Origin of the sequence: Streptomyces cavernae (assembly GCF_004023625.1) — a bacterium.
GTDB lineage: Bacteria > Actinomycetota > Actinomycetes > Streptomycetales > Streptomycetaceae > Streptomyces > Streptomyces cavernae.
The window spans coordinates 1-57,671 of the sequence record NZ_RPDJ01000045.1 but is presented as its reverse complement, the minus strand read 5'-3'; the positions used below and the strand labels follow the sequence as shown (position 1 = coordinate 57,671).

General features: G+C 71.5%; 43 protein-coding genes and 3 pseudogenes (1 of these 46 running past the window's edge). 15 read left to right on the top strand and 31 right to left on the bottom strand.

The features are described 5' to 3' along the window. A pseudogene (locus tag EF387_RS39355) lies at positions 1–318 on the top strand (HGxxPAAW family protein) (its annotated part extends 12 nt beyond the left edge of the window); the annotation flags it as partial. 46 nt (positions 319–364) lie between these two features. Then, on the top strand, positions 365–1,336 hold the full coding sequence (locus EF387_RS39350; RefSeq protein WP_128381414.1) for a hypothetical protein: 972 nt from the start codon (positions 365–367) through the stop codon (positions 1,334–1,336). Positions 1,337–1,665: 329 nt separating this feature from the next. On the opposite strand, the gene EF387_RS39345 is transcribed toward EF387_RS39350, so the two are convergent. Further along, a complete protein-coding gene (locus EF387_RS39345; RefSeq protein WP_128381413.1) occupies positions 1,666–3,129 on the bottom strand; it encodes an aminotransferase class I/II-fold pyridoxal phosphate-dependent enzyme in 1,464 nt (487 codons plus the stop codon). Positions 3,130–3,334: 205 nt separating this feature from the next. Between EF387_RS39345 and EF387_RS39340 the strand changes: the two genes are divergently transcribed. Further along, positions 3,335–4,588 (top strand): peptidase dimerization domain-containing protein, encoded by a 1,254-nt coding sequence (locus tag EF387_RS39340; protein ID WP_128381412.1) that lies wholly within the window; start codon positions 3,335–3,337, stop codon positions 4,586–4,588. Between the two features lie 114 nt (positions 4,589–4,702). Here the strand turns inward: EF387_RS39340 and EF387_RS39335 are convergent, their stop codons facing one another. After that, positions 4,703–5,596, bottom strand: a complete 894-nt coding sequence (locus tag EF387_RS39335) for a DUF4394 domain-containing protein (RefSeq protein ID WP_128381411.1) — start codon at positions 5,594–5,596, stop codon at positions 4,703–4,705. 60 nt (positions 5,597–5,656) lie between these two features. After that, on the bottom strand, positions 5,657–8,761 hold the full coding sequence (locus tag EF387_RS39330) for an AfsR/SARP family transcriptional regulator (RefSeq protein WP_128381410.1): 3,105 nt from the start codon (positions 8,759–8,761) through the stop codon (positions 5,657–5,659). 241 nt (positions 8,762–9,002) lie between these two features. On the opposite strand from EF387_RS39330, the gene EF387_RS39325 reads away from it, so the two are divergent. Then, positions 9,003–9,974 (top strand): endonuclease/exonuclease/phosphatase family protein, encoded by a 972-nt coding sequence (locus EF387_RS39325; RefSeq protein ID WP_128381409.1) that lies wholly within the window; start codon positions 9,003–9,005, stop codon positions 9,972–9,974. 216 nt (positions 9,975–10,190) lie between these two features. Here the strand turns inward: EF387_RS39325 and EF387_RS39320 are convergent, their stop codons facing one another. The 6 genes from EF387_RS39320 to EF387_RS39295 form a co-directional block, all read right to left on the bottom strand. Continuing rightward, positions 10,191–11,159 (bottom strand): FkbM family methyltransferase, encoded by a 969-nt coding sequence (locus EF387_RS39320; protein WP_128381408.1) that lies wholly within the window; start codon positions 11,157–11,159, stop codon positions 10,191–10,193. A gap of 108 nt (positions 11,160–11,267) precedes the next feature. Then, positions 11,268–12,020: an SDR family NAD(P)-dependent oxidoreductase gene (locus EF387_RS39315; RefSeq protein WP_128381407.1), complete on the bottom strand. Its 753-nt coding sequence runs from the start codon at positions 12,018–12,020 to the stop codon at positions 11,268–11,270. Positions 12,021–12,103: 83 nt separating this feature from the next. Beyond that, positions 12,104–13,141, bottom strand: coding sequence for a rod shape-determining protein (locus EF387_RS39310; RefSeq protein WP_128381406.1), 1,038 nt, complete (start codon positions 13,139–13,141; stop codon positions 12,104–12,106). A 29-nt stretch (positions 13,142–13,170) separates the two neighbouring features. Then, positions 13,171–15,153, bottom strand: coding sequence for a carboxyl transferase domain-containing protein (locus EF387_RS48850; protein ID WP_128381405.1), 1,983 nt, complete (start codon positions 15,151–15,153; stop codon positions 13,171–13,173). Further along, positions 15,146–16,639 carry an acyl-CoA synthetase gene (locus EF387_RS39300; RefSeq protein WP_128381404.1) on the bottom strand — a complete coding sequence of 498 codons (1,494 nt, stop codon included), beginning with the start codon at positions 16,637–16,639 and terminating at the stop codon, positions 15,146–15,148. Before EF387_RS39300 ends, EF387_RS48850 begins: the two co-directional genes overlap by 8 nt. 126 nt (positions 16,640–16,765) lie before the next feature. Continuing rightward, entirely contained in the window at positions 16,766–18,139 is a 1,374-nt protein-coding gene (locus tag EF387_RS39295; protein WP_128381403.1) for an SLC13 family permease, read from the bottom strand. A 183-nt stretch (positions 18,140–18,322) separates the two neighbouring features. Between EF387_RS39295 and EF387_RS39290 the strand changes: the two genes are divergently transcribed. Further along, positions 18,323–19,030: a FadR/GntR family transcriptional regulator gene (locus EF387_RS39290; RefSeq protein WP_128381402.1), complete on the top strand. Its 708-nt coding sequence runs from the start codon at positions 18,323–18,325 to the stop codon at positions 19,028–19,030. A 28-nt stretch (positions 19,031–19,058) separates the two neighbouring features. On the opposite strand, the gene EF387_RS39285 is transcribed toward EF387_RS39290, so the two are convergent. Together EF387_RS39285 and EF387_RS39280 are read right to left on the bottom strand one after the other, a co-directional pair. After that, the gene (locus EF387_RS39285) at positions 19,059–20,117 is read right to left on the bottom strand and encodes a MerR family transcriptional regulator (RefSeq protein WP_128381401.1); all 1,059 of its coding nucleotides are present in this window, start codon (positions 20,115–20,117) and stop codon (positions 19,059–19,061) included. 175 nt (positions 20,118–20,292) lie between these two features. After that, entirely contained in the window at positions 20,293–21,255 is a 963-nt protein-coding gene (locus EF387_RS39280) for a TetR/AcrR family transcriptional regulator C-terminal domain-containing protein (protein ID WP_128381400.1), read from the bottom strand. Positions 21,256–21,422: 167 nt separating this feature from the next. Here EF387_RS39280 and EF387_RS39275 point away from each other — a divergent pair, with 167 nt between their 5' ends. After that, complete coding sequence (locus EF387_RS39275) at positions 21,423–22,532, top strand: FAD-dependent monooxygenase (protein ID WP_128381399.1); 1,110 nt, start codon at positions 21,423–21,425, stop codon at positions 22,530–22,532. A gap of 148 nt (positions 22,533–22,680) precedes the next feature. Continuing rightward, positions 22,681–23,568, top strand: a complete 888-nt coding sequence (locus EF387_RS39270; RefSeq protein WP_128381398.1) for an ATP-grasp domain-containing protein — start codon at positions 22,681–22,683, stop codon at positions 23,566–23,568. Positions 23,569–23,662: 94 nt separating this feature from the next. On the opposite strand, the gene EF387_RS39265 is transcribed toward EF387_RS39270, so the two are convergent. The 10 genes and pseudogenes from EF387_RS39265 to pgfA form a co-directional block, all read right to left on the bottom strand. After that, positions 23,663–24,274: a hypothetical protein gene (locus EF387_RS39265; protein ID WP_128381397.1), complete on the bottom strand. Its 612-nt coding sequence runs from the start codon at positions 24,272–24,274 to the stop codon at positions 23,663–23,665. After that, positions 24,243–25,097 (bottom strand): FkbM family methyltransferase, encoded by an 855-nt coding sequence (locus EF387_RS39260; RefSeq protein ID WP_128381396.1) that lies wholly within the window; start codon positions 25,095–25,097, stop codon positions 24,243–24,245. The genes EF387_RS39265 and EF387_RS39260 overlap by 32 nt, the downstream gene beginning before the upstream one ends. Before the next feature lie 152 nt (positions 25,098–25,249). Next, positions 25,250–25,462: pseudogene (locus tag EF387_RS48845) on the bottom strand (Trm112 family protein); the annotation flags it as partial. Further along, a complete protein-coding gene (locus tag EF387_RS39250; protein ID WP_128381435.1) occupies positions 25,459–26,364 on the bottom strand; it encodes a hypothetical protein in 906 nt (301 codons plus the stop codon). The gene EF387_RS39250 and the pseudogene EF387_RS48845, both read right to left, overlap by 4 nt. Before the next feature lie 15 nt (positions 26,365–26,379). Further along, positions 26,380–27,210 carry a class I SAM-dependent methyltransferase gene (locus EF387_RS39245; RefSeq protein ID WP_128381394.1) on the bottom strand — a complete coding sequence of 277 codons (831 nt, stop codon included), beginning with the start codon at positions 27,208–27,210 and terminating at the stop codon, positions 26,380–26,382. Continuing rightward, a complete protein-coding gene (locus EF387_RS39240) occupies positions 27,207–28,520 on the bottom strand; it encodes a condensation protein (RefSeq protein ID WP_128381393.1) in 1,314 nt (437 codons plus the stop codon). Before EF387_RS39240 ends, EF387_RS39245 begins: the two co-directional genes overlap by 4 nt. Continuing rightward, complete coding sequence (locus EF387_RS39235; RefSeq protein ID WP_128381392.1) at positions 28,517–33,262, bottom strand: alpha-(1->3)-arabinofuranosyltransferase; 4,746 nt, start codon at positions 33,260–33,262, stop codon at positions 28,517–28,519. The genes EF387_RS39240 and EF387_RS39235 overlap by 4 nt, the downstream gene beginning before the upstream one ends. Continuing rightward, complete coding sequence (locus EF387_RS39230) at positions 33,259–34,017, bottom strand: class I SAM-dependent methyltransferase (protein ID WP_128381434.1); 759 nt, start codon at positions 34,015–34,017, stop codon at positions 33,259–33,261. Before EF387_RS39230 ends, EF387_RS39235 begins: the two co-directional genes overlap by 4 nt. Before the next feature lie 253 nt (positions 34,018–34,270). Further along, positions 34,271–35,428 carry a glycosyltransferase family 4 protein gene (locus tag EF387_RS39225; protein ID WP_128381391.1) on the bottom strand — a complete coding sequence of 386 codons (1,158 nt, stop codon included), beginning with the start codon at positions 35,426–35,428 and terminating at the stop codon, positions 34,271–34,273. Between the two features lie 456 nt (positions 35,429–35,884). Then, entirely contained in the window at positions 35,885–36,862 is a 978-nt protein-coding gene (gene pgfA, locus EF387_RS39215) for a cell envelope lipid trafficking protein PgfA (protein ID WP_128381390.1), read from the bottom strand. 339 nt (positions 36,863–37,201) lie between these two features. Between pgfA and EF387_RS46880 the strand changes: the two genes are divergently transcribed. The 3 genes from EF387_RS46880 (at position 37,202) to EF387_RS39205 (ending at position 39,178) form a co-directional block, all read left to right on the top strand. Then, a complete protein-coding gene (locus EF387_RS46880) occupies positions 37,202–37,363 on the top strand; it encodes a hypothetical protein (protein WP_155589813.1) in 162 nt (53 codons plus the stop codon). Positions 37,364–37,389: 26 nt separating this feature from the next. Continuing rightward, positions 37,390–38,610 carry a PucR family transcriptional regulator gene (locus EF387_RS39210; protein WP_202918510.1) on the top strand — a complete coding sequence of 407 codons (1,221 nt, stop codon included), beginning with the start codon at positions 37,390–37,392 and terminating at the stop codon, positions 38,608–38,610. A 172-nt stretch (positions 38,611–38,782) separates the two neighbouring features. Further along, entirely contained in the window at positions 38,783–39,178 is a 396-nt protein-coding gene (locus EF387_RS39205) for a hypothetical protein (protein WP_128381433.1), read from the top strand. Between the two features lie 452 nt (positions 39,179–39,630). Here EF387_RS39205 and EF387_RS39200 read toward each other — a convergent pair whose 3' ends face one another. After that, entirely contained in the window at positions 39,631–40,617 is a 987-nt protein-coding gene (locus EF387_RS39200; RefSeq protein WP_128381388.1) for a L,D-transpeptidase family protein, read from the bottom strand. Positions 40,618–40,990: 373 nt separating this feature from the next. Between EF387_RS39200 and EF387_RS39195 the strand changes: the two genes are divergently transcribed. The 4 genes and pseudogenes from EF387_RS39195 to EF387_RS39180 form a co-directional block, all read left to right on the top strand. Next, positions 40,991–41,764: an IclR family transcriptional regulator gene (locus EF387_RS39195; protein WP_128381387.1), complete on the top strand. Its 774-nt coding sequence runs from the start codon at positions 40,991–40,993 to the stop codon at positions 41,762–41,764. Beyond that, positions 41,761–42,603, top strand: coding sequence for an SMP-30/gluconolactonase/LRE family protein (locus EF387_RS39190; protein WP_128381386.1), 843 nt, complete (start codon positions 41,761–41,763; stop codon positions 42,601–42,603). Before EF387_RS39195 ends, EF387_RS39190 begins: the two co-directional genes overlap by 4 nt. A 329-nt stretch (positions 42,604–42,932) precedes the next feature. After that, entirely contained in the window at positions 42,933–44,453 is a 1,521-nt protein-coding gene (gene arfA / locus EF387_RS39185; RefSeq protein WP_128381385.1) for an arabinosylfuranosidase ArfA, read from the top strand. Between the two features lie 213 nt (positions 44,454–44,666). Continuing rightward, a pseudogene (locus EF387_RS39180) lies at positions 44,667–45,026 on the top strand (RICIN domain-containing protein); the annotation flags it as partial. A gap of 101 nt (positions 45,027–45,127) precedes the next feature. Here the strand turns inward: EF387_RS39180 and EF387_RS39175 are convergent. From EF387_RS39175 to EF387_RS39140, 8 genes are all read right to left on the bottom strand, one after another. Then, the gene (locus EF387_RS39175; RefSeq protein WP_128381384.1) at positions 45,128–46,768 is read right to left on the bottom strand and encodes a pyridoxal phosphate-dependent aminotransferase; all 1,641 of its coding nucleotides are present in this window, start codon (positions 46,766–46,768) and stop codon (positions 45,128–45,130) included. Between the two features lie 195 nt (positions 46,769–46,963). Further along, a complete protein-coding gene (locus tag EF387_RS39170) occupies positions 46,964–48,046 on the bottom strand; it encodes an aldose epimerase family protein (protein WP_128381383.1) in 1,083 nt (360 codons plus the stop codon). Positions 48,047–48,123: 77 nt separating this feature from the next. Next, a complete protein-coding gene (gene mmsB, locus EF387_RS39165) occupies positions 48,124–49,368 on the bottom strand; it encodes a multiple monosaccharide ABC transporter permease (protein ID WP_128381382.1) in 1,245 nt (414 codons plus the stop codon). After that, positions 49,365–50,915 (bottom strand): multiple monosaccharide ABC transporter ATP-binding protein, encoded by a 1,551-nt coding sequence (gene mmsA / locus EF387_RS39160; protein WP_128381381.1) that lies wholly within the window; start codon positions 50,913–50,915, stop codon positions 49,365–49,367. Before mmsA ends, mmsB begins: the two co-directional genes overlap by 4 nt. Positions 50,916–50,954: 39 nt before the next feature. Continuing rightward, complete coding sequence (gene chvE / locus EF387_RS39155) at positions 50,955–52,067, bottom strand: multiple monosaccharide ABC transporter substrate-binding protein (protein WP_420802676.1); 1,113 nt, start codon at positions 52,065–52,067, stop codon at positions 50,955–50,957. A 147-nt stretch (positions 52,068–52,214) separates the two neighbouring features. Continuing rightward, positions 52,215–53,180, bottom strand: a complete 966-nt coding sequence (locus EF387_RS39150; protein ID WP_128381380.1) for a hypothetical protein — start codon at positions 53,178–53,180, stop codon at positions 52,215–52,217. Positions 53,181–53,345: 165 nt separating this feature from the next. Next, on the bottom strand, positions 53,346–54,350 hold the full coding sequence (locus tag EF387_RS39145) for a zinc-dependent alcohol dehydrogenase (RefSeq protein ID WP_128381379.1): 1,005 nt from the start codon (positions 54,348–54,350) through the stop codon (positions 53,346–53,348). After that, positions 54,347–55,504 carry a mandelate racemase/muconate lactonizing enzyme family protein gene (locus EF387_RS39140; RefSeq protein WP_128381378.1) on the bottom strand — a complete coding sequence of 386 codons (1,158 nt, stop codon included), beginning with the start codon at positions 55,502–55,504 and terminating at the stop codon, positions 54,347–54,349. Before EF387_RS39140 ends, EF387_RS39145 begins: the two co-directional genes overlap by 4 nt. A gap of 374 nt (positions 55,505–55,878) precedes the next feature. On the opposite strand from EF387_RS39140, the gene EF387_RS46875 reads away from it, so the two are divergent. Continuing rightward, on the top strand, positions 55,879–56,589 hold the full coding sequence (locus EF387_RS46875) for an SCO2400 family protein (RefSeq protein WP_155589812.1): 711 nt from the start codon (positions 55,879–55,881) through the stop codon (positions 56,587–56,589). A gap of 105 nt (positions 56,590–56,694) precedes the next feature. On the opposite strand, the gene EF387_RS39125 is transcribed toward EF387_RS46875, so the two are convergent. Continuing rightward, positions 56,695–57,246, bottom strand: a complete 552-nt coding sequence (locus EF387_RS39125; protein WP_128381066.1) for a GNAT family N-acetyltransferase — start codon at positions 57,244–57,246, stop codon at positions 56,695–56,697. Positions 57,247–57,671 lie beyond the last annotated feature (425 nt).

The following is a 57,671-nucleotide window of genomic DNA, read 5'->3' as shown; positions in this document are numbered from 1 at the left end:
GGCGACCACGACATGGGCCACACCGTCGCAGGCTGGACGGGCACCGCCGTGGCCTGCGCCGGTACGGCGGTACTGGGTGCGGCTCTCATCGCCGGTTCGGCCGCCGGGCTCTGGCTGGGCGGGGTGATCGTCGTACTCGCCGCGGTCGTCACCTGGGTGCTGCACCTGGCGGGCTGGGGCAAGGCCACGGGCCCGCGCCCGCCCGGCAGTCGTCACTGGCGCATTCGGGACACCGCGGCCCTGCGCGGCCACCCGGACTGCCTCGGCTGCCGTCTGGCCGGCCGCCCGGCACGAGTCTCCAACCCGGCGGAAAGGGCACAAAATGGGTTTGTGGAGGTCGCGCTGAGCCAGGTCGGAGGGACGAGTGGATCTGGACACGGTCGCCGACGAGTTGTACGCCCTGCCGCCGGGCGGGTTCACCGCCGCCCGTGACGAGCGCGTGAGATCCGTACGGGCCGAGGGGGACCGTGAACTCGCCGAGCGGATCCGTCGTCTGCGCCGCCCCACCGCGGCCGCCTGGGCGAGCAATCTGCTGGTGCGTGAGCAGCCCGACGAGAGCAGGCGGCTCCTGCAGCTCGGAGCCGCGTTGCGACAGGCCCACCGGGATCTCGACGGCGAGCAGCTGCGGGAACTCTCGGCGCAGCAGCGGCAGGTGGTCTGGGCGCTGGCCCGCCAGGCCCGGGAACTGACCGCGCGGGCCGGACAGCGCGTCAGTGAGGAGGTGCAGCGCGAGGTCGCGGAGACCCTGCACGCGGTGCTGGCCGACCCCGACGCCGGTGAGACATGGATCCGGGGGCGGCTGAGCAAGGCGCTGACGCCCCCGACCGGGTTCCCGGCCGATGCCGGCGCCCGGTCCGGTGCCGGTGCGGGGTCCCGTGCCCGACCTGATTCCGCCGTCCCGGCCGAGCCGGCGTCTCCCGGTCGTGCCGGGGAGGGCGCCCGCGGGCAGGTGGCCGACCTCGACGCTGCTCGCGCCCGCCGCCGCGAACAGCAGGAGCGCCTGGCGCAAGCACGGCAGCAGGCCAAGGAGGCCGACCGTGAACTGCGGGCTCGGGACAAGGAACGGACCGAGGCCCACGACGAGCAGGACCGGGCCGAAGAACGGCAGCATCGTGCCCGGGAGCGCGTCGCGGAGCTCAAGGAGCAGCTGGAGGAGGCCGCGAGGGAACAGCGGGAGGCCGACGAGACCCTGCGCGCCGCCCGCGGGCGCCTGCGGGAGACGGAGCGGGCGGCCCGCCGTGCGAGACGGGAGGCCGAGAGCGCGGCGGCGCGGGTTCAGCAGCTCGCCGGCGGCACGAGGAGCGGGTCGTCCGGCGAGGGGCCCGACGCGGGGTGATGTGTTCACGCGGTGGCCGCAGTGGCCGCAGTGGCCGCGGTCACCGCACCCGGGCCGGGCCGGGCCGGGCGGGTCGCGTCGGGGTCGGGCCCGCGGCCGTGGCGCGAGTCAGGGGTGCCGTCACGTCACGTCTGAGCGGTCGCCGGTCCGGGTCGGGTCCCCGCCTCTGAGCAGTCGTCGGTCTTGTCATGCCGTCTGAGCGGTCGCCGGTCCTGGTGGCGCCATCACGTTCGCGCAGCGCCACCACATGCGAGCGAAGCACGTTCAGCAGGGCACGTGCGAGCGGGGCACGTTCAACGGGTCACGGGCGAGCGCTCACCCGTCGATGGTCACCGCGTCGCGACGACCCGTATCGTCCCCACCGAGGCGTCGGCGGCGTCCGGGATCAGGACGCCGTGTGCCACGCCGCTGCGCAGGTACTCCAGGATCTCCCCGGTGATCACCTCACCGGGGGCCACCACCGGCACGCCCGGCGGGTACGGGCTGATCATCTCCGCGGCGATCCGCCCCACCGCGCGTTCGGCCGGCACCACGTCCACCGGTGAGAAGAAGGCCTCCCGCGGCAGCATGGCCTGTTCCAGTTCGAGCTCCGAGGGACGGGGCAGCCGGACCGCGGGCCGCCGTTCGATCGAGTCGGCGCGGTCCACGAGCGAGCGCAGCGAGTCCACCAGCAGCTTCTCCGTCTCGTCGTCGTCGGCGTGCGTGATCGAGGCGCTGATCCGGCACGTGTCCGAACCCCCGACATCGACGTGGCACCGCGCCCGCAGCCACTCCGCGGCCTGCATCCCGCTCACGCCCAGGCCCCGGACATCGACGACGAGCTTGAGGGGGTCGAGGTCGGCGGCGAGGCCCTCTTCGACGATCTCGTGGCCCATCACCCGCAGCCCCGGCAGCTCACCGACCGTCGCCCGCACCCGTTCCGCGCGCTGGAGCGCCGCGTCCAGCAGTTCGTGCCCGTGCTGCACCATCTGGCGCCGCCAGCCGTCGAGTGCCGCGAACACCAGCGAGGACGCGCTGGTGGTGCCGAGCAGGTCCTCACACTGCTTGAGCACGTCCGGTGACACCCGGTCGTACTGGAGGTGGAACACGGAACTCTGCTCGATGGCGCTGCCCATCTTGTGGACGCTGGTGACGACGAGGTCGGCCTCGGCGTCCATGCCCCAGCTGGGCAGCCGCGGATGGAAGGGCAGATGGGCGCCCCACGCCTCGTCCACGATGAGCGGCACACCGAACTCGTGACAAACCCGGGCCACTCCCCGGATGTCCGCGCACGCGCCCCAGTCGGTGGGGCTGATCAGCAGCATGCCCTTGGCGTCCGGGTGCTCCTCCAGACGTCGGCGTACGTCGTCGGGCTCGGGTGGGTGGGCGACGTGCCGTTCGGAGTCGAACTTCGGATGGACCCAGATCGGCCGGACGCCGTTGATGACCACCGCCGCCACCACCGACTTGTGGGCGTTGCGCGAGAGCAGCAGCTTCTCCCCGGGGCCCGCGACGGCGAGCATCGCGGTCTTGACCGACAGGGAGCTGCCGCACGTCGAGAAGAAGGCCTGCTCGGCGTGGACCGCGTCCGCCATCAGCTCCTGGGCGTGGCGCAGCACGCCCTGCGACTGGCGGCGGTCGTCCAGTCCGTTGAGGGCCAGCACGTCCGAGCGGAAGACGTCGATGCCCATGATCTCGGCCACCCGCGGATCCGTGCCGCGGCCCTGCTTGTGCCCGGGCGGGCCGTAGGCGACGTCACCGCGGCGGCGGAAATCCAGCAGTGCCTCCAGGACGGGTACGCGCGAGTGATCCATGGCTCCTCCAAGCCAGGTCGGGCCCCCCATACCAACGTCGGCCCCCCCCGGGGGCGGCCCGGCCGAAACGGCCCCGGGCACACCGTCCGAGTGCACCTGGGGGAGCGGCCGAAACCCGGCCCGCGGTGTCAGAACCCCGGCCGGTGGAACCCGGGCCGTGGCGACGGGGGGGAACGGAACCCGCGCACCAGCCGAAGGAGGCCGTGTGTCCCACACGCTCGACGAAGTCCACCCGCGCCTCCGTCAGGAGGTCGCCGACCGGGCCGGGGCGCTGTGGGACATCGCCCGGGCCCTGCACACCGACCCCGAATGCGCCTTCGCCGAACACCGGGCGGCGGCCCTGCTCACGGGCGAACTGGAGCGTGCCGGTTTTCTGGTGCGGCGGGAGGTGGCGGGCATGCCGACCGCCTTCACCGCCCGCTCCGGCGACGGCCGGCCCGCCGTGGCGCTGCTGCTGGAGTACGACGCCTTGCCCGGCCTCGGGCACGCGTGCGGCCACAACCTGATCGCGGCCGCCGGGCTGGGCGCGGCGCTCGCCGTCCACGCCGTGCTGAACGACGGTCCGGGAGGTTCGGGAGGTCCGGGAGGTCCGGGGCGGCCCGGAAACGCCCTCGGCGCCGGGGGTTTCGGGAGCGTGCTGGCGGTGGGCACCCCGGCCGAGGAGTCCGGCGGCGGCAAGGTCGTGGAAGTGGAGGCCGGAGTCTTCGACGACGTCGACGCCGCGCTGATGTTCCACCCGGGGGTGCACGACTGGGTACGGGCGCCGCTGACCGCACAGGAGCAGTACCGGGTCGGCTTCCACGGACGTGCCGCTCATCCGACGGGCAACCCCACGGAGGGCGTGGACGCGCTCGCGGCACTTATCGAGCTGTTCAACGTGCTCGCCGCGTCGGGCCGCCGGCTGCCGGAGGCCTCGCATGTGCAGGGCATCGTCACCCACGGCGGCATCGCCACGAACATCGTCCCCGAGTACGCCGAGGGCCTCTTCGGGCTGCGGGCGGCCACGACCGGGGAACTTCAGGACCTGGCGGGGCGGCTGCGCACCTGCGCCGAAGGGGTCGCGCTGGCCACCGGCACCACCGTCAGCATCGAGCGGGCCACCACCCGCTACGAGCACTTCCGCGACAACGAGGTGCTGTCCGGCCGGTTCGCCGCGCACCTGGCCCGGGCGGGGATCACGCTCACACCGCCCGTACCGGGGGTTTACCTGGGGTCGTCGGACATCGGCAACGTCAGCACCCGGCTGCCCGCCATCCACCCGTTCGTCGCGATCATGGACGAGGACGGGTCCGACCACACCCCGGAGTTCGCCGAGGCCGCGGCGTCGGAACGGGCCCGGGAGGTCCTGCTCGCCGTGACGGAGGCACTGGCGTGCACAGCCGCGGACGTGCTGCTCCGTGCGGACCTCCGCAGCGAGGCGTGGGCCCGGCACCGCGCCGGCACCGCGACCGGGCGGTGAGACCGGACACCGGACCTGGGCACGTAGAGCCCGCCCCGGGGCGTGCGCCGGGGCGGGCTCTACGTGCCTGGTCGTCGCCGCTGGTCCGTACCGGTCCGGGGACCGGACGCCGGGTCAGTTCGTGTCGAGTGAGATCGCCAGGTCGGTGATGTTCAGCGGGAACTGGCCCACGCCGGTCGCGGCTCCGGTGAGCGGGTCGACGGTGTAGAGCGTCGGGTTCGCCGTGCCGGACGCGGGCGGAAGGATGGCGAAGGCCGTGTTCGAGACCGTCTTGCCGCCCGTCAGGTCGCTGTAGATGTCGAAGCCGGCGTTGAGGCCCGAGTTCACGCCGAGCGAGCCGGTCGGGACCAGAAGACCGTTGTTGGCCGGTGACTGGATCACGACCTGGTCCGTGTTGGTGTTGATGCCGAACAGCGTGGTCCCGGTGGTCCCGTTCAGGTCGTTGTTCGTGTAGGCGGCGGCGGTGACGCCGTGAGCCGTCGCGCCGTCCTGGGTCAGCGTCGCGTCCGCGACCGTGGTGTGCTGCGCGGGCGTGCCGTTCGGGTCGTTGAGGTTGTGCCGCAGGTTCTGGCCGTTGTTGCTGATCACCCGCAGCCGGTTGGCGGCCGGGTTGAAGTCGACGTCGAACGTCGTGCCACTCAGCGCGACGGTGAGCTGGGAGACCTTGGTGACGACGACGTCCGGGGTGGTCGGCGGGGTGGTGATGGTGTAGATGCCGCCCTTGTTGCCGACGCCGTACATCAGGCCGTCCTGCGGCCGGAAGTCGATCCCGACCAGGGCGTTGTCACCGGAGAGCCCGTTGATGGTCCTCACCCAGTCGAGCACCTGGGGCCGGTCGGTGGTGAACATGGCCATCAACGTGCCGTCACCCGAGATCCCGAACGCCCGCCCGCTGTAGACCGCGGAGGGCTTGGCCCAGCTGGTGCCCGGGGTGCCCACGACGAGTGCGGCCATGGTGGAGGCGACCGCGAGGGCCGCCGCCGTTCTCTTACGGATCCCTGACTTCATGGTTGTCCCTTCCGGTGGGGGGTGGTGCGCGGCCACACGTTATGCGGCGGGACTGGACGTTCACTGGACGGCGATCGAGGTGCCCGGGCCGGGCGACCGGTGGGCGCGGCGGGCGCGCTCGGCACCCGCGCGGGCACGGGCCAGCTGGTCGTGCTCGCCGGTGCCGGCCGCGACGGTCGCGGCGGTGGAGTGGTGGACGAGCGACTCGGCGTAGTGGCCGCCGGCGTGGAGCGCGTCCGCGAGACCGTTGAGCGCCGATGCCTCGCCGTAGCGCTCCCCGTGTTCACGGAAGAGTTCGAGGGCGCGTCGCTGACAGGTTTCGGCCGCCTCGTGCGCGCCCTGCCGCAGCCGGGCGTCGCCGAGGCCGGACAGCGCGTACGCCTCGCCGCCGTGGTGGCCGAGTTGCCGGAAGAGGACGAGGGCCTGCTGCTGCCGGTCGGCGGCGTCCGCGTAACGGCCCAGCCGCAGAAGGGCGTTGCCGAGGTGGCAGAGGGTGCGGGCGCGGCCGATCCGGTCACCGGTCAGATCGTGCAGCTCCAGGGCCTGCCGCTGGTGGCCGGCCGCCTGCTCGTACTCGCCAAGCCTGAGCCGGACGTTGCCGAGGTTGGTCAGTGTGCGGGCCTGGCCCACCCGGTCCCCGGTGGCCCGGTAGAGGGTGAGGGCTTCCTCGTGGGCGGCCGCGGCGTCCCGCACTCGGCCCAGTCGCCAGTGCAGGTTGCCGAGGTTGGACAGGGCTCTGGCCTGCCCGGCGCGGTCCTCGGTCCGCCGGTGCAGTTCCAGGGCGCGCAGGAGGTGGTCCGCGGCGGATACGGAGTCGGCGAGCCGCCAGTGCACGACACCGAGATTGGTCAGCGCGTGGGCCTGACCCCCGAGGTCACCGATCGACTCGGCGGCCCGCAGGGCATGGCGGTGGACCTCCAGAGCCTCCGCGTGTTGACCGGCGTCGAGGTGCCGGAACAGCACGGCGGCCAGGAGTACGGCGTGCCGCGGGCTGCCGCGTTCCGCGGCGACCGCGCAGATGGCCGTGAGGGTGGGGCGCTCGGTGTCCAGCCAGGCCCGGGCAGCGGCCGGGTCGCCGGCGACCGGCGCGATGTGGGCGGGTGCCGTGACGGCGGGTCTGTGGTGCCGCTCCGCGGGATAGAGGGCGTCCATGGCCGCCGCGGCCGTGCCGAGGTAGTGGTCGAAGAGCCGGGTCAGCGCCGCCTGCCGGTCGGCCTCGGAGTCCTGGGCACGGGCCGGCCGGTGCGCGTAGGCACGCAACAGGTCGTGCATGCCGAACCGGCCGGGCCGGGTGGACTGGAGGAGGTGGGCCCTGGCCAGCAGCCCGAGGGCGTCGGCGGCATCACGGACCCGGTCGCCGTCGTCGGCGGACGCGGCGCCGCCCATCAGCGCGGCGACCGCGTGCGCGTCGGTCTCCGGGCCGGGGTGCAGGCTCAGCAGACGGAAGACCCGGGCCACGGGAGCGGGCAGGTGGTGGTACGACCAGGAGAACACCGCCTCCACGGCCGCGCGCCGGTCGCCGCCCGCGGACAGCAGGTCCAGTCGTCGCTGCCGGTCGGCCAGTTCCGTCACCAGGTCCGCCAGGGCCGACGACGGCCGGGCGACGGCGAGTTCCGCGGCGACTCGCAACGCCAGCGGGAGCCGGGCGCACTGTTCGGCCAGCGCGGCGGCCGGACCCGGCTCCAGTTCGGCCCGGGCGCCGATGAGCCTGCCGAGCAGACCGACGGCCACGGGCGGCGGCAACGGGCCCAGATCGATACGACGAGCCCCGTGCAGGACCACGAGACCGGCCAGGCTGTCCCGGCTCGTGACGACGACCGTGCAGGACGGCGAGCCTGGAAGCAGCGGACGGACCTGCTCCTCGGACAGGGCGTTGTCCAGGACCACCAGCATCCGCCGGTCGGCCAGCTCGGTCCGGTACCGGCTCGCGCGGTCGTCGACGTCGAGCGGTACCGCGTCCGCGGGAACCCCGAGCACGGTGAGGAACCGCGTGAGGGCGTCACCGGCCGACATGGGGAGCTCCGGGTCGTAGCCGCGCAGGTTGACGTAGAGCTGGCCGTCCGGGAACCGGTGTCTCGTCCGGTGCGCCCAGTGCACGGCCAGCGCGGTCTTCCCCACCCCGGCCGTGCCCGAGACGACCGCGACGGCCACCGCGGTCGGACTCGCCTCCGCCTGGCTCAACAGCCGGTCCAGGGTCCCGAGTTCGTTGTTCCGCCCGGAGAAGTCGGGCACGTCCGCGGGTAACTGAGCGGGTAACTGGGTGGGGAAGTGCGCGGGTAACCGGGACGAGAGCCGCGCGGGTAACTGGGTAGGGAACCGCGCGGGTAACTGGGTGGGGTGCCGCGCGGGCGACTGCTCCGCGGGCGCACGGGGCACGTTCAGCCGGGACGGAACGGCGGGGGTGCCGGCCGGTGGCGTGCCGCGCCGCAGTACGGCGGCGTAGGCCTCGGTCAGCTCGGGGCCGGGATCGACGCCGAGTTCGTCGGCGAGCCTGCGGCGGCTGCGCCGGTAGACGGCGACCGCCTGGTCGCGCCGCCCGACCGCCTCGTACGCGCGGATGAGCCGCGCCTGGGCGTCCTCGTCCAAGGGCTGCGCGGCCGCGGTCTCCGCCAGGACGGGGAGCACGTCCGCGCTGCGCCCCGCCGCGATCATGGCCTCGCCGTACTGGGCCACCACACCACGGCGCTCCCCGGCCAGCGCCACGACCGTCGGGTGGGCGGCGAGGTGCGGCAGGTCCGCGAGGGGCGGTTGCTGCCACAGCGCGAGCGCGTCCGCCAGCAGCGCCGCGGCCCGCGTCCGGTCGCCGCCCCGCCGCGCGGCCTCCGCCGCCGCGACCAGCTCCCGGAAGCGCAGCAGATCGATGTCGTCCCGGGGAACGCGCAGCGCGTAGCCGTCACCGAGCCGGGGGAGCACCGTGCTCGGGGCGCGCGGCGGACGCCCGGGCTCCAGCAGCCGGCGCAGGTGCTTGATGTGGGTCTGGATGACGTTCGACGCGCTCGGTGGGGGCCGCTCGCCCCACAGCGCGTCCGCGAGCCCGGAGAACGGCAGCTGCTGTCCGCGGGACACGGCGAGCAGGCCGAGGATCGCACGGCGTTGTGGTGAACCGAGGGCGAGGCGTGTGCCGTCCCGCCAGACGCAGACCGGCCCCAGTACCTGAACACGCATGAGTCCCCCGCCCCATCATTCACAACTCCCTCACGCTTCTCCCTCTTTATCGCTGCTCGACAGTCGTATCCGGAAGGCTCATTCCGGCCCACTGCCACCGTGCTCTGTACCGGCGCGATTCACGGGGCGGACGCCGGGTGTTGGTCATGGACGCGGCAAGGGATGGGCACATCTGTGAAGTGAACAGCGCAGCACCGCACTTCGGCGACACCCGCGACACCGACGTGAGGAGCCATCGCACATGCGACCGCACACCAGAGCCGTTCGCGTACTGAGCAGCGTCCTGATCCTGATCGGCGTCGGCGCCGCATCCTGCGCCCCGGGCCCCGCCGGGCTGCGGAATCCCGGCACCTCCGCCGTGGCGCCGAAGAAAGCCCAGGTGCGGACCGTCACGGAGTACACCGTCGGGCAGTTCAACATGGCCGGCGGCAACGCCGAACACGGGCCGAAGGGCGACGAGGCCCCGGACGCGTTCGTGCGCGACGTCCGTGAGCGGGGGTCCGCGTTCGTGACACTCCAGGAGGCCTGCCGGGACTGGAACGAGCGGATGCTGAGCCGGCTGCCCGGTTACGGTGTGGCGTTCCACCCCGTGCGCAGTGCGGACGGAACCCCCGGGCGGTGCAAGCACCCCTCGGACTTCGGCAACGCGGTGCTCTTCCGCGAGGACCTCGGCTTCGACGCGGCCACCGCCATCGCATATCCCCTCGAGTCCCCGGCCGGCTACGAGCAGCGCGAGATGCTGTGCGTACGTTCCGACCGCCGCCGGACCGTCGTGTGCAGCGCACACCTGAGCTACGGCGACAAGGGGACACGGCCGGCCGTCCGGCGGCACGAAGCCCAGGTCGCCGCGCGGATCCTCGCCACCGAGTACGCCGGATACACCCGCTTCTTCGGCGGCGACCTCAACGACGATCCCTTGTCCGAGGCGACGGGGAACTTCTACGAACCCCGTTACCGGGGTGGCGCGCACGGTGAGTTCCAGGAGGCCGGCAGCCCGTGCGGCGACGACATCGAAGCGGGGTACCCGACCGAGTCACCGGCGAGCCCCGAGTCCACGCCCGTCTGGGTCAGGTGCCGTTCCGCGGTGCCGACCCACGGCCAGGGGAAGATCGACTACCTGTTCGTCGAACCGCGGCTGCGAGTGCTGTGGAGCGAGACGACCGAGGCCGTCCACTCCGACCACGACCCCCTCTGGGCGCGCGTCCGGTTCTGAGCGGGCGGCACGCGCGGGATGAGCGGGGGCGGGGACGCGGGACGGGCGGGGTGTGCCGGCGCAGGACGGGGGCGCGGGAGGAGCGGGGGCGGTGGGCGCGGGATCAGCGGGGTGTGCGGGACGGGCGCCGGTGACGGGTCCTCCTCTCAGGCGGGGGGCACGCGGACCCGCCGCCGTGCCTCCCGCCGAGTCGGACCCGTCGTCCGGACCGTCGTCTCACTCCTTCGTCGGAGCGGCCTCCGCACGCATCATCACGCAGTCGAACTCCACGATCCGCCCCGTGGTGTCCTCGCGGGTCACGGGATACATCCCGGTGATTTCGAATCCGCCGTCCTGGTACTTGGTGATGGCCTCGCCCATCCCGGGACTGCCCTCGTACAACTGCAGCAGCGCGACCTCCGACTGCAGTCCCACGAACTCCTTGATCCGTTCCCCGGCGCCCGCGAACACCTCCAGGTCAAAGCCCTGGGTGTCCATCTTCAGATAGGGCCGCGGATCCGTCAGGCCGTCCATCGCCTTGTCCATCACGCTGTCGAGCCGCCGGATGTCGATCTCCTCCGTGCGCCCCTTCGCGAACCGCTTGTAACGGCCCTTGCCGTAGTCGCTGGGCGGCAGGAGGGAGTTCATGGAGTTCCACTCCACGTGTATTTCCTGCACGGACTCCGTGCTGCCCAGCGCGAACGGGAACACCGTCCAGTTCTCGTCGCTCTCCGAGGCCCGCTGGAGCTTCTGGTAGGTGGCCGTGACGGGTTCGAAGGAGACGATGCGGCCCGTGTAACCGGCCCGGCGCAACCCCTTCGCGTACTGTCCGGAGTTGGCGCCCACGTCGAAGACGCAGTTGACGCCGTACTGCCGCAGCAGCCCGGCCACATGGTGGTTGCACAGGTATTTGGCGGCCGCGAGCTGGAACGGGCGTTCGTCGTCGGCGGTCACCTGCGCGTCGAGCAACGACGTCACCAGTTCCGAGACACCGTTCGCCCGCTCACCGACCATCCAGACGTCCTTGCCGACCCGCCGCACCGACTTCCGGTGGCGGCGGCGGGCCACCACGTCCACGCCGTCCCCCACGGAGACCCGGACATATCCACCGCGCCGGGCGACCACCGAGGCACCAGGGCCGAGGTCCAGCACCTGCACCCCGAGCCGGGGCAGGAATTCGAGCAGTTTTCTGTACGCCGTCTTCATGTTCTCAGCCTCCCAGACAGCCCACAGACTGCACGCGGTTCCGAAGGATTCACAGACCTGTAACCACAGGAGTTTCACGGGCCACCGGCGAAACCGCCCAGACGGGCCCTAACGCCCCAGCGCCGCGCCGCCATTGATATGCAGCAGCTGACCGGTGACGTACGCCGCCTCCGGCGAGGCGAGATAGCGGATCGCGGCCGCGATCTCCGAGGGGCGGCCGGGCTGCTTAGTGAGGGTCTGGGCGACCCGGGAGCGGACGAACTCCTCGGTCGCCCGGTCGCCGAAGAACTCGGTGTCCCCGACGAATCCGGGCGCCACCGCGTTCGCCGTGATCCCGTCACCCCCGACCCGCTGCGCCAGATCGTAGGTGTAGGTGTTGACCCAGCCCTTGGAGCCGCCGTACGAGCCGGGGCCGCGCAGGGAGGCGATCGAGGACAGCTGGATGATCCGGCCGCCGGGGCGGCGCACATGGGGGAGCAGGCCCTCGGTGAGCAGGACCGCGGTCAGGACGTTGGCCTCGAAGTTGCGGCGGTAGCCGTCCGCGACGGACTCCAGGGTGCCGTCGTGCGAGGCCGCCACATTGCCGCCCGCGTTGGCGACGACGACATCGACGTACGGATTGTCGTTCGCGGTGATGAACTCGACCGCTGCGCTGACCTGTTCCGGAACGGCGAGGTCCGCCGCGTACCAGCTCGCCGCCCCCTCCCCCTGGGCGGCGTTCAGCCCGTCGGCCGCCTTGCGCAGCACATCCTCCCGCCGCCCGAGCAGCACGACCTGGTCCCCGTCGGCGGCGAAGACCTCCGCCGCCGCGAGCCCTATTCCGGTCCCGCCACCCGACACCACGACACGTCGCCGGCTCATGACCCCACTCCGTTCCTGTATGTGAACGTCGCTCACACGTGCGTACGGCGTGACGCTACGGAGGCCCCTGGCGCACCGTCAACTCATCGGCGGATCGGTTCCAGGACGAGCGGCCGGATGGTGCCCTCCAGCATCGCGCCGAGGCCGAGGACGGCGCACACGTCGGGGCGTTCCGCGATGTGCACCGGCATACCGGTGGCCTGGCGCAGCATCTGGTCGAGGCCCGGCAGCAGAGCGCTGCCGCCGACCATCATGATGCCGCGGTCGGCGAGGTCGGCCACCAGGTCCGGCGGGCAGTCGCGCAGCACCTTGCCGATGCCGTCGAGCACGGCGGTGAGCGGGGTCTGGATGGCGTCCCGCATGGCAGCGGTGTCCACCTTCACGGAGCGGGCCAGCCCCGTGGCCACGTCCCGGCCGTGGATCTCCGTGGACGCCGGCCCCTGCGGGGAGAGCCCGTTGGCGGACAGGGCCAGCTGCAGGGGCCGCACGGACTGGCTGGGCAGCATCAACTCGTGGTGGTGACGCAGATGCTGGACGATGGCGTGGTCGACCGCCTCCCCGCCGACCGGGATGCGCTCGGCGGTCACGATGGAACCCAGGGAGAGCACCGCGACCTGGGTGGCCGCCGCACCGCACACCATGATCATGGTGGCTTCGGGTTCCTCGACGGGCAACCCGCAGCCGACGGCCGCCGCGATCAGCGTGTCCACCAGCTCCACCCGCCGCGCCCCCAGACCGACCATCGTCTCCACGGCCGCGCGCTGCGCCAGCGGGTCGGCGTCGTGCGGGGTGCAGCAGGCGGCGCGCAGCCGGGGCCTGCGCCGCAGCGACCGCCGGAGTTTCTCGCCGATGAGATGGCGGAGCATCCGCTGGGCCATCTCGATGTCGACGACCGTGCCACCGGAGACCGGCCGAACGACACGGATGTAGTTGGGCGTACGCCCCGTCATCTTCTCCGCGAGCTCGCCCACGGCGATCAGGGAGCCGGTGCGGACGTTCACTGCGGCGGCGCTGGGCTGGTCCACCACCAGCCCGGCGCCCTTCACATACACACGGGTCCGGGCGGCACCCAGGTCGACGGCGACATGGCAGCGCCGCAACTGCTCCAGACTGACGCTCATGGCGGTTCCTCCCGAGTGGACCGTTGTCGTCACGGGCCGCCGGACGACGGTCCTCCCTTCGCATCGTGCGTCGGTACGGGGGGTTTCGCGTCTTGGGGTGGTCCGGCCGAGTTGCCGCCGGACGGGTGGTTCCGCCCGGGCGGCTCGGGTGCCGCGGGCGGGACGATGCCCCGGACGACTCCCAGGTCCACCAGGTCCTGCGGGCGGAGGGCGAGTTGGTCGGCGGTGGCCGGAACCTCACCCGGTGGGCGTTTGAGGATCGCCGCGGCGAGCTCCGGAGCTATGACGGAGAAGTAGCTGTCGGGCGTGGCCCAGGTGTTGCCGGGGGCGGCCAGGGCGAGGGCGCCACCGGAGCCGCCCTCTCCGATCACCAGCGTTGTGACAGGCGTCCGGGCGGTCGCCACCGCGTCGAACAGCTCCGCGATGGCGGCACCCGCGCCCTGCCGCTCCGCTTCGGCGTCGTTCCCGGCGCCCGGGGTGTCCACCAGCGTCAGCACGGGGAAACCGAGCCGCCCGGCGAGTCGGATCAGCCGGGCGGCCGTACGGTACCCGGCGGGCCGGGTGGCGGTACCGCACTGGGCCGCGTACGCGACGGTACGCCCGTCCCGCTCGCCGAACCCGCACAGCATGCCGTCGTCGACACCGCCGCACCGGTCACCGCTGATGGTGGCGCGGTGGGTGAAGTAGGCGTCTAGATAGGCGCGCGCCCGGGGCCGTGCCCCGGACCGCGCCCGGTGGACCGCCTCCCACCCGGTCGCGGGCATACCGCCCGAGACCCCGAGGGCGGCCGGGGGCGGAACGGGGGCGCCTCCGGCGGGGGCCACCGGTGGGTCGGTCAGGTCTTCCGGGGCGCCCGGGGGAGCCGGGTCAGCAGCGGCCGGGTTCGCCGGGTTTGCCGGGGCCTGAGGGTTCAGCAGGGTTTCCGGGTTTGCCGGGGCCTCTGGTTTTGCCCGGGCCTGAGGGTTTTGCAGGGTTTCCGGGTTTGCCCTGGCTTCCGGGTCTGTCCGGGCTGTGGGGGCCGGGGCGTCTGGGTTTGCCCGGGCCTCCGGGTCTGCCCGGGCTGTCGGGCCCGGGGCCGCCGGATTGCTCGGGACGGTCACGGCAGCCGTCTCGGCGGAATCGGCAGGCTCGGTCGAATCGGCGGTCTCGCCTGTCTCGGCTGTTGGGGCCGGGGCGGCTGCATCCGGCGGGTCGGCCGAACCGGCCGGGGCCGCTGCATCGGCGGCCCGTCCGCGGGCGTTGCCGGAGGGCTCGGCACGGGCGTTAGAGGGAGCTTTCGCGGGGGCGTTCGGGTCCGGGGCCGTGGTGGTGGCTCGGGGTGGCCGTGGTGTCAGGAGCGTCAGCCACAGTGCCAGTGTGTCCCTCAGTTCCTCCGGAGGCACCACCGCGTCGACCGCCCCGGCTGCCAGCTGGGCCCGAGCCGTGTACGCCGAGGGGTCCGCGTCCGGGGGGCGCACCCGGGAGCCCGCGAAACCGATCTGCGCCTCCGGGAGCGCCAGCACCACGTCCGCGCCCGCGCCGAGCGTGGCCCACCCGCCGCCCGTCGTCGGATCGCGCACCACGGCGAGCTGGGGCAGACCGGCCGCCCGGGTGCGGGCGACCTCCCGGGCCACGCGCTGGAGCTGGACCAGCGCCCGCATCCCCTCCTGCATCCGGCTACCGCCCGTCGCGATCAGCGACACCACCGGGAGGCGCCGCGCACGGGCGTGCGCGTACGCCGCCTCCAACCGGTCGCCCGTCCGCTCGCCCAGCGAACCGCCCAGGAACCCGAACTCGAACGAGATCAGCACGGCCCGCGCCCCGCCGATCGTCGCCGTCCCGCACACCACGGACTCCCGTTCCCCGGTGCGCTCGGTGGCCCGCGCGCGCGAGGCGGCGTACCCGTCCCAGTCAAGCGGCCCGTCCGACGGCTCCGTGGACTCGCCCTCGGGCGGCGGGAGTTCGGTGAAGTCCGCGGCCACGAGCGCGATGGCCGCGCGGGAGCCGGACCGGGCCGGGAGGCTGTCACCCATCCAGCGCCCGCTTCATGATCTTGCCCATGTCGTTGCGGGGCAGGGCATCGAGATAGCGGACCGTCCGCGGACGCTTGTGCGGGGCGAGCCGGACCGCCACATGGTCCGCCAACTCCTCGGCCGCGGGCGGCGATTGCGGATCCGCAGGGACCACCCAGGCGACGATGCGTTCGCCCAGGTCGGCGTCGGGCTCACCGGTGACCGCGGCCTCGCGCACACCGGGGTGCTCCAGCAGCGCGTTCTCGATCTCCCCGGCGCCGATCTTGTACCCGCCGCTCTTGATGAGGTCGGTGGCCTTGCGGCCGACGATACGGACGTACCCGTCGGGGTCGCGCACCGCCATGTCCCCGGTGCGGAACCAACCGTCGGCGGTGAAGGCCTCCGCGGTCGCGTCGGGCCGGTTCAGGTACTCGGTGAAGAGGTTGGGCCCGCGTACCTGGATCTCCCCGACGCTCTCGCCGTCGTACGCGGCGACCGGCGACCCGTCCTCCTCGACGAGCCGCAGCTCCACCCCCGGCAACGGCACCCCCACCGTGCCCGCCCGCGGCTCACCGTCCGCCCGCACGCTCGTGTTCATGAGCGTCTCCGTCATCCCGTAGCGCTCGATCACCCGCCGCCCGGTGGCCGCCGCGATCCGCTCGTGGTCGTGCACCGGCAGCGCGGCCGAGCCCGACACCAGCAGCCGCGCCCGCCCGAGCGCCTTGGCCAGCGACGGGTCGTCGGGCAGCGCCTCGGCGATCCGGTGGTACATGGTGGGCACGCCGAAGAGCATCGTGGCGCCGTCGTTCAGCTCCCGCGCCACGCCCTCCGCGCTGAACCGCCCCAGGTGCCGCACCGCTCCGCCGCGCCGCAGCGGGCCGAGGATCCCCAGGATCAGCCCGTGCACATGGAACAGGGGCAGCCCGTGCACGAGGACGTCGTCGCCGGTCCACTGCCAGGCGTCGGCGAGCGCGTCCAGGGTCGTGGCGATGGCCCGCCGGGGGATGACGGCGCCCTTCGGCGGGCCGGTGGTGCCGGACGTGTAGACGACGAGGGCGGGGGAGTCGGGGCCGAGGTCGGCGGGCGGGCGCAGATCCGCGCGCCGCGTCTCCCGGACGTCGGTCACATCGATGCACACACTGATGTCCACATCGATGTCCACCCGTCCCAACCCGCTTAGCGCGGCCGGGAGTTCGGTGCCCGGTGCGGTCAGCACCAGCGTGGGCGCGCTGTCCTTGACGATATGCCCCAGCTCGCTCTCGCCCGACTTCGGATTGAGCGGCACGGCGGGCACCCCGGCCAGCAGCGCGGCCACCGTGCCGACCGCGGTCTCGAGCGTCGGTGTCGCCCAGACCGCTACCCGGTCCGCGTGGCGGAGGCGGTCGGCGAGGGCGCCCGCCGCGGCGGCGAGCTCCCCGTACGTCAGGGAACGCTCGCCGAACGTCAGGGCGGGCCGGTCGGCCGCGGCCGGGGAGTCGCCGGTCAAGGCCGGGAAGAGTGGGGACACGCGTCGTACTCCTTCGTCCATCACAGTGGATCGTCCTCGTCCATCACAGTGGATCGTCCTCGTCCATCACAGTCGGGCGTCCTCGTCCATCACAGTCGAGTGTCACCTGCTGCCGCGCTCGCGGGTCTACCCCCAGCCGGGCACGACCATCACCAGCCACACCACCGCGGGCACCACAGCCACCACGATCCCTCCGTACATCATCAGCTGCCGGAAGAAACGCTCACGGTCGACGTCCGGTGCCGCGGCCAGCACCAGCGCACCGTTGGTCGAGAACGGGCTGACGTCCACGACCGTCGCCGACACCGCGAGCGCCGCCACCATGCCGACCGCCCCGATCTCGCCCTGCGCGAGGAACGGCACCGCCAGCGGGATGAGCGCGCCCATGATGCCCACGGAGGAGGCGAAGGCCGAGACGATCGCGCCGATGTAGCAGAGCAGCACCGCGGCCAGCAGCGGGACGCCGATACCACCGACGCCCTCGCCGGCCCAGGTGATGGTGCCCATCTCGTCGAGCACACCGACGTACGTGAGGACGCCGCAGATCAACAGGACGGTCGGCCAGGCGATCTGCCCGACCGCCGCGCTGCTGTCCTGCGGCCAGGCGGCGCTCAGCAGCACGGCGAGGGTGATCGCGGTGAGGCCGGCGTCGAGGTCGAAGCCGAGTACGGCGACGACGAGGGCGACCAGGGCGATGAGGGTGGCGGCGCGGGCCGGGGTGAGGCGGGTGGTGCCGGTGGCGGGTTCGTCGTGGCGGGCGGGGGCGGCGGTGGCGACGGCGGCGGGGCTCGTGCCGTCCTTGCCGCTCGGGTTCCCGCGGGGCCCGCCGGTGCCGGATCCGCCGCCCGGCCCGGGAGCGCCGCCCGCCTCCCCGTCCACCGCGACCGACCCATGGGCCCAGAGCTTGAGCCCGCCGAAGAGGACGAAGACGATACCGGCGATGACGACATTGACCAGGAGCGAGGCCAGGAAGAGCATGATCTCGCTGCCGGGGAGGTTCTCGCGCTGGACGATGCCGTTGACGATGGAACCGTAGATGCTGATCGGTGAGAAACCGCCGGCCTGCGCGCCGTGCACCACCATCGTGCCCATCAGCAGCGGACTGATCCCGTACCGGACGGCGAAGCTCAGTGCGAGCGGCGCGACGATCGCGACCGCCGCCGGACTCACCGCGCCGATCGCCGTGAGCGCGCCGGTGAGGGCGAACATCACCCAGGGGATCAGCGCCACCCGGCCGCGGACCAGCCGGACGGCGGCGTGCACCAGCCATTCGGTGGTGCCGTTGGCGCGGGCGATGGCGAAGAGGTAGGTGACGCCGACGAGCACGACGAACAGGTCACCGGGAAATCCGGCGAAGATGCCGTCCGCGTCGAGGCCGGCCACGAGTTCGCCCACCCCGAAAGCGGCGGCGAAGGCGAGGGCGCCCATGTTGACGGAGCGCGTGGTGGCGATGACGAACACCACGACGAGGACGAGGATCGAGACGAGTTCGGGGGACATACGGGCTCCCGTCGTTGGGCCCCGGTGGCTGATTGGCCGAGTGGCTGAGCCACTCGGCTCCTGTGGCTGCTGGCTGGTCAGCGTGGGCCCAGCGGCGACTCGCGTCAAGGGGTCGCGCGGAAATTGGCTCAGCCACTCGGCCACTGCGGTCGCGGTGTTACTCTCCCGACGAGAGGGGGACCCGTGACCGACGCCCTGCGCCCCATGACGAAACAGCGCCTCTACGAGCAGGTGCTCGACCGGCTGCGCCAGTACGTCGCGGAGGGCGGCCTGAGCGCCGGCGACCGGCTGCCGCCCGAACGAGACCTCGCCCAGCGCCTCGGCGTCAGTCGCGCCTCGGTGAAGCAGGCCATCGTGGTCCTGGAGGTCCAGGGCCTGGTGGAGGCACGGCACGGCGGCGGCACGTACCTGGTCCGCGACAGTCTGGACATGGAGCCCGTCGAGGAGATGGTCGAACGCCGCCGACGCCTCCCCGACGTCCTGGAGGCCAGGGAGGCGCTCGAGACGAAGCTCGCCGAACTCGCCGCCGAGCGCCGCACGGACGAGGATCTCGCCGCGATGCGGTCCGCGCTCGCGCGCATGGCGGAGGAGATCGAGGAGGGCGCACACGGCACGAACGGCGACCGCCTGTTCCACGCGGCGGTGACGGCGGCGGCACACAGCAGCCTGCTCGCGGAGTTCATGCGCTCCATCGCGGACCAGATCGCCGAGAGCCGCACCGAGTCCCTCCGGCAACCGGGCCGCCCCACCCGCTCCCTGGCCCAGCACCAGGCCATCCTCGACGCCATCGCCGACCGACAGCCCGGCCGCGCCGCCACCGCCATGCGCCGCCACGTCCGCACGGTCGCCAAGGTCCGGCTCCTGGACTGGAACCCGGAGGGGGAGCGGTGAGCGGGCGGGGACATAACGCGGAAACGCCCTAGTAGCCGAACTCCTCCACATCCGCCACCACGCAACTGACGTTGTCGGGCCCGCCCGCGTCGTTCGCCGAGGCGACCAGGGTGCGCACCGCGTCCTCGACGTCGGGGACGGCGGCCAGCACCCGCTTGATCTCCTCGTCGGCCACGACGCTCGACAGCCCGTCGGAGCACAGCAGATACCGGTCGCCGGGGCGGGCGTCCTGGAGACGCAGGTCCGGTGCGGGTGCGTCGGTGCCGAGGGCCTTCATCAACAGCGCGCGCTGCGGGTGCGTGGCGGCCTCCTCGACGGTCAGCCGGCCCTCGTCGATCATCGACTGGACGAGCGTGTGGTCGTGGGTGATCCGGAAGAGCTCGCCTTCGCGGAGCAGGTAGGCGCGCGAGTCGCCGATGTGGACGAGGGCGAGCTGCGATCCGGTCCAGAGCATCGCGGTGAGCGTCGTCCCCGCCTCCTTGTCCGCCGCCGTGATGTCCCGTACCGCCCGCGTCGCCCCCTGCACCGCGTCCTCCAGCAGGTTCAGCACGCTCCCCGCGGGCAGGGTCTCGCGGTCCAGGACCTTCAGGGCGTCCACGGCGGCGGTGCTCGCGTGTGCCCCGGCGGTCCCGCAGCCGTCGGCCACGGCGAGCACGCGGGCGCCCGCGTATGCGACGTCCTGGTTTGCCGGGCGGACCCGCCCGATGTCGGACAGAGCGGCATGGCGCAGTTTCAGCATCGTGCGTTCCTTCCTCGATGGTTGGAGGAGATGCGCGACGAGGAACGAGACCAGTTCCCGCCGGCCGGCGGTCTCCCGCTCGACCTCGGCCCAGTACGCCCGGATCTCCTGGCCGGCGGCCACCGGATCCAGGGCGCAGACCCGCCGTATCCGGGCCAGCGGCATCCCGAGTCGCCGCAGCCACGCCACCAGGCGCGCCTGCTCCAACTGCTCGGGCGCGTAGTAGCGGTAACCCGTGTCCGGGTCCACACGGGCCGGCCTGAGCAGGTCCAGCTCGTCGTACAGGCGCAGTGCCTTGGGTGACAGCCGTGACGCCTTCGCGAAGGATCCGATCGTCAACAGGCCCATCCGCCCTCCCGGTTCACCCGTTCGTCATCGCACGACCGATGCTGTGGCTTCACCGAAGGGGAAGGTCAATGCATCCACCGGATCGGATGCGCCCTGGGGATGCCGCGGTCCGCGCGCGGGCCAGGACGACCGGCGACGGGCCGAAAGCCGGTCCTCGCTGAACCTGTTCATGTGTCTACGCGACAGCTTTCTGACGTTCGACGATGGAAGTCAGGCCGTCGAGCAGTGCCTTGAGGCCGAATTCGAAGAGCGCGTCGAGACGCAGGTCGTATCCGTCCTCGAAGGCTCCGACCACCTTGGTGAAGGTCGGGAAGCGGCCGGATTCCGCCAGTTCTTGGAGGGCGGGGGCTCGGCTGTCCATCCACTGGTCTTCCGACTGGCCCGTGGCGGCTTCGGCCTGCGCTTCCATCTCCAGGTGCACCGCCAGGCCCTGGACATGGCTGTAGAGCAGTACGTGGATGTCGAACAGCGTCGTTGGGTCGAGGCCGTGGCCGTCGAGGGCGCCCAGCACCCACTCGCTGTAGTCCATCAGATTCGGTACGAGCAACGGGCGCGTGAGGGAGCCGAGCTGGGCCAGCCACGGGTGCTTCCGGTAGAGGCTCCACAGGGTCCGGGCGCCCAGCTCGACGCGGGAACGCCAGTCCTCGGGGGCGTCCGCGCGGTAGGACGCCTCGCCGAACGCGGCGTCGGCCATGTGCAGGACGAGGTGTTCCTTGCTCGGGACGTACCGGTAGGTCGCCATCGCCGCGACCCCGAGCCGGGCCGCGACGCCGCGCATGGAGAGCGCCGAGAGCCCTTCGGCGTCGGCGATCTCGATGGCGGTGCGGACGATCCGGTAGAGACTCAGCTCCCGCTCGGGGTCCGGGGCGGGCGGCGGGCGCCTGCGGGTCGGCGCGGCGGGGGCGGTCCCGGCTACGACCGTGCCGATCCGGGGCCGGGTTTCGACAAGTCCCTCCAGACGCAGGGTCGTCAGGGCCTTGGTGGCGGTGGCGAGCGCGACGCCCCATTCCCTGGCGATCTGGCGCGTCGAGGGCACCCGGTCCCCGGGGGCGAGTTCACCCTCCGCGATGCGCCGCCGGATCACGGCGACGATGCGCAGATAGGGCGGATCACCGGCTGCGCCTGTGGTCTTCGTCACGTCCTGCCGCCTCCCTGTCCTGTACTAGTGCAGAGGGTAGCAGTGGCTACCCCGAACAGAAGGCTTCTGCCCTAGTACACGTCTAGCATTTGGCCAGTTGAACGGGCTCGGTGTACGACGTACGTTCAGCGACGCGTACACCGTACAGAGCACTGGAGGAACTCCTCATGCAGACCGTACTCATCTCCGGCGGCGGCATCGCCGGGCCCGTCCTCGCCTACTGGCTGCGCCGCCACGGCTTCGTGCCCACCGTCGTCGAACGAGCTCCAGGCCAACGCCCCGGCGGCCAGGCCGTGGACATCCGCGGCGTCGCGCTCGAAGTAGTGGAGCGGATGGGCCTGCTGGAGCAGGCAAGCCGCGTACGGACCCGGATGCGCGGCATGTCGATCCTCGACCCCGACGGCCAAGAGGTCGACCGCTCCACCGAGGCGACCTTCAGCAGCGGCCGGCTCGACAGCGAAGACATCGAGGTGCTGCGGGAGGACCTGGTACGGATGGTGTACGAGCACACGCGCGCAGGTGTCGAGTACCTCTTCGGCGACAGCATCACCGCGCTCGACGAGGACGAGACCGGCGTGCGCGTCGACTTCGCGCACGGACCGTCCCGCACCTTCGACCTGGTGGTCGGGGCCGACGGCCTCCACTCCACCGTACGGGGCCTGGCCTTCGGTCCGGAGGAGCGGTTCGCCCACCACCTGGGCAGCTACCTGTCAGTTTTCAGCGCGGACAACTTCCTCGCCCTGGAGGACTGGCAGATGTGGCTGCGGGACGGCGACACGGGCTTCGGCATCATGCCAGTACGCGACAACACCGAACTCAGGATCGCCTTCGGCTTCCAGTCCGCCCCGCTCGCCCACGACCTCCGCGACGGCGGCGCCCTCCGGCAGCTCGTCGTGGACAAGCTCGCGTCGATGCGATGGGAAGGGACCCGCCTGGCCGAGGCCGCCCGGAAGGCCCACGACTTCTACTGCGATGCAATGGCCCAGATCCGAATGGACGCGTGGTCGCGGGGCCGGGTGACCCTGCTCGGAGACGCCGGCTACTGCCCCTCCCCCCTCTCGGGGCAAGGCACCAGCCTGGCCCTCGTGGGCGCTCACGTGCTGGCCGACTGCCTTGCCCGGGCCGACGGCGACCACCGCACCGCGTATGCCCGCTACGAGCGGCGGATGCGCCCCTTCGTCACCCTCAACCAGGCCCTGGCCACCGAGAATCCCGGCGGACCCGCCTCGGAGGAATCCGTCGCGCACGCCAAGAACGCACTCTCACTGGACAGCTGATCCCCTGCCCCGGACTGACACCGAGCTGTCGCATCCCTGGGGCTGAGCCGCGCCGCCGGTTCCTCGACCACGCGGGTTCGGCGTGTGTGATGTGCTGGGTACCGAGTCGCCGTCATAACCGATCACACCCCACGAGGATGGAGTCACCGTGGCCCGAACCCCCGCCCCCCGTATCGCGCTCGTCACCTACGATCCGGGCGGCGAGGAAAGCAAGGACCGGGATCTGCCTGTGCTGGTGGGGGCGCTTCGGGAGGCCGGGGCCGAGACGGTCGCCGTTCACTGGGACGACGCCGGGGTCGACTGGGGCGGGTTCGACCTCGTCGTCATACGGTCGACCTGGGACTACAGCTGGCGCGTCGAGGAGTTCGTGGCGTGGGCCGAGCGGTGCGGGAAGGAGACCCGGCTCCTCAACCCGCTCGGAGTCGTGCGGTGGAATGTCGACAAGCGGTACCTGGGGGACCTCGCGGACGCCGGGGTGGCCGTCGTGCCGACCCGTTACTTCGCACCCGGTGACCCCGTCGAACTGCCCGAGGAATACGAGTACGTCGTGAAGCCCACCTCGGGCGCCGGGGCGCGGTTCGCCGCACGGTACGGCGCCGGGGAACGGGAGACGGCCGTACGGCAGGTCGCACGGATGCACGCGGAGGGATTCACCGCGATGGTGCAGCCCTACGTCCGGAACGTGGACGTGACCGGGGAGCGGGCGCTGCAGTTCTTCGGCGGACGCTTCCTCCACGCGAACCGCAAGGGAGCCGTGCTGGCGCCCGGGATCGCGTACGACGAGGACAAGGTCTCCCACCCGGGCGTGGCGCCCTGGCAGGCAACCGAGGCGGAACTCGCCCTCGCAGAAAGGGCGTTGGGTGCCGTGCCCGGCTCGCCGGAGTTGTTGTACGCACGTGTCGACGTGGTCGACGGGGACGACGGCGAACCCGTGATCATGGAACTGGAGCTGGTGGAGCCGAATCTGTTCCTGGACCTGCACGAGGGGTCGTCGGCGGTGGTGGTCGAGGCGATCCTGAAGGCGGCCACCCGCTGAGCGCCGGGTTCAGCGCGCGGCCGGGCCGTCCGGGCTGATCGTCCGGCCGGCGCCGGGAACAGTCACCGACCCATCGGGCCGGTGGTGACAGGCCCTACGTTCCGGCCGGCGATGGCGTGACCGCGATCCGTTGCAGCAACCCCCAGGTGAACTCCGCCGTGCACTCCCGGCGTTCCCCGGACGCGTTCGGGGCGGTGAACCTCAGGCCCCAGCGGGTGGGCGCCGTGCCTTCCAGGGGGCGGGCCGGGGCGAACGCGCGGGCCGCCTCGTCCACCGTGCAGGACCAGGGGATCAGGTCGTCGAGCGTCCGCAGTGCGGGGCCCGGTGCTCCCGGGGCCCGCACCAGCCAGTCGTTGAACACGGCCCCGTTCGGCGCCAGAAGGACCTCGAAGCGCAGGTCGGGCCAGAGGGGCACGGGCCACAGCAGGGCCTCGCACGCGAGGTCGCCGATCTGCCGGGGGGCCGTCGACTCGGGTTCGCCGAGGACCGACCGGTACCGGGAGACGGCCGCGCGTGAACGCGGGGAGCGCAGCATGGCCTGCCAGCGGCGGTTCGCCTCGCGCATGTCAGCGATGGAGACGCCCAGCTCCCGGCGGGCGTCCTCGACCAGGTCCGGATTGTGGTCGGCCATGCGCCGCAGCAGGACGAGCTGGAAGTCGACGGGGGTGAAGGGGCTAGTGGGTCGGTTTGCCGGCATGCACCCCATCGTCGCGTACGTGCCGCCCTGCCTCGCCGCCCGCGCGCCGCTGAGCGTCCTCGCGGACGCCCGGCCGGCGGCCGGCCGGCAGGAAGAGGACCGAGTTCACATAGCGCGGACCGCGAAACGGGAGCACCCTGCGGACCAGGCCGTGGGAGACGACGTACGCGCAGCGCGCCTGGTGCGCCTCCAGGTCGAAGTCGCGCAGCCGCAGCCAGTTGCGGCCGGGCAGCACCCAGCCCTCGTAGCCGAGCCCGGACAGCAGGGAGACCACCGGCTCGATCGGCTGGATACGGGACTCCAGCTCGATGAACAGGGCCGGGCGGTCACGGGTGAGCAGTGTGGTGGCGCCGCGCAGCACCGCGCGCTCGTTGCCGTCCACGTCGATCTTGATGAAGCCGACGTCCCGCAGGTCAAGGCTGTCCAGGGTGACACAGGGCACCTCGACGGCGCGGGCGTGGATGTCACGGCGGACCAGGGAGGACACGCCCCGGTCACCCGCGTCGCCGGGCGGCAGCCACAGCCTTGCCGTGCCCCGCCGGTCGCTCGCGGCGGCGCGCACCACGCGGACGTTTCCGGGGGTCCCGGAGGCCAGCAGCCGGGCCAGGTGCGGCACGGGTTCGACGGTGACCACGCGCCGAGCGCGCGCGGAGAGCCGGCGGGTCCACGGCCCGTACCAGCCGCCGACGTCCACCGCGGTGCCGCAGTCGGCCGGGCAGAGTTCGGGGAGCCGGGCGAGTTCGGGTTCGAAGCGCGGGTAGAGCCAGCGGGCGGTCGCGGCCACCAGCCGGGTGGGCAGCAAGGGGGCAATCCGGGCGGCGAGCGTGGTCACGGGGCCGTCCTGGGGGCCGGGGCCTCGAGCCGCGTTCCGTCGACGGCGTGCACCGCGCCGCTCCCGACGCCTCCGGAATCACTCGCCGAGGGCACGGGGTGGTCGCCGTTGCCGCCGCTCACGGCGTCCGCCGCGTTCCCGGACGGCACACCGATCCGTCGCAGCAGTTCCTCGTGCTCCTCCTCACCGACCTGCTCGCCCGAGGACGGCAACAGCTGCGGTATGCCGTCGACGATCGGGTAGCGGCGGTGCAGACGGGGGTTGTAGAGCGCCTCGCCCGTGCCGGTTCCCTCGGGGACCAGGTGCAAGGGGCCCTTGTCGAGCGGGCACGCCAGGATCTTCAGCAGTGGGTCGTCGGGTTTCATGGTGGAGTCAGCTCCTTGGCCACGACGGGCGGTTGGGGGGTCGGATCGTGTTTCGGCAGGGCGACCAGGACAGTGATCGCGAGGACTGTGCCGCCGAGCCGCAGCGCGAGCCGCAGGGGATCCTGCGGCAGCGCCTCGCCGAACGACAGCGTGCCGAGCACCGCCGTGAACAGACAGGTCACGGTCGTGCAGACCGGCACGATCAGCGAGGCCCGGCAGCGCTGGAGCGCCGCCTGCGACATGACCAGGCCGAACGGGCCGGTGAAGAGCAGGAGATAGGGGTAGGGGGAGCGCAGCAGCCCGGCCAGCGCCGAGCCGAGCCCGGACGTCGTCAGATAGCTCGACACCCCTTTGATGGCGAGCGAGCTGACCCCGTACAACAGGCCCACCGCGACGCCGTACTCGACCCCGGTCGTCGGCATCCGGTGCCGGTGCCGGGCGCGGCGTTCGGCCGAACCGTACAGCCAGACGCCCAGGGCGAGCGCGGGCAGACAGACCGTCAGGACCAGCGCGTAGGGGGCGCTGCGGCTGACGGTGTCGGAGCTCTCGTCCAGCGAGAGCACCACCATCAGCAGTGCGGCGAGGATCGCGCCGAGCGCGTAGCGTTCCCGGCCCGTGGTCTCCTCGCCGAGCAGCACCGAGGAGAGCAGGACGAGCAGGACCAGTCCGGAGACGAAGATGCCCTGAGCGGCGGCGATCGGCAGGGTCCGGTAGACGGCGAGTTGCGCGCCGAACCCGGCGGCCAGGGACAGCGACCCGAAGATCCACAGCGGGCTGCCCAGCACCAGCCGTAGCAGCCGCGCCGGTTCGCGGATCGTCACGGCGGGCAGAGCGGCGAGCGCCCGCTTCTCCAGGACGAATCCCGTGCTGTAGAGCACGTTCGCCAGCAGGGCCGCGGCCACTCCCCACCACATGGCTCACGTCCTCCGAGCGTGCAGGAGCAGGATGGAGGACAGGGCGGGGGCGGCGCAGGCCAGCCGGTCCAGGGGGCGCAGCGGACGGGGTACGCCGTGGAAGGGCGCCCCCCTCAGCCGTACCACCTCGAAACCCGCCGCCGACACGAACTCCCGCAGTGCGCGGGCGGTGTACAGCCGCAGATGGCCCACGACCTCGCGCCCCGGGCGGCCGTGGATCGCGCGCAGGCTCACCTCGGAGAACACCGGCTGCACGCCCGCCATCAGCAGGGCCCGGTTGTACCAGGCGGCGAGGTTCGGGGTGGACAGCATCAGATGTCCGCCCGGGCGCAGGACGCGGCGGATTTCGTCCAGGGCGCCGTCCGGGTCGACGAGGTGCTCGACGACCTCGCTGAACAGGACCGCGTCCGCCGCACCGGTCTGCAAAGGCAGTCCGCCGTCGGTGAGTTCGCCGCGGATCGCGTACGGGATGCGGGTGCGGGCGCGGCGGAGGGCGTCCTGGGACCAGTCGACACCGACGATGCGGTGACCTCTCAGGAGCGGGGCGGCGGTGGCCGCGGCGGTGCCGTCACCGCAGCCGATGTCCACGACGGTGCGGGTGCCGGCGCTCGCCGGGCCCAGCGCCTCCGCCAGCATCCGGGCCTGGCGCAGGCTGCGCGGAGTGCCGGAGGCGACGGGGACGGCCGGGTTCTCGTAGAAATCGCGCAGGTCGTGGCGGGGCGCGGTGGATGTGGCCGCGTCGGCCGCCGATGCCTCGGCGGAAGTCGCCGTCGATGCCTTGGCCGAAGCCGTCGTAGATGCTTTCGCCGATGCCGTCGTCGATGCCCTCGTCATGGGCCCTCCTGCGTGGCGTGGAGGTAGTGCTCGAACAGGTCGCGGAGGTGCGCGCCGTCGCCGTGGCTGAGCAGGGTGCGGGACCAGCGCAGCGCCAGATGGAGGCGGCCCGCGGTGGAGGCGGTGGTCACGGTCAGTCCGCGGGGCATCCGGGCCGGCGCCGAGAACCACACCGCCTGGGCCCGGCCCGCGTCGCCGAAGTCCAACGGGTAGGGGATGCGGCCGATGTTGCTGAGGAGGGTGGTGGAGGTCCAGGGTGCGGCGGCCCGGCGCAGCCCCCGGGTGACGGCGGCCCGCCAGGCAACGGGCACCACGGGTGCCGTCAACAGGGCTGCACCGTGGCCGAGTTGGGGGCGCGGCAGGGACTTCAGGGCGCGGGTGCGGGCGGCCGTGCGGCGCAGCAGTTCGGGGATGCGGTCCGCGTCCAGCTCCTCGGGCGCGAAGGGCACTTCGACGAGCCGGGTGCCGTTGCCGATGGGCATGTCGGTGCCCCGCGGGCGGTCGTCCACCGGCATGGTGATGCGCATCGGGCGCGGGCGGGCGCCGTGTTCCCGGTTCCAGTGCGCGAGCATCAGCGCGGTGGCGGCCATGAGCTGGTCGTTCACCGTGTACGGGGCGCCCTTGGGCCGGCGTGGGACGAGCAGTTCCGTGACGAGCATGCCGTTGCCGGGGGAGGGTTCGGGGGTTCCGTGGGCGACCCGGGCGGGTGGTGACCAGGTGGCGGGGGTGTCGGGTGGGGACTGGGGCGTGTCCGGGGTGCGTACCGGAGGGGCCGTGGGCGAGTTGTCCCGGCCGCCGTAGAGTTCGGCGGCCGTCGCCAGGACCCTGAGACAGGCCGGTCCGTCCAGGGCGGTGTGGTTGATGGTGAGGAAGAGGACGTCTCCGCCCGATCGAGCACCCACGGCGGAGGCGCCGTCGGCGACGGCCTCCAGACGGATCGGCGGGGACGCGGTGAGCGGTGGCGCCGTGGCGAGGGCCCGGTCCCGTGCGTGCTTCAGCGCGTCCCGGTCGGGGGGCGGTACGGAGACGACGTCCACGTCGGGGTCGGGAGTCAGCTCCCACTCGTAGCGGCGGCGGTACCAGGGCCCCCGGGCCTCCCGCATCAGGATGCGCGGATGCCGGTGCAGGGCCTCGGTGAAGGCCTTGCGCAGCCGGCCGACGTCGAGGCGTCCCGGCAGGTGCACCTCGATGTGGACGGTTTCCGGCTCTTCCTCCTGAAGGCAGTGCCGGGCCACTTCGTCGACCACCGGGAACGGAACACGCACCGGCCCTTCCGCGGCGGCGTGCGCCGGCTGCTCCAGCGCGGTCATCGGACGTCGCCCTCCCCCGAGTCGTCGGACACCTGGCACTTGGGCTTGCGCATCGGCACCGGCACGGCGGGCGGCAGGGGCTCCTGGCCGGGGCCGCGGGCGGAGATGGTGGGGCTGGACTCGACGGCGTCGTCGTCGGACTCCGTCCCGGCGCGCTCCGTCCCAGCGGACGTGGCCTTGGGTGCCGGGCCGGGTGTCGTGTCAGTGGACGTTGCCTTGGGTGCCGGGCTTGGTTTCCTGTCAGCGGAGGTGGCCTTGGGTGCCGGGCCGGGTGTCGTGTCAGCGGACGTGGCCTTGGGTGCCGGGCCGGGTGTCGTGTCAGTGGACGTTGCCTTGGGTGCCGGGCTTGGTTTCCTGTCAGTGGAGGTGGCCTTGGGTCCCGGGCCGGGTTCCGTCCCGGCGGACGTCGCCGCCTTGGGTCCCGGGGGACCCGGTTCCGCGCCGGCGGACTCCGTCTTCGGCCCGCTCGTCTCGCGGATGCGTTGGGGCAGGGGCTCCGTGGGGGCCTCCGAAGACGGGGGCTCGGACAGCGGCGGCGGCGCCGGCGGTGGGGGTACCGCGGGCAGTACCACCGTCCCGTCGGGGCCCGGGCCCGCGGTGGCCACGTCCCGCCGCCGCACGGCATCCGTGCCCACGCTGACCAGCGCGGCGAACAGTCCGATGAGGGCCAGCAGTTGGGCCGGCGGACCGAATGCCCCTTCCCCTGCCGCGACCGGCGAACCCGCGCCCGTCACCGCGGCGATCCCGGCACCCGTGAGGGCGAGGAACGCGATCGGCACCAAGAGCGCGTGCCGCCGCCACGCGAGCAGCGCCAGCAAGGGGACGAGCAGCGCGAGGAACCCGGCGATCACCACGCCGACCAGCGTCAGCGCCACCGTGCCGAGCACCAGTCCCGGCCCCGGCGGGACGGGCGAGGCGCCGTCCGGGTTGGGCGAGCGGCGTCGGAAGAGCACCAGCCCGACGAGGGCGGCCACCCCGACCCCGCCGAGGACCAGCCCGGCCTCGTAGAGGGTGGCGGGCTCGTACGACAGCTGGATCGTGCCGCCGTTGCCTGCCGGGATCCGCCAGCCCTGCTGCCAGCCGTCGAGCCGGACGGGGGTGAGCTCCTTGCCGTCGAGGGTGGCCTTCCAGCCGTCGTTGATGTTCTCGTACGTCGTGAGGTACGAGGCCGCGCCCGCGCCCACCGTCAGCTCGCGGCGGTCGCCGAGCCAGTCCCGCACCCGCAGCTCGCGGGTGTTGGCGGTGGGGGTGGAAACGACCCCGCGGGTCAGTGTCACGTCCGTCACGGCCAGCGGGCCCGCGTCCCCGGCCTCCACCCGGTGCGATCCGTCGCCCAGGGACAACGCCGCGTCCGCCCGCCCCTGCTGACAGAGCGTCACATCGATCGGCCGCCGGTCGACGAGGTCTCCGACCGTGCCCTTAGCGCTCGTCTGGTACAGCTCACCGTCCACGGCGAGCAACGGGCCCTCTCCGCAGGGGAGTTCGAAGGTGCGCGCGGCCCGGGGCTGCGGGGTGCGGTACTGGTCGAGGGCGGGAATGTACGCCTCGGTCAGCCCGACCGGCAGTTGCAGGGCCTCGTCGGCCATCGGGTTGTGGAGCGTCAGCGGCGCCGTCTCGGTGATGGTGACGTCCAGCCGGTCGGTGGTGATCGGGGCGAAATGGACCACGCCGTTCTCGTCGACCCCGGCGGTCGCCGCGCCGTCCGGAGAGCTGATCTCGACCTTGGTGGGACGGGTCGACAGGCCGCCCGCCGGGGCGAGCACGAGTTCGCCCACCGCCTGCTTGTCGGGCCAGCTGAGGCGGATGGTCGGGCGGTCCCCCGCGATCCACGCGGTGGTCAGATCGCCGTCGGTCAGGTTGCGCGCCGAGATGCTGGTGCCGAGTTCGGCCGTGGAGTCGGCGCTCGCCGTGATCCGCCGCTGCTGCTCCGGTGCGACGTCGTACAGCAGCTTGTCCAGTTCCGCGCTCGGCACCGGCACCGCGCTCGCCTTCACCTGGTACGTGCCCGGCGTCGTCGTGAACCGCCGGTGCAGGCCCGCCTCCGTGCCGGTGGGCGACAGCCCGCCGGGGTCGGCGGCACGGTGCAGGGAGACGACCTCGGCGCCGGCGTCGGTGCCGTTCGCGTCGGTCGGCAGTCGCAGCATCCGGGTCACCTGCACCTTGGGCAGGTCGATCTCGGAGAAGCCGGCACCGGCCAGCCCGGTGTGCCGCTCCTCCGACTCCAGGATGGTGATCTTCAGCCAATCGCTGTTCCCGGCCCGGGCCTTGACGCTCTGCGTCTTGCCGTTGGGCAGCAGATAGCTGCTGACGGAGCCCTGCTCGGTCTCCACCCGGATCCGCGTCGGCGCCGAACGCACCGAGTCCTGCGGCAGCGGGGTCACCTTGAACGAGGACGGGACGTCGACGGAACCGTTGAACGCGATCCGGATCCACTGCCCGTCGGCCGAGTCCGCCGCGCCCTCCACCCAGGCGGTGTCCGGGTTGCCGTCGAAGGCGTTCACCGGGTCGTACTGCGGCAGGTAGAACAGCCAGCTGCCGGTGGACGACGCCGTCACCGAACGGGCGCCGCGCAACTCGGCCACCGTCTGGTGCTCGAGCCCCTTGACCGGCAGGATCTGGCGCGGTTTCTCGCCCGCGTCCTGGAAGGCGTCGCTGTCGTTGCGCTGCCCCGCGGTGTAGGTGTACGAGGTGTTGGTGTTGATCAGGCCGAACCGGGTGTCCGCCCGGCGCAGCCCGTCACCGACCGCCTGCACCTGCGGGCTGCCGAGGCCCGGATGGTTGTCCCCGGTCAGCACCGCGGCCCGGCCGCGCATCGCGGGATCGGCGGACAGCGGCAGCAGCGCCTCGGGCCCGCCGGAGACGACGGCGGTGTCGGCGAGCGGATACAGTCCGGCCTGCCCGGGCCGCCGTACGTCCTCGCCCGTCGGCCGGTAGATCTCCACCGCCCGCTGCCGTGGGTAGAGCCCCTCGATCTGCAGCGGGGTGTCCTCCGCGATCCGCCCGCCGGTCATCAGCGGGCCGAAACCGGTCACCCGCTCATAACCCGACTGCTCCAGCGTGCGCTTGACGGTGGTCGTCGGCACATAGCCCATCTGGTCGGGGTCGAGGTCGTTGCGCACGACGACGTAGTAGAGGCCGGCGCGGCTCAGGTAGTCGGCCAGCCCCGGGACCTCCCCGCCGGTCAGCAGGGCCTGCTCGACCGCGTCCAGCGCCCGGCGGTTGCCCGCGGTGCCGAAGGGGACGTAGTCGCGTTGCGCCCACCGGGACTCGGCGAGCACGTCCAGCGGCTGGTCGATGGGGGAGCCCCAGGTGTAGATGCCGTGCGCGGTGGCCGGTACGACCAGGGCGCGCGAGTCGGGGGAGTACTTCTCGAGCCAACTCGCGGTCGTCTTCCAGTACTTGGGCAGCTCCTGGAACGAACCCGGCTGCAGGATCGAGCCGTTGAGATAGGGCCAGGCGAGCCCCGGCAGCACCAGGACGGCGGCGATCAGCGGTGCGAACCTCCGGCCCCGGACCCGGCGCGCCCCGCGCTCGGCCGTGGCGACGCCCACCAGGTGCATCAGCCCGAAGACCAGCGCGAGCGCCAGCCCCGTCTGGAACTTGTAGATGTTGCGGAAGGGCACGATCCAGCCGTTGAGCCAGTCCTGGACCACGCCGTGGAAGGGCGCCCCGAACGAACCGCCGTACCCGGCCAGGGTGACAGCCGCGACGCACAGCACGGTCAGCACCAGCCAGCGGCGCTCCGGCAGGTCCCGCCGGGCCAGTCCCGCGAGGCCCAGCCCGGCCGCCAGCGCCGAGCAGAGGACCGTGACCACCGAGGCCGCGACGGTCCAGCCGGCCGGCAGCCACGCCTCGCCCAGGTGCAGATAGGCGACCCAGTTCCCGGCCCCGCGCAGCGTCTCCGTCGCCGACATGGTGGCGGTCGTGGTCTGCGAGGTCTCCACGTAGGGAAGGAAGTTCTCGCCGTAGACGCCGAGCAGCAGCAGCGGCACCACCCACCAGGCCGTCGCCAGGATCACCCCCGGCACCCACCAGGCGATCAGCTTTCGCCGGCGCTGTCCCGGCGGGCGGGAGAGCAGGTAGAGGCCGACGGGGAGCAGCGACGCGAGCGTCGAAGCCGCGTTGACACCGCCCATGAACGGGATGAGCAGCGCCGAGCGGCACGCGGCGATCCGGGCGCTGTAGCGGTCGTTCGTCAGCGGCAGCAGCACCCACGGCAGCAGGGCGCCGGGCAGCGCGGCGGCCGAGGTGGAGCCGACGACGATCGTGAACACCGGCCACAGCGCGTACGCGATCGCACCGAGCAGCCGTGAGGCCGGGCTGCCGATGCTCAGCCGCTCGGCGAGCCGCAGCGCACCCCAGAACGCGGTGGACACCACGAGCGAGAACCACAGCCGCTCCGCCAGCCACACCGGCAGCTGGAGCACGTCGGCCAGGCCGTAGTACGGCAGCATCGGGAAGAGATAGCCGACGTACTGGTCGGCGATCCCGCCGAAGCCGCCCCGGTCGTGCCACAACTGTCCGAGGTCCGACAGGAACTGCCAGGGGTCGAGGGCGACGCCGAGTTTCGTGTCGAACGTCATCCGGCCCGGGCGCGCGGCCGCGAACAGCACGAACACCACGGCCCAGAACCCCAGCAGCCACCTGCGTGAACGCGGGCCCTGCGGGGGGCCCTGGGTGCTTCCGGCGGGCCGTACCGTCGCCGGAGGTGGGACCTGGGGAGCCTGGACCGTGGTCGTCATGGACACCGCCTGAGGATGAGGAGGAGGTTCCAGGTTGCGAACTCGCGCAGGCCCGGCGTTCTGACGACGGTCTGCGCGAGGAAAGGCCAGTAGCGGGAGCGGGCCGAGACGACCGTGATGTCGTCACGGGCCCGCACCTGCCGCAGGGTGGAGCCGATGTGCACGGCGAAGAGGTTCTCGCCGAGTGTGTGCTTGGGGGCTTTTCCGGTGCGGCGCCGGTAGCGGGCGTGGGCCCGCTCGGCGCCGAGGTAGTGCCAGGGCGCCCACTCGTGACCGCCCCACGGGGACAGCCAGTTGGTGAACGACACGTAGATCAGTCCGCCCGGCCGGGTCACCCGCACCAGTTCGCTGATGAACGTCTGCGGATCGGACACGTGCTCGAGGACGTTGGAGGAGAAGGTGACGTCGGCGGCGCCGTCCGCGAGCGGCAGCAGATAGCCGTCGGCGACCACCGCGCCGGCCGGCGGCTCGGTCCCCAACTCCTTTACGTCCGGCTCGAAGAGGTACGCGTGCGCGCCGCGCAGCCGGAACTCCTCTGTGAAGTACCCGCCTCCGCCGCCGACGTCGATGACCGTCCGGCCCCGCACCGGACCGCCGTACGCCTCGACCTGGTCGGCGGCGTCCCGGGCGAGGAGGGAGTAGCAGTACTCCGGATCCTCCTGCTCCCGCCGGAAGGCCCTGAAGAGCGCGAGGGAGCGACGGAAGGAGGGGTCCTTCCAAGGGGTGGGGCGAGCGGGGCCGGGGTTCGGCGAGATGCCGTTCGAGGACGGTGCGGTCGGAGCGCCGTTCGAGGACGGTGCGGCCGCGCCGCCGTTCAGCGCTGTCGGGGGCGAGGCGCCGTTCAACGTCGTCGGGGCCGGGGCCCCGTTCAGCGCCGGCGGGTTGGTGGCGCCGTTCAACGTCGGCGCGTTCATGGCGCCGTTGAACGTCGTCGGGGCCGGGGCGCCGTTCGGAGGGGTGCCACCGCCGTGGTGCGGTGTGGGATCGGGGCCGACGGGAGGCATGCTGTCACCCCTGCCGCGGCGCGGCGGCCACCGCCTCCGCCGCCACCGCCCTGAACTGGCGGACCGTGTGGTTCCAGCGGTAGCGGGCGGCATGGTCGAGGGCGGCCTTGCCCATCGCCTCGCGGCGCTCCGTACTGAGGGCGAGGGTGCACCACGCGGCCGCGAACGAGGATTCGCCGCGCGCCAGCACCCCGGTCTGCCCGTCCAGCACGGAGTCCCGCAACCCGGGCACGTCGAAGGCGATCGCCGGGGTCTGCCGGGCCGCCGCCTCGGTGACCACCAGGCCCCAGCCCTCCACCGCCGAGGGGTGCAGCAGCAGCCAGGCCGCGCACAGCAGCCGGTGCTTCTCGGCCTCGCTCACATGGCCGGTGAACTCCACGCCGGGACCGGCGAGTTGCTCGAGTCGCGCCCGCTCGGGACCGTCACCGACGATCACCAGCCTGCCGCCCGTCACCGGCCGCACCCGTTCCCACAGGCGCAGCAGCAGATCGATCCGCTTGTACTCAACCAACCGCCCCATCGCCAGGAACAGCGGTTCCGGTGAGCGTTCGGCCCGCGGCCCCGGCTCCTCGACGCCGTTGTGCACGACCCGGATCCGCTCGCGCGGCACCCCGATCGCCTGCAGCGCGTGCGCCGTCGACGGCGACACGGCGACCAGCAGGTTCCCGCGCTGCGCACCGGCCAGCGCCCAGTGTTCAAGTCTTCGCCCGAGCCGCGCGGCCGGCGCCAGCGGGCCACCGAACCGCATGCCCCACAGATCTGTGTGAACGTGGTTGACCAGGCACAACGTCGGCCCTCGGTGCCACAGGGGGGCCAGGTAGGGCATGCCGTTGCACACCTCCACCAGCAGGTCGCAGTCGCCGACCTGACGGGCGAAGGCCGACCGGGCACGCAGGAAGTGCCCCAGGTCGCCGCCCGCCGACACCACGCGGTAGTCCCGGTAGGAGGCCGGACCGCCGCACAGCAGCGTGATCTGGTGGCCGAGCCGGGTCAGTCCGTCGGCGAGCCGGTCCACGAGGAGTTCGGAACCGCCTGCCGCCGGGTTGGCGAGGTCGCGATGGGCGAGGAATACGATCCGGCGCGGCTGTGGGGGACGCGCCGGACGGTGCTGCGCGGGGCTGGGGGACGCGGCTCGCAGCGAGGAAGGCACGTGCTGGGGCATGGGTGCTCCAACTCGTCTCGGGGTGCGGAACTGCCGTGGGGGGTCGGTCACGGTGCGGCACCGGAGAGGCCCGGGCCGCTGGGCGAACTATGGGGGCACGCGGCGAAACTCTGAAGGGTCGCGCAAGGCGGATCTCCCTGGGGTTTCCCGACGTGGTCGTGCGGGGCTCGCGGTGCGGAACTGTGGGGTCGCGCTGTGCGGTTCGGTGGGGTGGCGCCGTGCGGGTCCTACGGGTTGCACGGTGCTGCTCCCGTTGGGGTGTGGGGTGTGGGGGTGGTGCGGGCCCGCGGTGGGGTGCGGGGCCTTCGTGCGGTGGTGGAGTGCCGGGGTGTGGTGGGGTGTGGGTGGGCTGTGGTCGGACTGTGCTCGGGTGGAGGACGACAGTTTTCGCCGAGCGCAACGAAGCTGCTACTCACCGACGTGACAAATTCCGCGGTTTATCGAGCTGACGCCTCATCAAGTCGTGAGTGTTTGCTGGGATGTTTCGGAAGAATCGGGATGCCGGCGCCCGCGTACCACCAAAACGGCCCCAACGGCGGCCAGGACGAAGCCCGCGACCGCCGCTCCGACCGGCACGGTACGACCCACCGCCCGCAGCTGTGCGCTGTCCCGCTCCGCCTGCCGGACGGCCTCCTTCTGGGTCTCCGTGGTGAACGCGATCTTCCGGCTGTCCAGCAGTACCACCGCGTCCTTGTCGGCGCCCGGCGCGCGCAGGGTCCGGCGCGGACCGGTCTGCGCGTAGATCACCCGGCCGGTGGCCTGGTCGACGACCAGCTCGACTCCGTGGTTGGCGTACCACTCCTCGGCGAGCACCTGCGGGCGCTGCGGCTCCCCGACGATCGTGCCGGGCACCTGGCGGCTGCCGACCTTCGTCGCGGCCACCGTGCCCGTGAAGCGGTAACCCTCGTAACCCCGGACCTTCTTGACCCCGCGGTAGTTCAGTGTCACCGGCGCCCCGAGGGTGTTGTCCCACCAGCGGTAGGCGCGTTTCTGCACGTCGAACGGGAACTTCAGATACGCCTCGCCCTCGAAGTAGGGCTTCTCCTGGCAGCAGTGCACCGGCTTGTTGGTCCTGCGGTCGGAGACCCAGCGGTGCGGCTCGAAGAGGAGCGCGTCGTGCGGATCGGCCGCCGGCAGCGACTTGTCCGTGTCGACGCTGGTCACCACGTCCCAGACGGCCGCGCCACTGCGCTCGCTGTCGGCGACGTCGCCCCGGACGCGCTGGGTCACGGTGATCTTCTGATCGGTCACGGTTTTGACCTGTTCGAGATCGAAGACGCTGCCCGTGCCGGTGTAGACGGCGGTCGTGTCGATGTCGATGGGGTTCACCGCGGCCCTCGGCTCGACGTACCAGGCGAGCATCGGCGCGAGGACCAGCAGGAAGACGCCGAGACCCAGGACGACCAGGGAAATCGGTGAAGCTGTGCGGCGCATCCGGACACTCCAGGGGTTGGGCCGACAGATGGCGCGCGGCTGCCGACACGGGAGGGGGAAGGAGGGGGAACGTGCGCGTGCGGTATGGGCCGGGAACCGTAGGCGCACTCTTGACGGAGTGTCAATGCATTGCCGAAACTGGGTCAGGTCTGCCTCCGCAGCGCCGCCCGCCGGGTGGACGCCCGGCGATGGACGCCGGCGGTGGACGACGACTCCGCGGTGGCGGGACCCGGCTCGGGTGGGGCCGGTGCCGTGCGGTGGGGAGATCACGCGATCGCGCTCGCACGGAGCACCTGACCCCGGGGTGGGGACGACCTTTCGACGGAGAGGCACCCTGCGATGCCCAGACTGCCCAGACTGTATGCGGCCGCGCTGACCGTGGCGGTAGCCGCACTGCTCGCCGTGGGCGCCGCCCTCGGCATCGTCGCCCTCCTGGAGGCGACGCCGGCACAGCCGAACACACCGCTCATCACCTATGAGACCGCAGGCCGGGGACAGTGACCGTGGCCGCCGGAGCAACGGGGACCATGACCGCACGTTCGGCCTGGCACGACGTTCCGCGCCTGCAGGTGCGCCGGTTCGCGGCGCTCGCGATGGCGGAGGCGCCCGCCCTCGCGGAGGAGATCCTGCGGGAGATCCGCCGCGAGTACCCGCACCTGCCCGTCGTCCTCGACGACTCCGGTGAGCCGATGGCCCTGGTCGGCATTCGCCGTGCCATCGAGGTGTTCGTCCAACACCTGGAGGCCGCGGAGGGCCGCCCGCGCGTCCACCCGGAGGTCTTCCAGGAGTTCGGCCGCGGCGAGGGCCTGCACGGCCGCAGTCTGGACTCCCTCCAGGCCATCTACCGGCTGGGCGTACGGCTCGCCTGGCGCCGTTTCGCGGAGATCGGCCAGCGCGTGGAGATCCCGCCGCCGGCGATGTACGAGCTGGTCGACGCGGGCTACGAGTACCTGGACGGTCTCGTCGACCAGTCGGTGCGCGGCTACGCGGAGGCGGCCGCGCGGCAGGCGGGCGAACGGCTGCGGTTGCAACGCCGCCTGGTGGAGCTGTTGTTGTCGGATCACCACCGGGGTGATCCGGGGGACGCGCTGGCCGAGCGGGCGGCCCGGATCGGCTGGCCGCTGCCGGAACGGGTCGCGGTCGGGGTGCTGCTCAGGCCCGCCCGGGAGGCGATGGCACCGGCCGTCGGCCAGGGCGTGCTGCTCGACATGGAGTACGAGCAGCCGCACATGGTGGTGCCCGAGCCGGAGGCGGCGGGCCGCCCCGAGCTGCTGCACCGGGCGCTCGCCGGCTGGTCGGGTGCGATCGGCCCGCCGGTGCCGCTGGCGGACGCGGCGAAGTCGCTGCGCTGGGCAAAGGCGGCGGTCGACCTCATGGAACGCAGGCTGCTGCCCTCAGGGGAGGTCCTGCACTGCACGGAACACACGGAGGCCCTGGTCCTCCTGCAACCCGAGGAACTCATCACCGACCTGGCACTGCGCTCCCTGGCCCCGCTGGCGCACTGCGGCCCCACCCACGGCCGCCGCCTCGCGGAGACGCTCCTGGCCTGGCTGGAAACCCGCGGCGGCGCCCCCGAGGTGGCCGCACGCCTGGGCGTCCATCCCCAGACGGTCCGCTACCGGCTCCGCCAGATCCGCGAACTCTGGGGCGACGAAATAGACGATCCGGACCGCCGCTTCGAACTGGAACTGGTGTTACGGGCCCAACGCCTGCGCGGAGAACTGGGCGCCCCACGCGCCCACCGCTGACCGGCGTCGGCCCCTGCAGAGGCACCGTGTCCCCGACCACCAGGACGTCAGTGACGTTTGTGATCACCGCTGCGCTTGGTCGGTGGGGGAGCGGACGACCGCTCTCCCGCGAGCAGACGGAGGGGCGGGGGATATGCCCGGACAAAAGACGCACGTGCCGACCGCGGAAGGGATGCGGCGGTGCGCCGCGGGGTTCGTGACCCGGGTGACGGCGAGGAACCGGCTGCCGCTGGACTACTCGGTCGCGAGCCTGCGGGTCGTCGACTTCCTCGTCGACGGGCTGCGCAAGGGCGGTGCGGACCGGCAGCAGGTAGCCGGGACGCTGTTCGGGCTCGGGGCGTACGTCGGTGAGGTGCTGGTGCGCCGGGCCGGGGCGGTCTGGGTGGACTTCGACGCCGAGCAGCGGGCGTACTTCGGGCAGCCGGTCGGGGTCCGGATGCGGGACGGGCGGGTGTGGAATCCGCTGGGCAAGGTCGTGAACCGTTACGAGGCTGGGCGCGAGGAGTCGCTGCAGACCTTCTATCTGCTTCTGCACGGCCGGGCTCGGCCGCGGCAGGAGGCTTCCTGAGCCGTGCTGTGTGTCGGGCGACGCTGCTTGTGGTCGGGTGACGCTGCTTGTGGTCGGGTGACGCTGCTTGTGGTCGGGCGGCGCTGCTTGTGGTCGGGTGACGCTGCTTGTGGTCGGGTGACGCTGCTTGTGGTCGGGCGGCGCTGCTTGTGGTCGGGTGACGCTGCTTGTGGTCGGGTGACGCTGCTTGTGGTCGGGCGGCGCTGCTTGTGGTCGGGCGGCGCTGCTTGTGGTCGGGTGACGCTGCTTGTGGTCGGGCGGCGCTGCTTGTGGTCGGGTGACGCTGCTTGTGGTCGGGCGGCGCCGGTTGTTGACCGGGTGGCGTCGGCTGTTGGCCAGGTGGCGTCGGCTGTTGGGCGGGTGGCGCGAACTGTTGGCAGGGTGACGGCGCAGGTTGTGCGGGCCGGGTGCCGCGCGCAGGACCCGGCCCGAATGCGGGCCCCCGGCCGGGGTCAGCCGATCGCGATCCTGGGGTGGGCGGACGGCCTGATCCAGCCCATGATCCGGTCCATGGTCGCGCGGGGGATCGAGACACAGCCCGCCGTGGCGCCGCTTCCGTTGACGTGGAGGAAGATACCCGCGCCGCGCCCCGGTTCGGCGGGCCAGCGGTTGAAATTGATGACCAGCGCCTTGGCGTACTGGGTGGGGTAGTTGATGAGGTGTTCGCTGCCGCGGTCACCGGCCTCGGTGAGCGGGAAGTCCGCACCCGCCTCCCCGTGCATCTGGTTGTAGAACTTCGACTCGGGGTCCTGCACCCACCAGTCGTCGGCGGTGACCACGTGGTACGGCATCGCGGTGCCGCCCGCCACATGGCCGAACCCCTCCGTGATCGTGTATGTGCCACCGGGCGTGGTGTACGTGTTCTGCCGTCGCGTCGCCCCGTCCGTCACACCGTTGGAACCCACCCGGCCCGCGCTCGTGGCGAACTGCGCCTTCCAGCCCGAGGAGCCCTTCGCCCAGGCCGTCACGGTGGCGTACGAGCCGCTCGCCTTGACCGTGATCAGCTGGGTGGCGTCGCCCACCTGCACCGGTACGGGGAAGTCGGGGGCGGCGGGCGCCGGAACCGCGGCATCGCCACCGGAACCCGCACTCGTACCGGTCCCCGAGCCGGTCCCCGAGCCCGAGCCCGTCCCCGAACCGCCGCTCCCGGAACCGCCCGTACCCACGGCGGCATCCGACGCCGCGGCCGACGCGGAGGCGGAGGCCGACGCGGACGGGGACGGCGAGACGGAACGCGAAGGGCTCGCGGACGGGGAGCCGGAGGCACTGCGGGAGGCGGAGGCACCGTCACCGAAGGAGACCCCGTCGGGCGCGTGCGACGCGTCGACCGTTTCCGAGGCCGAGTCCTGACCGTCGTCCTGCCCGCCGCAGGCGGACGTGAGCGCCAGGACGCCGACGACGGCAGTGGCGAGAAGGGCCTGCCGGGAGAAGAACTGCACGCTGCGCTCCTTGCTGGGAAACGGCTACCGCGGTCCGTGCGACGGCACGACGAGACGGCCGCGCGGAGACATCCGGCAGCCACGGCATGTCTGCGGAGAGAGACCGTGCCGGGTTCTAGCCACCCGGCAGAGGCCAGGTCAAGCAGCGCGAAAAAACACCATGAAAGGGATGGTAGGCAGTGAACATCTCTTATGGGATGAAGGGCGCGTGTCCGTGGCATCCGTGCTCGCGCGCCCCATCACCCGCCCGCAACCCCACCGTTACCCGGCCATTGCCCGTCCGGGCCACTATGACTAGCCTGTGTTCGTCATGCCGATCGACTGTTGAAATCTCGAACGCAGTCACCACAGACGCAAGGGAGGGGGGCCGGTCGTGGGACGCCTAGTACCTGCCGTGACCCGGGCTCTCGACATACTGGAGCTCTTCCTGGACGGGGACGGCACGCTGTCGGCTCCCGACATCGTGCGCAAGCTGCAGCTGCCGCGCACCACCGTGCACGAACTGGTCACCACGCTCTCCGCCCGGTCGTACATCGTGCCGGTTCCGGGACAACCGGGACGTTACCGGCTCGGTGTGCGTCCGTACCAGCTCGGGAGCCGATACGCCGAGCAGCTCGACCTCGCCGCCGAGGGCCAGCAGGTCGCCCGGTCGGTCGCCGAGACCTGCGACGAGACGGTGCACGTGGCGATCCTCGAGGGCACGGACGTCATCTACATCGCCAAGGTCGACTCCACGCACGCCGTCCGCATGGTGTCCGCCGCCGGGCGCCGGCTGCCCGCGCACTGCACCTCGGTCGGCAAGATGCTCCTCGCCTCCCTGCCCGAGCACGAACTCACCGCCCGCATCCCCGACGACGCGGACCTGGTCCGCATGACGCCGAACAGCATCACCGATCCGGCCGCACTGCGCGAGGCCCTCAACGAGATCCGCCGACGCGGCGTCGCGGTGGAGAGCCGTGAGTCCAACCCGGACGTCTCCTGCGTGGCCGCCCCCGTCCACGACCGCACCGGCCGCGTGGTCGCCGCGCTCTCCATCTCCGTCCCCATGATCCGCTGGAGCGACGAGCGCCGCGTCGAGCTGGAGCAGCTCGCCGCCAAGGGCGCGGCCGAACTGTCCGAGCGTCTCGGCCACCGGAGCGTGGCATGACCGGGTACGACGTGGCGGTACGGGAGTTCGCGACGCTCGGCGAGGGCCCCACCTGGGACACCGAACGGCAACGGCTGATCTGGGTGGACATCCTCAGCTCACGGGTGCACACCTACGACCCCGCCTCCGGGCGCCGCACGGTGCTGACCACCGAGCAGCACGTGGGCGCCGCCAAGCCGCGCGCCGGGGGCGGACTCGTCCTCAACCTTCGTGACGGTGTGGGTCTGCACGGCCCCGATGGCTTCAGCTGGCTGCACCACGAGCCGGTCCCCGGCCGCCGGGCCAACGACGCGGCCGTCGCCGCCGACGGCTCCCTGTGGGCGGGCACCATGCGCTACGACGAGGCGCCCGGCGGCGGCTCGCTGTTCCGCATCACCGGCGACGGCACGGTGACGCCCGTCCTCGACGACGTGGCCGTCAGCAACGGCACCGGCTGGAGCCCCGACGGCCGGCTGCTGTACTACATCGACTCGCCGACCCGCCGGATCGACGTCTTCGACATGGTGGACGACGCTCCCGTCGGCCGGCGGCCGCTGGCCGAGATCGCCGAGGGCCACGGCTTCCCCGACGGACTGACCGTCGACGCCGACGGCTGTGTCTGGGTCGCCCTGTGGGACGGCGGAGCGGTCCGCCGCTACACCCCGGACGGCCGGCTGGACCGCGTCCTGCCCCTTCCTGTGCGCCGCCCCACCGCCTGTGCCTTCGGTGGAGCCGACCTGACGGACCTGTACATCACGACGGCTCGTGTGGGGCTGGAAGAGCCGCATCCGCTGTCCGGCTCGGTGCTCGTGGTGCCGGGCGCCGGAAAGGGACTGCCGCAGCCGGCGTTCGCGGGCTGACGTTCACGCAGCAGGGCCCGGTCCTCACCCGGGCCCTCTCTCGCCCCTGTCGAGAAAGCGCTTGCTGCACGGTTGCCCCCCCGCGTGCCGCACGCTTACCCCCGCACCCCCGCGTGCCGCACGCTTGCTCCCAGCTGGCCCAAGACCTGCCCCTGCTTGCCCTCCCGTTCGCCGAAGGCCTGCCACCCGCTGGCCCAAGACCTGCCCCCGCTGACCCAAGACCTGCCCCCGCTGACCCGAGGCCTGCCCCCGCCGGCCCAAGGCCTGCCACCCGCTTGCCCCCGCCGGCCCAAGGCCTGCCACCCGCCTGCCGCCCAGGGAAGGACCCCATGTCCCGTACCACCACCGCCCGGTTCACCCTCGACCCCGCCTTCACCGTCGGCGAGGTCAATCCCCGGCTCTTCGGCTCCTTCGTCGAGCACCTCGGCCGCTGCGTCTACACCGGGATCTTCGAGCCCGACCACCCGTCGGCCGACGAGGCCGGGCTGCGCACGGACGTGCTGGAGCTGATCCGCGAACTCGGCGTCACCGCCGTCCGCTACCCCGGCGGCAACTTCGTCTCCGGCTACAAGTGGGAGGACTCGGTCGGACCGGTCGACGAGCGCCCCCGCCGGCTCGACCTCGCCTGGCGGTCGACCGAGACCAACCGCTTCGGTCTCAGCGAGTTCATCGCGTTCCTGAGGAAGGTCGGCCCGCAGGCCGAGCCGATGATGGCCGTCAACCTGGGCACCCGAGGCGTCGCCGAGGCGCTGGAGCTGCAGGAGTACGCCAACCACCCCGCCGGGACCGCCCTTTCCGACCTCAGGGCCGCGCACGGCGACAAGGACCCCTTCGGCATCAAGCTCTGGTGCCTCGGCAACGAGATGGACGGGCCCTGGCAGACCGGGCACAAGACCGCCCAGGAGTACGGCCGCCTCGCCGCCGAGACCGCCCGGGCCATGCGCCAGATCGACCCGTCCGTCGAACTGGTCGCGTGCGGCTCCTCCAGCCAGTCCATGCCCACCTTCGCCGAGTGGGAGGCGACGGTGCTGGCGGAGACGTACGACCTCGTCGACCACGTCTCCCTGCACGCCTACTACTGGCCGACCGACGGCGACCTCGACTCCTTCCTGGCCTCCGCCGTCGACATGGAGTCCTTCATCGAGAACGTCGTCGCGACCTGCGACCACGTCGGCGCGAAGCTGAAGTCCAAGAAGAAGATCAACCTCTCCTTCGACGAGTGGAACGTCTGGTACCTCGACGAGTGGCAGCAGTCCGCGGAGTCCGACCCGCTGGACTGGCCCGAGGCGCCGCGGCTGCTGGAGGACAACTACAGCGTCATGGACGCGGTCGTCTTCGGCTCGCTGCTCATCGCGCTGCTCAGGCACGCCGACCGGGTCACCGTCGCCTGTCTCGCCCAGCTCGTCAACGTCATCGCGCCGATCATGACCGAGCCGGGCGGCCCGGCCTGGCGGCAGACGACCTTCTTCCCGTTCGCGCAGGCCTCGCAGTACGGGCGCGGCGAGGTACTCGACGTCCGCGTGGACTCACCGACGTACGAGACGAAGAAGTACGGCACGGCGGACCTGCTGCACGCCACGGCGGTGCGCGCCGAGGACGGCTCGGTGACCGTATTCGCCGTCAACCGCAGCCGGACCGACGCGCTGCCGCTGGAGGTCGCCCTGAACGGGCTGGAGCTGACGTCGGTGGTGGAGCACAGCGCTCTGGCCGACGCCGATCCCGAGGCGCGCAACACGCTCGACGACCCGGAGCGGATCGCCCCGCACCCGGTCACCGGCACGACCCTGCGGGACGGCACCCTGAGCGCGGTGCTGGAGCCGCTGTCCTGGAACGTGATCCGGCTCGGCTGACCCGAGGGGGAGGAGGGGATCCGCACCCGGCCCGGCGGGAGTCGGAGCCGGGTGCGGGCCTGTCCCTGGATGCGTGCGGTGCGTCGGCCGCGGTCTAGACGGTCCGTCAGGTGACGTCTGAGCCATCGGAAGAACCCGATGCCAAAAGTTCGTCGTGTGAAAGGGCGTTGACGTTCGAACCCTGCGAATCTACGGCTCCGACCCGAGTCGATGTCCGGAGACGGCGCCAACGCCATCCAGTACACCTGCAACGGCGGCAACAACCAGAAGTGGCGGATCGAGGACCAGGGCGACGACACCAGCAGACTGGTGAACGTCGCCACGGGCAAGGTGCTGGGCGCGGAGAACTGCTCGTCCGCCGACGGGGCCGATCTGCGTCAGTGGTCCTGGCTGAACAACAACTGCCGGCGATTCCGGTTCTTGACCACCGACGCCGGCTGGGGTGCGGATCGTCAACCAGGCCACCGGCAAGGTCGCGGACGTCGCAACTGCTCCATCGCCAACGGGGGCGACGTGCGGCAGTGGTCGTGGCTGAACAACAACTGCCGGCAGTGGCGGCTGGATCCGGCGTAGCCAGCGTCCGGCAACGCACTCGGCCGACCCGCGGCAGCAAGAGCTGTGGGTCGGCCGAGTGCGATGGGGTCTCGGGAAGAGACGTCGTGGAGGGCCCGGGCTCAGCCGGCCCGGCTGGCGCCCGCCGCGGGCCAGTTGAGCGGCTGGGGAAGCGGCTGCGGCTGCGGCTGCATCGCGGGCTGGAGCGGCGGCTGGGTCATACCACGGACCTGAGCGGCCGTCAGACCCCGTCCCAGGGACTGGCTCTGTCCGGGAGCGGGCATGCCCATCGGCTGCTGCGGCATCTGCTGCTGACCCATGCCCATGCCGCCCATGCCACCCATGCCACCCATACCGCCCATCTCCATGCCCTGACCCTGGCTGCCCATCGCCTGGGGCTGCCCGGCCATCCCCATGGCCTGGCCCTGGGTGGTCATCCCGGCCGGGGTCTGCGCGGCCATCGCCTGCATGGGCTGCTGGGCCTGCATGGCGACCGCGCCCTGGGCCAGCGCCTGGGCCTGCTGGGCGAGGCCCGGCATACCGCCCCCGTTGGTGGCGCTGACCAGGCGATCCACCGCTGCCGTACCCGAGCTGTAGGTCCCTCGGCCCAGCTCGGGCACGGCCGCGGCTTCCCTTCCCGCGGCGCTGTTCGCGTTCCCGTAGAGCACCTGCTCCAGACCGGACACCAGGCGACGCACATCCGTCTGGGGGCGCACTACGAGCCGCAGGAAGCGGCTTGACGAGCCGATCTTGTTTCCGCACTCGCGGACCAGGATCCGGTGATCGGTGAGGAGCTGGTCCCGGACCTGCGTGCCTTCGGCGCCCACCGGCAGGCGCACGAAGAGGAAGTTGCCCTGCGACGGATAGATCGTCAGCCCGGGCAGGGCGGAGAGCTGGCGGGCCATGTCGAGCCGGTCACGGCGGACCATGTGCAGGCTCTCCTGGTATTCCGCCATGTGGTTCTTCAGCATGAACACCACGTGCTCCGCCATGGCGTTGAGGTTCCACTTCGGCAGCATGGAGCGCACCCGGCCGGCCAGCGCGGGGTTGGCGACCATGTAACCGAAGCGGATGCCGTGCAGACCGAAGTTCTTGCCGAGACTGCGCAGTACGACCACGTTCGGCCTGAGGATCGCGTCCTCGACGATGCTCGCCTCTGACTCGGCGTCCGCGAACTCCAGGAACGACTCGTCGATGACGATCAGGTCGAGATCGGCGAGCGCGTCACAGAAGGCGAGGACGGTCTGCTTGGGGAGGAAGCCGCCGTCCGGGTTGTTCGGGTTGCATATCACCGCGACCCGCGTCCCCCGGGCCCGTATGAACTCCACATACGCGGCGGGGTCGAGGGCGAAGCCGCTGCCTTCGGGGAGCGGGAACATGTCGACGCGCTTGCCGGTCTCCAGCGGCTGGTCGGTCCAGCGGCCGAAGGTGGGGACGGGGATGGCGAGCGACTCACGGACCAGCAGGTGGTCGATCCAGGTGATGAGTTCGGTCGAACCGTTGCCCATCGCCACGCAGGACGGCGGCAGTCGCAGCAGGTTGCACAGCTCGGCGGTGATGGTGTCGGTGCTGCTCGGGTAGTACGTGATGATCTCTTTGAACTTGTGCGAGAGCTCGTCCATCATCCCCGCGGTGGGGAAGTACGGGTTGCAGGGGATGCAGAAGTCGACCGGCCCCACACCGTCGCTCTCGCGTGCGAGGGCGGCCATGGAGGGGCTGTGTGCCGCAGTGTTGCGGAACAGCGAGGTGACGTTTCCTGCCATGAACCCTGCCTTTGTCCGTGGGGGGCCGCGTGGGGATGCGCGGGCCGCCCTCTTATACGGAGGCAGGTGTGACGCTGTTCAACCCGTGTGAATGATGTGTGTGTTGGCAGGTGAGCGGAACCCTGGGGGCGATTTCCACGTCGGCAGGGCCGCAGAGCGGTGTCACATCCCCGGCCGGGGATCTGACACCGGCTCTCAGTGCCCGAAGCTGTGCACCGTCGTCGACCGGTAGGTCTCGCCCGGCCGCAGCACCGTGGAAGGGAACGCCGGGCGGTTGGGGGAGTCGGGGAAGTGCTGGGTCTCCAGACAGAGCCCGGCGCCTCGCCGGTAGGGGAGACCGGACGTGCCCGCCGGACCGCCGTCCAGGAAGTTGCCCGAGTAGAACTGCACGCCCGGCTCCGTCGTCGCGATCCTCATCGTGCGACCGGACCCGGGGTCACGCAGGGTCGCGAAGTGCTCCGGGTGGGCGGTGATGCCCTTGTCCAGCACGAAGTTGTGGTCGAACCCGCCCGCGACCACCAGTTGGGAGTGATCAGCGCCGATGTCCCTGCCGATCGCCTTCGCCTCCCGGAAGTCGAACGGGGTGCCCGCCACGTCGGCGAGTTCCCCGGTCGGGATCAGCCGGTCGTCGGTGGGCGTGAAACGGCTCGCGACCAGGGTGAGTTCATGCTCGTGGACCGACCCGGACGCCTCGCCGGCGAGGTTGAAGTAACTATGGTTGGTGAGGTTGACCACGGTGGCCCGGTCGCTGGTGGCCGCGTAGTCGATGCGCCAGTCGCCGTGTTCGGTGAGCGTGTACGTGACCCGCACCACGAGCGTGCCGGGAAAGCCCATCTCGCCGTCGGCGCTGGTGCGGTGCAGCCGCAGCCCGACATCGGAGCCGGACGTGAACTCCTCGACGTCCCAGAGCTGTGTGTCGAAGCCCGCGGCCCCGCCGTGCAGGGTGTTCGCGCCCTCGTTGACCGCCAGTTCGTGGGTCACGCCGTCCAGGGTGAAGCGGCCGCCCGCGATGCGGTTGCCGTAACGGCCGATGGTGGCGCCGAAGAAGGCCGAGCCGGACACATAGGACTCGATGTCGCCGTAGCCGAGCGAGACGTTCGCGTACCGGCCGTCCCGGTCCGGGATCTCCAGCGACTGGACGACACCGCCGTAGGAGAGCACCTTCAGCCGGGTGCCGCCGTTCTCCAGCGACCAGCGGTGGACCTCGGTGCCGTCGGCCAGGGTGCCGAAGACTTCTTTCACAGGTTTCCTGCCTTCCATCCCCATGACTCCTGACATGCGTACGGGGGCCCTCTCGGACCCCCGTACCACTACGGCTGACTCAATCCCGGCTCACGGCCCGGCGACGGCTCAGCTCAGGAAGTGCCCTTGCGCTTGTTCCACACGTCGAAGCCGACCGCCGCGAGGAGCACCAGGCCCTTGATGACCTGCTGCCAGTCGGTGCCGACGCCGACCAGGTTCATACCGTTGTTGAGAACACCGAGGACCAGACCACCGATGATGGCGCCGAGGACGGTGCCGACACCGCCGCTCATCGACGCGCCGCCGATGAACGACGCCGCGATGGCCTCGAGTTCGAAGTTCAGACCGGCCTTCGGGGAGGCCGCGTTGAAGCGGGCCGCGAAGACCAGACCGGCCAGCGCCGCCAGCATGCCCATGTTCAGGAAGACCAGGAAGATGACCTTCTTGTCCCGGACACCGGAGAGCTTCGCCGCGGGCAGGTTGCCGCCGATCGCGTAGACGTGACGGCCGATGACACCGTTGCGCATCAGGTAGCCGAAGCCGACCAGCAGTGCGGCCAGGATCAGCAGCACCACCGGGGCGCCCTTGTAGCTGGCGAGCAGCATGGTGAAGACCAGCACCGCGGCGCTCAGCGCGGCCAGCTTCACCGCGAACAGGCTGGCCGGCAGCACCTCCAGCGAGTACTGGGCCTGCTGCCTGCGGTCCCGCACCTCCTGCCAGATCACGGCCGCGATCAGGACGAGGCCGAGCAGCAGGGTGAGGTTGTGGTAGTTGGTGTTCGGGCCGACCTCGGGCAGGAAGCCGTTGGCGACCTTCTGCAGACCCTCGGGGAACGGGCCGATGGTCTGGCCCTCGAGGAAGACCTCGGTCAGACCGCGGAAGACGAGCATTCCGGCGAGGGTGACGATGAACGACGGCATGCCGAGATAGGCGATCAGGAACCCTTGTGCCGCTCCCGCGGCGGCGCCTATCGCCAGGCACATCAGGACCGCGAGCGGCCAGGGTATGTCGTTGTTGACCATCAGTACCGCGGCCACACCACCGACGAACGCGGTGATCGAACCGACCGACAGGTCGATGTGGCCGGCGATGATGACGATCATCATGCCGATGGCCAGGATCAGGATGTAGCTGTTCTGCAGCACCAGGTTGGAGACGTTGCGCGGCAGCAGCAGGTCACCCTGCGTCCACACCGCGAACAGGACCACGATCACGCCGAGGGCGATCAGCATGCCGTACTGGCGCATGTTGCTGCGCAGGCCGTCCACCATCAGCTTCAACAGGCCGTCGCCCGTACCCGTTCCGCTCTTGCCCGGCGGCGCGGGGGCCGGGCTCTTGGCGGTTACGTCCGTGCTCATCGTGTTACCTCTTTGTCCTTCGTCATCTGACGCATCAGCGAGTCCTGCGAGGCCTCGGCCCGCGAGAACTCACCGGTCAGCCGCCCCGCGGCCATCGTGTAGATGCGGTCACACATACCGAGCAGCTCGGGCAGCTCGGAGGAGATGAAGACGACCGCCTTGCCCTCGGCCGCCAGCTTGTCGATGACCGTGTAGATCTCGAACTTGGCACCGACGTCGATGCCGCGCGTGGGCTCGTCGAGGATCAGTACATCGGGACCCGCGAAGATCCACTTGCTGAGGACGACCTTCTGCTGGTTGCCGCCGGACAGCTTGCCCACCGGCTCGTCGACGGTCGGGGCCTTGATGTTCATCGACTTGCGGTAGCCCTCGGAGACCTTGCGCTCCTCATGGCCGTCGACCACACCGCGCTTGGCGACCTTCGGCAGGGCGCTCAGCGTGATGTTGCGGTTGATGGTGTCGATGAGGTTCAGCCCGTAGTGCTTGCGGTCCTCGGTGACGTAGGCGATGCCGTGCTTGACCGCCTCGGGGACGGTCTTGGTACGGATCTCCTTGCCGTCCTTGAGGACCGACCCGCCCGCGTACTTGCCGTAGGTGCGCCCGAAGACGCTCATCGCGAGCTCGGTGCGACCCGCGCCCATCAGCCCCGCGATGCCCACGATCTCCCCGCGCCGGACACTGATCGACACATCGTCGACGACCTTGCGCTGCTGGTCGATCGGGTGGTGCACGGTCCAGTTGCGGATCTCCAGGGCCGGCGCCGCGCCCTCCTCGGCCTGGTGCGGGGTGCGCTCCGGGAAGCGGTGGTCGAGGTCCCGGCCGATCATGCCGCTGATGATCCGGTCCTCGGTGGTCTCCGGGGCCTTCACATCGAGGGTCTCGATGGTCTGGCCGTCGCGGAGGATCGTCACCGAGTCGGCGACCTTGCGGATCTCGTTCAGCTTGTGGGAGATGATGATCGAGGTGATGCCGTGGTCCTTCAACTCCAGGATCAGGTCCAGGAGTTTGTCACTGTCCTCGTCGTTGAGGGCCGCGGTGGGCTCGTCGAGGACGAGGAGCTTCACCTTCTTCGAGAGCGCCTTGGCGATCTCGACGAGCTGCTGCTTGCCGACGCCGATGTCGGCGACCCGGGTGTTCGGATGGTCGGTCAGACCGACCCGCCGCATCAGCTCGGTGGCGTGCTTGAGCGTCTCGTTCCAGCTGATGACGCCGCGCGTCGCCTGCTCGTTGCCGAGGAAGATGTTCTCCGCGATGGAGAGGTAGGGCACCAGGGCCAGCTCCTGGTGGATGATCACGATGCCGTGCTGCTCGCTGGCCCTGATGTCCTTGAACGTGCAGACCTCTCCATCGAAGAGGATGTCTCCCTCGTACGTGCCGTGCGGGTGGACGCCGGAGAGGACCTTCATCAAGGTCGACTTACCGGCGCCGTTCTCACCGCAGATGGCATGGACCTCGCCCTGTTGGACAGTGAGCGTGACGTCCGACAGCGCTTTGACGCCGGGAAAGGTCTTGACGATCGAGCGCATTTCCAGGACGGGTCCCGCCATGGTCGTGCCTTCCAATCCTTGTGATTCGACGGTTCGCTACTACTTCAGGTCGCTTTCCTTGTAGTAGCCGCCGTCGATCAGCACCTGCTTGTAGTTGGCCTTGTCGACGCTCACCGGCTCCAGCAGGTAGGCGGGCACGACCTTCTTGCCGTTGTCGTACGTCTTGGTGTCGTTGGTCTCCGGCTTCTTCTTGTTGAGCGCCGCGTCGACCATGCTCGAGGCCACCTTGGCGAGCTCACGGGTGTCCTTGTAGACGGTCATCGACTGCTCGCCGGCGAGGATCGACTTCACCGAGGCGACCTCGGCGTCCTGGCCCGAGACGACCGGCAGCGGCTTGTCCTTGGAGCCGTAGCCGTCGGACTTCAGCGCCGAGAGGATGCCGATGGAGATGCCGTCGTACGGCGAGAGCACCGCGTCGACACGGTCCTTCTTGTACGCCGACGTCAGGATCTCTTCCATGCGGTTCTGGGCCTTGGCACCGTCCCAGCGCAGCGTGGTGACCTGGGTGAGCTCGGTCTGGCCGGACTTGACGACGAGCTGCTTCTTGTCGATGTACGGCTGCAGGACCTTCATCGCGCCACCGAAGAAGTAACGCGTGTTGTTGTCGTCGTTGGAGCCGGCGAACAGCTCGATGTTGAACGGACCCTTCTTGGAGCCGTCCTTCAGGCCGAGCTTCTCCACGATGTAGCCGCCCTGAAGCTCGCCGACCTTCTCGTTGTCGAACGAGGCGTAGTAGTCGACGTTCTCGGTGCCGAGGATGAGGCGGTCGTAGGAGATGACCGGGATCTTGGCCTCGGCGGCCTGCTGGAGCACGTTGTTCATCGACTTGTTGTCGATGGCCGCGATGATCAGGCCCTTCACGCCCTGGGTGATCAGGTTCTCGATCTGACCGACCTGCTGGTCCGGGTCGTCCTCGCCGTACACCAGCTTGGTCTTGTAGCCCTTGGACTCCAGGTCCGCGACCACGTTCTTGCCGTCGGCGATCCAGCGCTCGGAGGACTTGGTCGGCATCGAGATGCCGATCGTGGCGCCCTTGGTGCTCCCGCCATCATCCTTGCTGCCGCCCTCGCTGCTCTGGCCGCATGCGGTGAGGGTCAGGGCGAGGGAGGCGGCACCGGCTATGGCGGTGAGGGCCGTTCTACGGTTGCGCATGATCATCATCCTTGATGGTGGGGCGTTGCCCGAGCTGCCGAGGGAGACGCTCACGTGGGCGAGACGTGTGTTCAAGACCTGAAGAGGTCGTGTGGGATTGTGCGCGCCTCTGTGGTCTTTTGTGAAGGGGGTTTATCCGAAGCGTTATCAGGGAATGTCGAATCGCCTGAGCGTGCCAGGCAGTCGGGAACCCAGCGGCGCCATTTCGCCATCCGCCCCGTGTCGCGCGAGCAGGTCGATGGCGAGCCGACCGCGCCGCACTCGCTCCTTCGCGGTAGCCAGCGTCACATCCCGCATATGAGCCCCATAAGGGTAGATACCGGGCGCCTTTGACAGGCCGAACTTCAGATACAGCGGGGCGCCGCGCCGGATCAGCTCGGCGACCTCGTACATCCGTACATAGCCTCCGAGATCGTCGGGAGCTTCAATGTACATGTCCATCGGCGCGGCACTGACCCGGCGGATCTCCGTGAGGTGATCCATGGTCAAGTCGCTCGGAACATTGACCGAATCCGCTCCGAGGTGCTCGTAAACGGCGTACGAGGCCGGGTTGACCGGACCGATCAGCGCGGAGACCTTCAGCGTGGTGTCGGCCGGGATGATGCCCTGCACCCGGGCCCGGTGCAGCGTCCACAGCACGCCCTCGTCGGCCACCAGCAGACACTTGACGCCCAACTCGGTCGCCCGGACGGCGTCTTCGACACAGCCGGCCACCGCGTCATGGCCCCGCGCACGCAGCCCGGCCCCCCGCGAGTCGGTGCGTACGGAGGCGCCGGTGTCCCAGGTGCCGCGCGGGCCGGTGAACAGGCACAGTTCGATGTCCCGTTCGGCGGTGGCCTCGACCATCTCGGTGATCTCGGCGTCGGTGAGCATCCACACGCCGCTGCCCTGGCTGATCCGGTGGATCGGCACGTCGAGGCGCGAGGCCTCCTTCAGGACCACGGCCAGCGCCTCCGGCCCCTCGCACGAGGGCACCTCGGTGCGCCAGCGGCCGCCGCCGGGGAAGGTGTGCGGGGAGGCGTCGGCGGGGGAGGGTTCGGGTGCGCCCAGACCGAGCGCGGTGAGCGCGGGCTCACCGGGCTGGCGCGGGCCCGTGGGTGACGGAGCGGTCACAGGAGCAGTCCTTCTCGTTCGGCTTCGTTCGGCATGTCGGACATGGTTCGTGCTGGATGGTGTACGCCGGTACGGGGTGTCAGGGGTCCCGTACCGGCGTACTGCTTTTTTGGGGGGAGGAGGACATTGCTTAGGGGGCTTGCGGGTCTTGCGGGCCGTGCGCTCTCACGGGCGGAGCAGAACCTTTCCGACCTTCGGGTCGCCGGATCCCACGAGCTCGATGGCGTGCGCGAACTGCGCGAGCGGCAGTTCGTGCGTCACCAGCGGCAGCGGGGTCAGCAGACCCGCTCCGAACACACGTACTGTATGCGCCCAGGCGTCCGGCGGTGCACCGAACACGGTGTGCACCTCCAGCTGCCGCACCACGAGGTCGGTGGGGTCGAGCCCCTCGGCTCCGGGTGCCGGAATGCCGGTGAGGACCAGCCGTCCGCCGCGCCGCAGCAGGGCGGCGGCCTGGCGCGCGGCCGAGGCCGAGCCGGCCGTCTCGATCACCACGTCGAAGTCGCCGGGGATCTCCTGGTCCCGGGTGCGGAACGCGGTGGCACCGAAGTCCAGCGACATCCGCTCGCGGTCCGGGCGGGTGCCCACCACCAGCAGCTCGGCGGGGGAGCCCGCCGCGAGGAACTGGACCGCGAACATGCCGAGCGTGCCGGTGCCGACCACCGCGACCCGCTCACCGGGCCGTGCGTTCGCCTTCAGCGCCGCCGCCGCGATGCAGGCGGCGGGCTCCAGCAGGGCCGCGGCGGTCAGGTCCGCGTCGTCCGGCAGGACGTGCAGCAGCCGGGCCGGCAGGGTGAGGGTGGTCGCCATGGCGCCGGGCTGGGTGAAACCGGTCTCCTCGTACCCGTCCGTGCACAGCGTCGTCTCACCCGCGTGACACCGGTCACACACCTGGCAGTTGCGGAAGCCCTCGCCGACGACCTTGCGGCCCACCAGTGAGGCGGGCACTCCCGCGCCGACCGCCTGCACCGTGCCGGACCACTCGTGGCCCGGCGTGAGCGGGTAACGGACGTACCCTTCCGGCCGGTTGCCCTGGTAGACCTCGCGGTCGCTGCCGCAGATGCCCACGGCGTGGACCCGGACGAGCGCCTCGCCCGCCGCGGGGTCCCGGGGCTCGTGGTCGGTGAGCCGGTGCTCGCCCGGCGCCTCGACGACGACCGCGGTGCTCACTTGGTGCCCTTCGGCTTGCGCTGCTCCCAGCCGTCGGCCCACAGGTCGAAGCGGGCCTGCTGCTGCGGGAACTCGGCCGCCGCGTCGGTGTCCAGCTCCACGCCGAGGCCGGGGGCGTCGGAGAGGTGGAAGTAGCCGTCGACGACCTGCGGCGCGCCCTTGATCACCTTCTTGATCTCCGCGTCCGCGAAGTCGTTGAAGTGCTCCAGGATCTTGAAGTTCGGGGAGGTGAAGCCGACCTGGAGGGAGGCGGCGGTGAGCACGGGGCCGCCCACGTTGTGCGGCGCCACGAGCATGTAGTGGGTCTCGGCGGTGGCGGCCAGCTTCCGCGTCTCCCAGATGCCTCCGATGTGGCCGACATCGGGCTGGATGATGTCGACGGCCTGGCTCTCGAAGAGCTCGCGGAACTCGATGCGGTCGTGGATGCGCTCACCGGTGGCGACCGGGATGTCCACCTTCGCGGCCACCTTCTCCAGCGCCTTCAGGTTCTCCGGCGGGACCGGCTCCTCCAGCCAGGCGGGCTTGAAGGGGGCCAGCTCCTTGGCGAGTCGTACGGCGGTCGACGGCGAGAACCGGCCATGCATCTCCAGCATCAGCTCGGAGTCCGGTCCGATGGCGTCCCGGACGGCCTCGATGAGGGAGACCGCGTACAGGCTTTGTTCGTGGTCGAGTTCGAAGTGTCCCGTTCCGAACGGATCGATCTTCAAAGCCTTGTAACCACGGGCCATCACTTCCTGGGCGGCCTTGTGGTACGCCTCCGGCGTGCGCTCGGTGGTGTACCACCCGTTCGCGTAGGCCTTGACCTTGTCCGTGACCTTGCCGCCGAGCAGCTGCCAGACGGGCACCCCGAGGGCCTTGCCCTTGATGTCCCAGCAGGCCATCTCGATCACCGCGATGCCGGACATCACGATCTCGCCGGCGCGGCCGTAGTCGCCGTACTTCATGCGGCGAACGAGATCCTCGACAGCGAATGGATCGGAGCCCAGAATGTGGTTGGCCTCTGCCTCTCTCAGGTAACCGAGGAGCGCGTCGGTGTGGCCCAGCATGCGGGTCTCGCCGACACCTGTGATGCCCTCGTCGGTGTGCACCTGCACGTAGGTCAGGTTGCGCCATGGTGTCCCGACCACGTGCGTGCTGATTCCCGTGATGCGCACGGCAGTTGCCCCTTGTGCTCGTCGATGCTGTTCGAAATTTCGTCACACGTTCGAAATGCTGGGCAGACACTAAGGAGGCGGCGGCGGGGGTGTCAATGGGTTGAACGCACGCAGGTTCCCCGGACGTGGGGTGATCGCGCGCGCGGGCGCGCCCGGAACCCGCTCCGGGACCCGGGTGGGACTCGACTCGGGCACGGGTGGATCGCGTGGGGAGCCGGTGCGGGGCGCGTGCGGTTCTCGCCTCAAGAGCCTTGCGGGACAAGGCCTGGAGGGGTGTCGTGCGACCGCGGAGTGGCGAATCGTCAGGTTCCCTACACAACATTCACAGCGCCGACTAGGAACCCCACCTGTGAGGAATCTAATCTTCCGGCTTCATGGACTACTGCCACCCGTGTGCCCGACATCTCAACGGCGCCCTCGCCTGCCCGGGGTGCGGCACACCGGTCGACGCCGTTCGCGCCTACGCCGAGGAGGTCGCCGCGCGTGAGGCCGCGAGCAAGGAGAACGCCGCCCGGACGGCCTCGGCCACGGACGGCGGGGCACCCGGAGACGGGCGGCGGGCGCGCCGGCGGGCGCCGGAGACGGCGCGGGGCGGGCGGGCCGAGCGGCGCGACCGGCGGGCCGCGGTGCACCGGCGGCGGCGTCGGGCCGTGCTGCTGATCGGCGCGGGCGTGGTACTGGCCGCGGGCGGGCTGGGGCTGGTGGAGCTGGGCGGCGAGGCACCCGGGGACGAGTCGAGGAACGCGGCGGCGGCGGACGAGGGCGCGTCGGCCACCGCGGACGGCGGAGCCCGCGCGGGTGTGCCCGAGCCCGGTTCGAGCGCGGTCCCGGGTGGTGTCTCCGGCGACTCCTCCGGATCCCCGTCGGCCTCGACGCCGACGAAGACCGCGTCACCGACGAAGGAGCCGTCGAAACGCCCGTCGACGACGGCCCCCGCGGCACCGCCCCCCGCCCGGACGGTGCGCCCGTCCTCCGCACCACCGAAGCCGAAGCCCACCCCGACCTCGAACGATCCCTCCACCGCCCCAGTCCCGACCCCCGATCCCACGCAGACCTGCAAGCGCTTCCTGTGGTGGTGCACCTGACGGCGGCGGCCGGGCGTCGGGGCGGCCGGCCGATGGCCGAACGAAGTGCACACTGGCCGGGCGTCGGTGGCCGGCCGAAGTGCCCACTGGCCGGCTGACGCTCGGTCAGGGCACCTGTGACCGAGCGCCGGGCTTGGGGCCGGTGGGCCGGAGCTCCTTCTCCAGCAGCGTGAAGGACTTCGGCGCCCCGCCCGGCTGCGGCTTTCCCTCCTTGCGGCCCACAACGCGGTAACCGGCGTCCCGGTAGTAGTCGTTGAGGCGCGCGTTGCCTGCCAGGCAGTCCAGGCGCACCCTTGTCCGTCCCGCCGCGGCCACTCGGCGTTCCGCGGCCCTCAGCAACAGCCGGCCCGTACCGCGCGCGGCGGTGCCCCGGTCAATCATGAGTCGGTGCACGTACCCGGCCACGGGCGGCTGTGTACCCCAGGCGGCCTCGTCCTCCCACCACAGCTCCCACGCCCCGGTGACGCGCCCGTCGGCCTGTGCGAGCCAGACCTCGCCATGCGCCATGATCCGGCGGAAGTGGTCCTCGTCCAGCTCCCCGGGCCGCCACTGCCCGGTGATACCGCGGGCCAGCATCCAGCGGGCCGCGTCGTCGCGGAGGCGGACGAGGGTGGCCAGATCGGCCTCGGTTGCCGGGCGGACACGTAGATCATTCACGCGGGGATCCTCGCAGGCCTGTCGATGGCGGTCCGTCGGATCCGTGCCGCTCCCGCCCGGTGACCGGCACGGGTGTACGTGCCCATGTGCTCCCTGGGGCCCCATCGGGCAACGTGCGCCCCGTCGCGACGCCGGGGGCGCCGGCTTGCGATCGCACGCACCACGCCCCGCTCCCTGATCCGGATCACAACCCCAGACCGGCCCTGGGCCCTGTCGTCACATTCCCGTCTGCCGCGCGACGCCATGCACGCTCCCCCAAGCTCTCCGAGCAGGGGGACCTCCACTCGCCGCACCGGGCGAAACCCAAGTACATCCAGTACGAGGACTTCCGCCCGGCACTTCCCCAGCCTCCGGCCGGGAGTACCCCCAGAGCACGCTCCCTCAAGCTCTCGACTTCTCCCCCACTCTCGGCTGCGCTCGAGCGG

What these genes read in the sequence shown, in the direction of transcription:
- EF387_RS39345 (WP_128381413.1), bottom strand. Translation starts at nt 3,129, where the DNA reads ATGGATCACTCGCGCGTACCCGTCCTGGAGGCACTGCTGGATTTCCGC.
- EF387_RS39335 (WP_128381411.1), bottom strand. Translation starts at nt 5,596, where the DNA reads ATGAAGTCAGGGATCCGTAAGAGAACGGCGGCGGCCCTCGCGGTCGCC.
- EF387_RS39330 (WP_128381410.1), bottom strand. Translation starts at nt 8,761, where the DNA reads ATGCGTGTTCAGGTACTGGGGCCGGTCTGCGTCTGGCGGGACGGCACA.
- EF387_RS39325 (WP_128381409.1), top strand. Translation starts at nt 9,003, where the DNA reads ATGCGACCGCACACCAGAGCCGTTCGCGTACTGAGCAGCGTCCTGATC.
- EF387_RS39320 (WP_128381408.1), bottom strand. Translation starts at nt 11,159, where the DNA reads ATGAAGACGGCGTACAGAAAACTGCTCGAATTCCTGCCCCGGCTCGGG.
- EF387_RS39315 (WP_128381407.1), bottom strand. Translation starts at nt 12,020, where the DNA reads ATGAGCCGGCGACGTGTCGTGGTGTCGGGTGGCGGGACCGGAATAGGG.
- EF387_RS39310 (WP_128381406.1), bottom strand. Translation starts at nt 13,141, where the DNA reads ATGAGCGTCAGTCTGGAGCAGTTGCGGCGCTGCCATGTCGCCGTCGAC.
- EF387_RS48850 (WP_128381405.1), bottom strand. Translation starts at nt 15,153, where the DNA reads ATGGGTGACAGCCTCCCGGCCCGGTCCGGCTCCCGCGCGGCCATCGCG.
- EF387_RS39295 (WP_128381403.1), bottom strand. Translation starts at nt 18,139, where the DNA reads ATGTCCCCCGAACTCGTCTCGATCCTCGTCCTCGTCGTGGTGTTCGTC.
- EF387_RS39285 (WP_128381401.1), bottom strand. Translation starts at nt 20,117, where the DNA reads ATGGGCCTGTTGACGATCGGATCCTTCGCGAAGGCGTCACGGCTGTCA.
- EF387_RS39275 (WP_128381399.1), top strand. Translation starts at nt 21,423, where the DNA reads ATGCAGACCGTACTCATCTCCGGCGGCGGCATCGCCGGGCCCGTCCTC.
- EF387_RS39265 (WP_128381397.1), bottom strand. Translation starts at nt 24,274, where the DNA reads ATGGGGTGCATGCCGGCAAACCGACCCACTAGCCCCTTCACCCCCGTC.
- EF387_RS39245 (WP_128381394.1), bottom strand. Translation starts at nt 27,210, where the DNA reads ATGACGAGGGCATCGACGACGGCATCGGCGAAAGCATCTACGACGGCT.
- EF387_RS39240 (WP_128381393.1), bottom strand. Translation starts at nt 28,520, where the DNA reads ATGACCGCGCTGGAGCAGCCGGCGCACGCCGCCGCGGAAGGGCCGGTG.
- EF387_RS39235 (WP_128381392.1), bottom strand. Translation starts at nt 33,262, where the DNA reads ATGACGACCACGGTCCAGGCTCCCCAGGTCCCACCTCCGGCGACGGTA.
- EF387_RS39225 (WP_128381391.1), bottom strand. Translation starts at nt 35,428, where the DNA reads ATGCCCCAGCACGTGCCTTCCTCGCTGCGAGCCGCGTCCCCCAGCCCC.
- pgfA (WP_128381390.1), bottom strand. Translation starts at nt 36,862, where the DNA reads ATGCGCCGCACAGCTTCACCGATTTCCCTGGTCGTCCTGGGTCTCGGC.
- EF387_RS46880 (WP_155589813.1), top strand. Translation starts at nt 37,202, where the DNA reads ATGCCCAGACTGCCCAGACTGTATGCGGCCGCGCTGACCGTGGCGGTA.
- EF387_RS39210 (WP_202918510.1), top strand. Translation starts at nt 37,390, where the DNA reads ATGACCGCACGTTCGGCCTGGCACGACGTTCCGCGCCTGCAGGTGCGC.
- EF387_RS39205 (WP_128381433.1), top strand. Translation starts at nt 38,783, where the DNA reads ATGCGGCGGTGCGCCGCGGGGTTCGTGACCCGGGTGACGGCGAGGAAC.
- EF387_RS39190 (WP_128381386.1), top strand. Translation starts at nt 41,761, where the DNA reads ATGACCGGGTACGACGTGGCGGTACGGGAGTTCGCGACGCTCGGCGAG.
- arfA (WP_128381385.1), top strand. Translation starts at nt 42,933, where the DNA reads ATGTCCCGTACCACCACCGCCCGGTTCACCCTCGACCCCGCCTTCACC.
- EF387_RS39175 (WP_128381384.1), bottom strand. Translation starts at nt 46,768, where the DNA reads ATGGCAGGAAACGTCACCTCGCTGTTCCGCAACACTGCGGCACACAGC.
- EF387_RS39170 (WP_128381383.1), bottom strand. Translation starts at nt 48,046, where the DNA reads ATGTCAGGAGTCATGGGGATGGAAGGCAGGAAACCTGTGAAAGAAGTC.
- mmsB (WP_128381382.1), bottom strand. Translation starts at nt 49,368, where the DNA reads ATGAGCACGGACGTAACCGCCAAGAGCCCGGCCCCCGCGCCGCCGGGC.
- mmsA (WP_128381381.1), bottom strand. Translation starts at nt 50,915, where the DNA reads ATGGCGGGACCCGTCCTGGAAATGCGCTCGATCGTCAAGACCTTTCCC.
- chvE (WP_420802676.1), bottom strand. Translation starts at nt 52,067, where the DNA reads ATGCGCAACCGTAGAACGGCCCTCACCGCCATAGCCGGTGCCGCCTCC.
- EF387_RS46875 (WP_155589812.1), top strand. Translation starts at nt 55,879, where the DNA reads ATGGACTACTGCCACCCGTGTGCCCGACATCTCAACGGCGCCCTCGCC.